Annotated in this window: 51 protein-coding genes (2 of these 51 cut by a window edge); 27 read left to right on the top strand and 24 right to left on the bottom strand. The window is 64.8% G+C overall.

What is annotated here, in order from left to right:
* On the top strand, positions 1–1,068 hold the 3' portion of the coding sequence (locus AO716_RS07585; protein ID WP_055240332.1) for an acetyl/propionyl/methylcrotonyl-CoA carboxylase subunit alpha. 717 nt of this gene lie to the left of the window's left edge; only the last 1,068 of its 1,785 coding nucleotides appear in the window; its start codon lies beyond the left edge, outside the window; it ends in the stop codon at positions 1,066–1,068.
* Positions 1,069–1,127: 59 nt separating this feature from the next.
* Here AO716_RS07585 and AO716_RS07580 read toward each other — a convergent pair whose 3' ends face one another.
* On the bottom strand, positions 1,128–2,528 hold the full coding sequence (locus tag AO716_RS07580) for an MFS transporter (RefSeq protein WP_055240331.1): 1,401 nt from the start codon (positions 2,526–2,528) through the stop codon (positions 1,128–1,130).
* Between the two features lie 246 nt (positions 2,529–2,774).
* A complete protein-coding gene (locus tag AO716_RS07575) occupies positions 2,775–4,178 on the bottom strand; it encodes an NAD(P)H-quinone dehydrogenase (RefSeq protein ID WP_055240330.1) in 1,404 nt (467 codons plus the stop codon).
* A gap of 94 nt (positions 4,179–4,272) precedes the next feature.
* Between AO716_RS07575 and AO716_RS07570 the strand changes: the two genes are divergently transcribed.
* Both AO716_RS07570 and AO716_RS07565 read left to right on the top strand, forming a co-directional pair.
* A complete protein-coding gene (locus AO716_RS07570) occupies positions 4,273–5,076 on the top strand; it encodes a purine-nucleoside phosphorylase (protein ID WP_055240329.1) in 804 nt (267 codons plus the stop codon).
* 29 nt (positions 5,077–5,105) lie between these two features.
* On the top strand, positions 5,106–6,860 hold the full coding sequence (locus AO716_RS07565) for a phospho-sugar mutase (protein WP_055240328.1): 1,755 nt from the start codon (positions 5,106–5,108) through the stop codon (positions 6,858–6,860).
* 12 nt (positions 6,861–6,872) lie between these two features.
* Here the strand turns inward: AO716_RS07565 and AO716_RS07560 are convergent, their stop codons facing one another.
* The 3 genes from AO716_RS07560 to AO716_RS07550 form a co-directional block, all read right to left on the bottom strand.
* A complete protein-coding gene (locus AO716_RS07560) occupies positions 6,873–8,438 on the bottom strand; it encodes a putative bifunctional diguanylate cyclase/phosphodiesterase (RefSeq protein WP_055240327.1) in 1,566 nt (521 codons plus the stop codon).
* A complete protein-coding gene (locus AO716_RS07555; protein WP_152969903.1) occupies positions 8,435–8,866 on the bottom strand; it encodes an STAS/SEC14 domain-containing protein in 432 nt (143 codons plus the stop codon). Before AO716_RS07555 ends, AO716_RS07560 begins: the two co-directional genes overlap by 4 nt.
* A 140-nt stretch (positions 8,867–9,006) precedes the next feature.
* Complete coding sequence (locus tag AO716_RS07550; RefSeq protein ID WP_055240325.1) at positions 9,007–10,095, bottom strand: hypothetical protein; 1,089 nt, start codon at positions 10,093–10,095, stop codon at positions 9,007–9,009.
* A 523-nt stretch (positions 10,096–10,618) separates the two neighbouring features.
* On the opposite strand from AO716_RS07550, the gene deoC reads away from it, so the two are divergent.
* The 3 genes from deoC (at position 10,619) to AO716_RS17440 (ending at position 11,954) form a co-directional block, all read left to right on the top strand.
* Positions 10,619–11,326: a deoxyribose-phosphate aldolase gene (deoC, locus tag AO716_RS07545; protein ID WP_055240324.1), complete on the top strand. Its 708-nt coding sequence runs from the start codon at positions 10,619–10,621 to the stop codon at positions 11,324–11,326.
* Between the two features lie 42 nt (positions 11,327–11,368).
* A complete protein-coding gene (locus AO716_RS07540) occupies positions 11,369–11,620 on the top strand; it encodes a hypothetical protein (protein WP_055240323.1) in 252 nt (83 codons plus the stop codon).
* A gap of 196 nt (positions 11,621–11,816) precedes the next feature.
* Positions 11,817–11,954, top strand: a complete 138-nt coding sequence (locus AO716_RS17440) for a hypothetical protein (protein ID WP_160317918.1) — start codon at positions 11,817–11,819, stop codon at positions 11,952–11,954.
* A 71-nt stretch (positions 11,955–12,025) separates the two neighbouring features.
* Here AO716_RS17440 and AO716_RS07535 read toward each other — a convergent pair whose 3' ends face one another.
* Both AO716_RS07535 and AO716_RS07530 read right to left on the bottom strand, forming a co-directional pair.
* A complete protein-coding gene (locus tag AO716_RS07535; protein ID WP_055240322.1) occupies positions 12,026–13,027 on the bottom strand; it encodes an SIS domain-containing protein in 1,002 nt (333 codons plus the stop codon).
* Positions 13,006–14,226: a hypothetical protein gene (locus AO716_RS07530; RefSeq protein WP_055240321.1), complete on the bottom strand. Its 1,221-nt coding sequence runs from the start codon at positions 14,224–14,226 to the stop codon at positions 13,006–13,008. Before AO716_RS07530 ends, AO716_RS07535 begins: the two co-directional genes overlap by 22 nt.
* A gap of 162 nt (positions 14,227–14,388) precedes the next feature.
* On the opposite strand from AO716_RS07530, the gene AO716_RS07525 reads away from it, so the two are divergent.
* From AO716_RS07525 to AO716_RS07510, 4 genes are read left to right on the top strand one after another with little or no spacing between them, the layout of a single operon-like run.
* Entirely contained in the window at positions 14,389–15,477 is a 1,089-nt protein-coding gene (locus AO716_RS07525) for a spermidine/putrescine ABC transporter substrate-binding protein (protein ID WP_082413424.1), read from the top strand.
* 6 nt (positions 15,478–15,483) lie between these two features.
* Positions 15,484–16,386 carry an ABC transporter permease gene (locus AO716_RS07520; protein WP_082413423.1) on the top strand — a complete coding sequence of 301 codons (903 nt, stop codon included), beginning with the start codon at positions 15,484–15,486 and terminating at the stop codon, positions 16,384–16,386.
* Positions 16,383–17,225, top strand: a complete 843-nt coding sequence (locus AO716_RS07515; RefSeq protein ID WP_082413422.1) for an ABC transporter permease — start codon at positions 16,383–16,385, stop codon at positions 17,223–17,225. Before AO716_RS07520 ends, AO716_RS07515 begins: the two co-directional genes overlap by 4 nt.
* Positions 17,222–18,376, top strand: a complete 1,155-nt coding sequence (locus AO716_RS07510) for an ABC transporter ATP-binding protein (RefSeq protein WP_082413421.1) — start codon at positions 17,222–17,224, stop codon at positions 18,374–18,376. The genes AO716_RS07515 and AO716_RS07510 overlap by 4 nt, the downstream gene beginning before the upstream one ends.
* Here the strand turns inward: AO716_RS07510 and AO716_RS07505 are convergent.
* The gene (locus AO716_RS07505) at positions 18,355–18,966 is read right to left on the bottom strand and encodes a TetR/AcrR family transcriptional regulator (RefSeq protein WP_055240320.1); all 612 of its coding nucleotides are present in this window, start codon (positions 18,964–18,966) and stop codon (positions 18,355–18,357) included. The genes AO716_RS07510 and AO716_RS07505 overlap by 22 nt on opposite strands.
* Before the next feature lie 134 nt (positions 18,967–19,100).
* Between AO716_RS07505 and AO716_RS07500 the strand changes: the two genes are divergently transcribed.
* Genes AO716_RS07500 through AO716_RS07490 form a run of 3 tightly spaced genes read left to right on the top strand, consistent with a single transcriptional unit; the run spans position 19,101 to position 23,344 of the window.
* Complete coding sequence (locus AO716_RS07500) at positions 19,101–20,360, top strand: glycosyltransferase (protein WP_055240319.1); 1,260 nt, start codon at positions 19,101–19,103, stop codon at positions 20,358–20,360.
* 43 nt (positions 20,361–20,403) lie between these two features.
* On the top strand, positions 20,404–21,861 hold the full coding sequence (locus AO716_RS07495) for an aminobutyraldehyde dehydrogenase (RefSeq protein WP_055240318.1): 1,458 nt from the start codon (positions 20,404–20,406) through the stop codon (positions 21,859–21,861).
* Between the two features lie 49 nt (positions 21,862–21,910).
* Positions 21,911–23,344 carry an NAD(P)/FAD-dependent oxidoreductase gene (locus tag AO716_RS07490; RefSeq protein WP_200907607.1) on the top strand — a complete coding sequence of 478 codons (1,434 nt, stop codon included), beginning with the start codon at positions 21,911–21,913 and terminating at the stop codon, positions 23,342–23,344.
* A 369-nt stretch (positions 23,345–23,713) separates the two neighbouring features.
* Here the strand turns inward: AO716_RS07490 and AO716_RS17240 are convergent, their stop codons facing one another.
* The 4 genes from AO716_RS17240 to AO716_RS07475 form a co-directional block, all read right to left on the bottom strand.
* The gene (locus AO716_RS17240) at positions 23,714–24,016 is read right to left on the bottom strand and encodes a GNAT family N-acetyltransferase (RefSeq protein WP_235472031.1); all 303 of its coding nucleotides are present in this window, start codon (positions 24,014–24,016) and stop codon (positions 23,714–23,716) included.
* A gap of 111 nt (positions 24,017–24,127) precedes the next feature.
* Positions 24,128–24,865 (bottom strand): class I SAM-dependent methyltransferase, encoded by a 738-nt coding sequence (locus tag AO716_RS07485; RefSeq protein ID WP_055240317.1) that lies wholly within the window; start codon positions 24,863–24,865, stop codon positions 24,128–24,130.
* 26 nt (positions 24,866–24,891) lie between these two features.
* Positions 24,892–28,503 (bottom strand): transcription-repair coupling factor, encoded by a 3,612-nt coding sequence (mfd, locus tag AO716_RS07480; RefSeq protein ID WP_055240316.1) that lies wholly within the window; start codon positions 28,501–28,503, stop codon positions 24,892–24,894.
* A gap of 270 nt (positions 28,504–28,773) precedes the next feature.
* The gene (locus tag AO716_RS07475) at positions 28,774–30,486 is read right to left on the bottom strand and encodes a M28 family metallopeptidase (RefSeq protein WP_268753570.1); all 1,713 of its coding nucleotides are present in this window, start codon (positions 30,484–30,486) and stop codon (positions 28,774–28,776) included.
* Between the two features lie 272 nt (positions 30,487–30,758).
* Here AO716_RS07475 and AO716_RS07470 point away from each other — a divergent pair, with 272 nt between their 5' ends.
* The 4 genes from AO716_RS07470 to nhaA all read left to right on the top strand — a co-directional run bounded on the left by AO716_RS07470 (position 30,759) and on the right by nhaA (position 33,812).
* On the top strand, positions 30,759–31,454 hold the full coding sequence (locus AO716_RS07470) for a hypothetical protein (RefSeq protein ID WP_055240315.1): 696 nt from the start codon (positions 30,759–30,761) through the stop codon (positions 31,452–31,454).
* Between the two features lie 114 nt (positions 31,455–31,568).
* Positions 31,569–32,066, top strand: coding sequence for a DUF2505 domain-containing protein (locus AO716_RS07465; protein ID WP_055241984.1), 498 nt, complete (start codon positions 31,569–31,571; stop codon positions 32,064–32,066).
* A gap of 25 nt (positions 32,067–32,091) precedes the next feature.
* Positions 32,092–32,313 (top strand): SCO4848 family membrane protein, encoded by a 222-nt coding sequence (locus AO716_RS07460; RefSeq protein ID WP_055240314.1) that lies wholly within the window; start codon positions 32,092–32,094, stop codon positions 32,311–32,313.
* A gap of 122 nt (positions 32,314–32,435) precedes the next feature.
* The gene (nhaA, locus tag AO716_RS07455) at positions 32,436–33,812 is read left to right on the top strand and encodes a Na+/H+ antiporter NhaA (protein WP_055240313.1); all 1,377 of its coding nucleotides are present in this window, start codon (positions 32,436–32,438) and stop codon (positions 33,810–33,812) included.
* A 16-nt stretch (positions 33,813–33,828) separates the two neighbouring features.
* On the opposite strand, the gene AO716_RS17555 is transcribed toward nhaA, so the two are convergent.
* From AO716_RS17555 to AO716_RS07430, 5 genes are all read right to left on the bottom strand, one after another.
* A complete protein-coding gene (locus AO716_RS17555; protein ID WP_055240312.1) occupies positions 33,829–34,578 on the bottom strand; it encodes a hypothetical protein in 750 nt (249 codons plus the stop codon).
* Positions 34,575–35,492, bottom strand: coding sequence for a hypothetical protein (locus AO716_RS07445; RefSeq protein WP_055240311.1), 918 nt, complete (start codon positions 35,490–35,492; stop codon positions 34,575–34,577). The genes AO716_RS17555 and AO716_RS07445 overlap by 4 nt, the downstream gene beginning before the upstream one ends.
* Entirely contained in the window at positions 35,492–36,241 is a 750-nt protein-coding gene (locus tag AO716_RS07440; RefSeq protein ID WP_082413420.1) for a signal peptidase I, read from the bottom strand. The genes AO716_RS07445 and AO716_RS07440 overlap by 1 nt, the downstream gene beginning before the upstream one ends.
* Positions 36,242–36,249: 8 nt before the next feature.
* Positions 36,250–36,828: a hypothetical protein gene (locus tag AO716_RS07435; RefSeq protein WP_055240310.1), complete on the bottom strand. Its 579-nt coding sequence runs from the start codon at positions 36,826–36,828 to the stop codon at positions 36,250–36,252.
* 93 nt (positions 36,829–36,921) lie between these two features.
* The gene (locus AO716_RS07430; protein ID WP_055240309.1) at positions 36,922–37,434 is read right to left on the bottom strand and encodes an alternate-type signal peptide domain-containing protein; all 513 of its coding nucleotides are present in this window, start codon (positions 37,432–37,434) and stop codon (positions 36,922–36,924) included.
* A gap of 216 nt (positions 37,435–37,650) precedes the next feature.
* Here AO716_RS07430 and AO716_RS07425 point away from each other — a divergent pair, with 216 nt between their 5' ends.
* The 3 genes from AO716_RS07425 (at position 37,651) to AO716_RS07415 (ending at position 40,251) form a co-directional block, all read left to right on the top strand.
* Positions 37,651–38,130, top strand: a complete 480-nt coding sequence (locus tag AO716_RS07425) for a VanZ family protein (RefSeq protein ID WP_055240308.1) — start codon at positions 37,651–37,653, stop codon at positions 38,128–38,130.
* A gap of 89 nt (positions 38,131–38,219) precedes the next feature.
* A complete protein-coding gene (locus tag AO716_RS07420; RefSeq protein ID WP_055240307.1) occupies positions 38,220–39,617 on the top strand; it encodes an NAD-dependent succinate-semialdehyde dehydrogenase in 1,398 nt (465 codons plus the stop codon).
* Positions 39,618–39,876: 259 nt separating this feature from the next.
* Positions 39,877–40,251, top strand: coding sequence for an Hpt domain-containing protein (locus AO716_RS07415; RefSeq protein WP_152969902.1), 375 nt, complete (start codon positions 39,877–39,879; stop codon positions 40,249–40,251).
* Between the two features lie 51 nt (positions 40,252–40,302).
* On the opposite strand, the gene AO716_RS07410 is transcribed toward AO716_RS07415, so the two are convergent.
* Positions 40,303–41,091 carry a response regulator transcription factor gene (locus AO716_RS07410; RefSeq protein WP_055240305.1) on the bottom strand — a complete coding sequence of 263 codons (789 nt, stop codon included), beginning with the start codon at positions 41,089–41,091 and terminating at the stop codon, positions 40,303–40,305.
* Positions 41,092–41,239: 148 nt separating this feature from the next.
* Here AO716_RS07410 and AO716_RS07405 point away from each other — a divergent pair, with 148 nt between their 5' ends.
* The gene (locus AO716_RS07405) at positions 41,240–42,907 is read left to right on the top strand and encodes a sensor histidine kinase (RefSeq protein WP_055240304.1); all 1,668 of its coding nucleotides are present in this window, start codon (positions 41,240–41,242) and stop codon (positions 42,905–42,907) included.
* A gap of 72 nt (positions 42,908–42,979) precedes the next feature.
* Positions 42,980–43,555: a low molecular weight phosphatase family protein gene (locus AO716_RS07400; protein ID WP_055240303.1), complete on the top strand. Its 576-nt coding sequence runs from the start codon at positions 42,980–42,982 to the stop codon at positions 43,553–43,555.
* 6 nt (positions 43,556–43,561) lie between these two features.
* Here the strand turns inward: AO716_RS07400 and sufU are convergent, their stop codons facing one another.
* Both sufU and AO716_RS07390 read right to left on the bottom strand, forming a co-directional pair.
* Complete coding sequence (gene sufU / locus AO716_RS07395; protein ID WP_055240302.1) at positions 43,562–44,026, bottom strand: Fe-S cluster assembly sulfur transfer protein SufU; 465 nt, start codon at positions 44,024–44,026, stop codon at positions 43,562–43,564.
* Between the two features lie 3 nt (positions 44,027–44,029).
* Positions 44,030–45,346 carry an aminotransferase class V-fold PLP-dependent enzyme gene (locus AO716_RS07390; RefSeq protein WP_055240301.1) on the bottom strand — a complete coding sequence of 439 codons (1,317 nt, stop codon included), beginning with the start codon at positions 45,344–45,346 and terminating at the stop codon, positions 44,030–44,032.
* A gap of 501 nt (positions 45,347–45,847) precedes the next feature.
* Here AO716_RS07390 and AO716_RS07385 point away from each other — a divergent pair.
* Together AO716_RS07385 and AO716_RS07380 are read left to right on the top strand one after the other, a co-directional pair.
* Positions 45,848–48,091: a LamG-like jellyroll fold domain-containing protein gene (locus AO716_RS07385; protein WP_055240300.1), complete on the top strand. Its 2,244-nt coding sequence runs from the start codon at positions 45,848–45,850 to the stop codon at positions 48,089–48,091.
* 44 nt (positions 48,092–48,135) lie between these two features.
* Positions 48,136–48,540: a VanZ family protein gene (locus AO716_RS07380; protein ID WP_160317917.1), complete on the top strand. Its 405-nt coding sequence runs from the start codon at positions 48,136–48,138 to the stop codon at positions 48,538–48,540.
* 63 nt (positions 48,541–48,603) lie between these two features.
* Here AO716_RS07380 and AO716_RS07375 read toward each other — a convergent pair whose 3' ends face one another.
* On the bottom strand, positions 48,604–49,074 hold the full coding sequence (locus AO716_RS07375; protein ID WP_055240299.1) for an adenylyltransferase/cytidyltransferase family protein: 471 nt from the start codon (positions 49,072–49,074) through the stop codon (positions 48,604–48,606).
* Between the two features lie 247 nt (positions 49,075–49,321).
* Between AO716_RS07375 and AO716_RS07370 the strand changes: the two genes are divergently transcribed.
* The 3 genes from AO716_RS07370 to AO716_RS07360 all read left to right on the top strand — a co-directional run bounded on the left by AO716_RS07370 (position 49,322) and on the right by AO716_RS07360 (position 54,721).
* Positions 49,322–52,399, top strand: coding sequence for a LamG-like jellyroll fold domain-containing protein (locus AO716_RS07370; RefSeq protein WP_082413589.1), 3,078 nt, complete (start codon positions 49,322–49,324; stop codon positions 52,397–52,399).
* Positions 52,400–52,457: 58 nt separating this feature from the next.
* Positions 52,458–53,186 carry a hypothetical protein gene (locus tag AO716_RS07365; protein WP_152969901.1) on the top strand — a complete coding sequence of 243 codons (729 nt, stop codon included), beginning with the start codon at positions 52,458–52,460 and terminating at the stop codon, positions 53,184–53,186.
* A 62-nt stretch (positions 53,187–53,248) separates the two neighbouring features.
* The gene (locus AO716_RS07360) at positions 53,249–54,721 is read left to right on the top strand and encodes a polysaccharide biosynthesis tyrosine autokinase (RefSeq protein WP_055240297.1); all 1,473 of its coding nucleotides are present in this window, start codon (positions 53,249–53,251) and stop codon (positions 54,719–54,721) included.
* A gap of 113 nt (positions 54,722–54,834) precedes the next feature.
* Here AO716_RS07360 and AO716_RS07355 read toward each other — a convergent pair whose 3' ends face one another.
* The 3 genes in view from AO716_RS07355 to AO716_RS07345 are tightly spaced (each overlapping or abutting the next) and all read right to left on the bottom strand, a layout consistent with a single transcriptional unit that may run on beyond the window.
* Positions 54,835–56,079 carry a hypothetical protein gene (locus AO716_RS07355; RefSeq protein ID WP_055240296.1) on the bottom strand — a complete coding sequence of 415 codons (1,245 nt, stop codon included), beginning with the start codon at positions 56,077–56,079 and terminating at the stop codon, positions 54,835–54,837.
* Positions 56,079–56,834 (bottom strand): CDP-alcohol phosphatidyltransferase family protein, encoded by a 756-nt coding sequence (locus AO716_RS07350; RefSeq protein ID WP_055240295.1) that lies wholly within the window; start codon positions 56,832–56,834, stop codon positions 56,079–56,081. Before AO716_RS07350 ends, AO716_RS07355 begins: the two co-directional genes overlap by 1 nt.
* On the bottom strand, positions 56,831–57,218 hold the 3' end of the coding sequence (locus AO716_RS07345; RefSeq protein ID WP_055240294.1) for a hypothetical protein. It continues 1,061 nt past the right edge of the window; the window shows 388 of its 1,449 coding nt (coding positions 1,062–1,449); its start codon lies off the right edge, out of view; its stop codon occupies positions 56,831–56,833. Before AO716_RS07345 ends, AO716_RS07350 begins: the two co-directional genes overlap by 4 nt.

The raw sequence follows: 57,218 nt of genomic DNA, 5'->3' as shown, positions 1-57,218 counted from the left end.
CGCCGCAACCAGAAGCTGGTAGAAGAGGCCCCGGCGCCGTTCCTCACCGAAGAGCAGACCCGCAGCCTCTACGAATCTTCCAAGGCGCTGCTCCGCGAGGCCGGCTACCAGGGCGCGGGAACCTGCGAGTTCCTCGTGGGCACGGACGGCACCATCTCCTTCCTCGAGGTGAACACCCGCCTGCAGGTGGAACACCCCGTTTCCGAAGAAGTCACCGGCCTGGACCTGGTCCGCGAACAGTTCCGGATCGCCCGCGGCGAAGAGCTTGGCTACACCGATCCCGAAATCCGCGGCCACTCCATCGAGTTCCGCATCAACGGCGAAGACGCCGGGCGCGGGTTCATGCCCTCCCCCGGCACCGTTGAAACCCTGCGCCTGCCCACGGGCCCCGGCGTCCGCGTCGACTCGGGCATCGAAGCCGGCGAAACCGTCGGCGGCAACTTCGACTCCATGCTCGCAAAGCTGATCATCACCGGCGCCACCCGTGAGCAGGCACTGCAGCGTGCCCGCCGCGCCCTGCAGGAAATGGAAATCACCGGCCTGCCGACTGTTCTCCCGTTCCACGCAGCAGTTGTCTCGGACCCCGCATTCGCACCGGAACAGGGCCCGTTCAGCATCCACACCCGCTGGATCGAGACCGAATTCAACAACACGATCGCGCCGTTCAGCGGTGAGCCGGCAAACGGAAACGACGACGACGCCTCCCGCCAGCGCCTCACGGTTGAGGTAGGCGGCAAGCGCCTTGAGATCACCCTTCCGGCAGGACTGGCACAGCTTTCCGGCCGCGGCTCGGCATCCTCAAACGGCAAGCAGCGCAAGGGCCGCTCCCGGTCCGCGACTGCTGCGGCAACGGGCAATGACCTGACGTCCCCGATGCAGGGCACAATCGTGAAGGTGGCGGTCGAAGATGGTGCGCAGGTAGCCGAAGGCGACCTGGTGGTGGTGCTCGAAGCCATGAAGATGGAACAGCCCCTTACCGCCCATAAGGCCGGCACGGTCAGCGGACTGACCGCAGCGCCCGGTGCCACGGTGTCTGCCGGGGCCGTCATCGCCACAATCCTGGACTAACCGCAGCAAAGAGGCCCGGATCCAATCGGATCCGGGCCTCTTGCGTACCAGCGGTGGAACTAGCTGGAGTGGTTTACGTAGTCCACGTCCTTGGTTTCGCGGGTAACCCACAGCGCAATGAACGTCAGCACGGCCATCGAGGAGAGATAGATACCCACCAGCCAGGGGCTGCCGTCAGCAGCCTGCCACAGCGCCACTGCGATGAACGGGGCAACAGCAGCACCGAGGATCGAGGAGACGTTGTAGGCGATCGCCGAGCCGGTGTACCGGACGTTAGTCGGGAACAGCTCCGGCAGCACAGCACCCATCGGCCCGAAGGTCAGACCCATCAGCGTGAAGCCGATGATCAGCAGTGCCATGGTGCCCACGAATCCGCCGCCGAACAGCGGGTCGAAGGCGAAGCCGAATACGAAGATCGCGGCAGTGACCCAGAGCAGGGTCTTGCGGCGGCCGTACTTCTCCGCGAGCGGACCGGCAACCATGGTGAAGATGCCGAAGAAGACGACGCCGACGATCAGCATGATCAGGAAGTCGTTCCGGGCGTAGCCCAGGCCGGAAGCGAAGGCATCCGGGTCGAAGGCCTTGCCTGCTGCTTCCGCCTTGGCCGCAGCTTCTTCCTCAGTCTTGGCAGCGGTGCCGTAGGAGAGGGTGAAGGTGGTCATCAGGTAGAAGAGCACGTAGGTGGCCAGCATGATGAAAGTGCCGGCAATCATCGGACGCCAGGAGAACTTGAACGCGGCAGCCAGGGGCAGCTTGCTCACTTCGCCGGAGTCCACAACCTTCTGGAAGGCCGGAGTTTCAACCAGCTTCAGGCGGACGTACAGGCCGATGATGACCATGACGGCGCTGGCCAGGAACGGGATGCGCCAGCCCCAGGACATGAACTGCTCTTCAGCCAGGTTGAAGCTCAGGATCAGGAACAGGCCGTTGGCCAGGATGAAGCCGATCGGAGCACCCAGCTGCGGGAAGGTGCCGTAGATGGCGCGCTTGTTGGCCGGGGCGTTCTCGGTGGCCAGCAGTGCGGCACCGGACCATTCGCCGCCGAGTGCCAGGCCCTGGGCGAAGCGCATGACCACCAGCAGGGCCGGAGCCCAGAAGGTCCAGCCGTCCATTGTTGCGGTCGGCAGGCAGCCGATGAGGAACGTGGCGATACCCATGGTCAGCAGGGACGCCACCAGGGTCCCCTTGCGGCCGACCTTGTCTCCGAAGTGGCCAAAGACGATTGAACCCAGCGGCCGTGCAATAAAGGCCACGCCAAACACGGCGAAGGAGCTCAGCAGTGCGGTAACGCCTTCCGCATTCGGGAAGAAGAGAATCGGGAAGACCAGGACCGCAGCCGTCGCGTAAACGTAGAAGTCGTAGAACTCGATGGAGGTGCCGACCAGGGACGCTACGATCACGCGTCCGCGGGAATTGGCCGGGGCCTTTTCGGTCTCGGCACTTGGAGTGTTAGTTGACATGGCAAGTCTTTCGGGTGCGGGTTGGAAAGTAGGTTCATCCTAAAACCCCGCGTCCGCCATTCGGACATTTGTCCACAATGTGGACGTAACGTTGGACAAACCCTGATTTTCCGCGCAAAAAAGCCCGCCTCAGGAACCTGGATTCGTCCGGAAGCGGGCTTTCTCTCCCATCCAGATAACAGAAACTGCCCGTATCAGACCTGATACGGGCAGTTTCTGTTACCTCGTTTGTGGAGGCGGGAACCGCTAGATGTGCACGTGCAGGCGGCGTGCAGCCTCTGAGATGGACCCGGTCAGCGACGGGTAGACCGTGAAGGTATTCGCCACGTCGTCGACGTGCAGTTTCTGCGTGACGGCCAGTGCGATCGGGAAGATCAGTTCGGAGGCACGGGGGCCGACGACGACGCCGCCGATCACCGTTCCGGATCCCTTGCGGGCAATGATCTTCACGAAGCCTTCCTTCACGTCCATCATTTTTGCCCGCGCGTTGGTGTGCAGCGAGAGCTTGATGACGTCGCCCTGGTAGCGCCCCGCGTCCACGTCGGCTTCGGAAACACCCACCGAGGCAATTTCCGGCGAAGTGAAAATGTTGGACGCTACGTGCTTGAGCTTCAGCGGCTTGACGCTGTCCCCCATCAGGTGGGCAATTGCGATGCGTCCCTGCATGGCGGCCACGGAGGCCAGGTTGAACACGCCGGTGCAGTCACCGGCAGCGTAGACGTTAGGAGCGGTGGTGCGGGAGACGCCGTCGACCTTGATCTGTCCGCGGTCATCCAGCGCGATGCCGGCTTCCTCCAGCCCGATTCCCTGTGTATTCGGGATGGCGCCGACGGCCACCAGGCAGTGGGAGCCTTCCACGGTGCGTCCGTCGGAGAGCGTGACGAGCACGCCGTCGCCCGTGTTCTTCACCGAATCTGCGCGGGAGCGGGAGAGAACGGTCATGCCGCGGGCCTGGAACACGTCCTCCAGGACGCGGGCGGCATCGGCGTCCTCGCCGGGAAGCACGCGGTCGCGGCTGGAGATGAGGGTGACGCGGGCACCGAGCCCGTTGTAAGCGGAGGCAAACTCGGCACCGGTTACGCCGGAGCCAATCACGATCAGGTGCTCAGGCACCTCGGTCAGGTTGTAGATCTGCTTCCAGGTGAAGATCCGCTCGCCGTCCGGCATGGAGGTTTCCAGCTCGCGGGGGTTGGCTCCGGTAGAGATCAGCAGCGCTTCGGCGTCCACCGTAGTGACGGTGCCGTCTTCCGCGGTGGCCTCAATGGTGTGGTTGTCCAGCAGGCGTCCGTTGCCCAGGACCACCTTGACGCCCATCCGCTCGAGGGTCCGGCGAATATCGTTGGACTGCTCGCGGGCCAGCGCCAGGAGGCGGTGGTTGACCATCTTCAGGTCAGCGGCCACCGGCTGGGCGTCGCCAAAGTCCACGCCAAGGTTGGAGGCGGAACTGAAGCGGGTCATCACGTCAGCGGTGGCGATGAGGGTTTTGGAAGGAACGACGTCGGTGAGGACGGCGGAGCCTCCCAGCCCGTTGCGCTCAACGATGGTGACGTCCGCCCCCAGCGATGCTGCCACCATGGCGGCCTCATACCCGCCGGGGCCGCCGCCGAGGATTGCGATTTTTCGGGCAGTGAAATCTAGTTGGCTCGTCACAATTGTCCATTCTGTCGCATCCGGGGATGCCGCTCAAACGAGCCGGCTGGGGCGGGCACCGGCAGGCCAGCCCAACACACGGTAAGTTGTACGGGTGAGCAACGACGAACCCTTTGAACTTGCCCGGCACGCCGCAGCGTACATTGCCGAGAAAACCGGCGTACCCCGCCATGACATCGCCCTGGTCCTGGGCAGCGGATGGGGTGAGGCCGCTGAACTGATCGGCGAAACCACAGCCACCATCCCGGCGTCGGAAATCCCCGGCTTCTCCGCCCCCGCAGTACAGGGCCATGTTGGAACCATCCGTTCCATCCTGACTCCGGGCGGCAAGCGCGCCCTGGTCCTGGGCGCCCGTACGCACTACTACGAGGGCAAGGGCGTACGCGCCGTCGTCCACGGTGTCCGGACGGCAGCTGCCGCAGGCGCCAAGGTGATGGTGCTGACCAACGGCTGCGGCGGATTGAACCTGGACTGGAAGCCCGGCACCCCCGTGCTGATCAGCGACCACATCAACCTGACCGCCACCTCTCCGCTCGAGGGCGCCACGTTCGTGGACCTCACGGACCTCTACTCTCCCCGGCTGCGCGACCTGGCCCGAACCGTTGACCCCACCCTGGCCGAGGGCGTCTATGCCCAGTTCCCCGGCCCGCACTACGAAACCCCGGCCGAAGTCCGCTACGCCAAGACAATCGGCGCGGACCTGGTCGGCATGTCCACCGCGCTGGAAGCCATTGCCGCACGCCACGCCGGAATGGAGGTTTTCGGCATCAGCCTGATAACGAACCTCGCCGCCGGCATCAGCCCTCAGCCGCTGAGCCACCAGGAAGTTCTGGAAGCAGGCGCCGAAGCAGGTCCCCGCATCTCGCGGCTGCTCGCCGGATTCATCGGCGCCCTCTAGCAACACATACCGATCTACAGGGGTACGACATGAGCCTGACCGCCACGGAACGCAACGAACTGCTGGTTGAAGCCCGGCACTGGGCCGATTCCGACCCGGACCACGCAACTGCAGCCCAGCTGCGCAAACTGCTGGAGGAAGCTTCAGCAGAAGGCGCAGCAGCGGAAGCGGCACTGGCGGAGCTGACGGACAGGTTCTCCGGCACTCTGGAGTTCGGTACCGCAGGCCTGCGTGCTGCCCTTGGTGCCGGACCCATGCGGATGAACCGCGCCGTCGTGCGCCGGACCGCGGCGGGTATCGCCTCGTTCCTGCAGGACAAGTCCGAAGGCTGGGTCCCCAGCGCAGTGATTGGCTACGACGCACGCTATAACTCCAAGGCGTTTGCCCTGGAGACTGCGGCAGTTTTCAGCGCTGCCGGCATTGAAGCATTCCTCCTCCCCTGCACTCTTCCGACGCCGGTGCTCGCCTACGCTGTGCGGGCGCTGGACACCGATGCGGGAGTGATGGTCACTGCCAGCCACAACCCGGCCCAGGACAACGGCTACAAGGTCTATCTTGGCGGCCGGACGGTAAAGGGTCCGGGACGCGGCGCGCAGATTGTTCCGCCGTACGACGCCGAGATCGCCGCGCGGATCGACTACACGGTCCCCCTGGGCTCGATTGAGACCGCTCCGGAAGGCTGGACCGAGGTCTCCGAATCGATCGTGGCGGACTATATCAGTGCCGTTGACGGCCTGGTGTCACGGGACGGCTACCCCGCGCGTGACCTCAAGATTGTGCTCACTCCCATGCACGGGGTCGGCGGCGAAACCATGACGGCGGTCCTCCGCGATGCCGGATTCACCTCCGTGAAGCTCGTAGCGGCACAGGCCGAGCCGGACCCTGATTTCCCGACTGTGGCGTTCCCGAACCCGGAAGAACCCGGTGCACTGGACCTCGCCGTCGCAATGGCAGCGGAGACTGACGCGGACATCGTCCTTGCCAACGACCCCGATGCAGACCGTGCGGCCGTCGCCGCGAAGGACCCTTCGACCGGCGAGTGGCGCATGCTGCGCGGTGACGAAACCGGAGCGCTGCTTGGAGCCCACCTCGCCACCCGGATCCGTGCGGGACATCTGAAGCTGCGCGGCGCAGCGGGCCGCCCGCCGGTCTTCGCAAACTCGATTGTCTCTTCCCGGCTGCTTGCCCGCATCGCGGCGTCCGCAGGGTTTGCCCACCACGAAACCCTCACCGGGTTTAAATGGATTTCCCGCGTGCCGGGCCTGGTCTACGGGTACGAGGAAGCACTGGGCTACTGCGTGGCTCCGGGCCTGGTCCGGGACAAGGACGGAATCTCCGCCGGCCTGCTCATCGCCGAACTGGCCGCCTCGCTGAAGGCATCCGGCCGCACGCTGTTCGACATGCTCGACGATCTGGCACTTGAACATGGCCTCCACGCCTCTGACCAGCTCTCGGTGCGGGTCGACGATCTGGCGCTGATTCCGCAGATGATGACGCGTCTGCGGGAGGAGCCTCCGGTCTCGCTGGGCGGCTCAGCCGTAATCTCCGCTGTCGACCTGTCTGCCGGGTCCGCGGATCTCCCGCCCACCGACGGGCTGCTCTACCGGACCCAGGACGACACACGGATCATCGTCCGCCCGTCGGGGACAGAGCCGAAGCTCAAGTGCTATCTGGAGGTCATCGTGCCGGTTGCCGGCGGCGCTGAGCTTCCGGCGGCACGTGCTGCGGCTGCGGACCGGCTGGCTGCGGCGAAGGCGGACATCTCGGCGGCCCTGGGCCTGTAGGGCCGGTGTTCGCTATTCCCCTGCAGCTATTGCCGAGTCAACCAGGGGCAGCGTCGTTCCCGCGGTGATTATCGCCGCGACCTGTTGCCCGGTTAATGGCCTGCTGAAGTAGTAGCCCTGCCCGTTCCGGCAGCCGAGGACCAGGAGATCGGCGGCCTGGTCCAGGGTCTCGATCCCCTCGAAGACGGCTTCCATTCCGGCTGCCTGGATGAGTCCATGGACGGCGTCGACGAAACGGCGCTGTCCAGGATCAGCGCTGATGTCGCGGATGAGGCTGCGGTCCACCTTCACCGTATGGACCGGAAGCCTGCGCAGGTAACTGATGGATGAGTATCCGGTGCCGAAGTCGTCTATCTCGATCCCGACTCCAAGTGCGTTCAAGGACTTGAGCGAGTACATCTCCACATCACCGCCGCTGACAAACGCGCTCTCGGTGATTTCGATGACCAGTCTCGAGGGGGCGATCCTGGTTTCGGCCAGCGTCTGCCGAACGTGGTCGATGAGATCCAGCCGCTGCAGCTCCATGGCTGACAGGTTGACCCTGACCTTAAAGTCCTCGTCGAGGACCAGTTCATCTTCCCAGCGGGCAAGCTGTTCCAGCGCAGCGCGCAGGACCCACCTGCCCATGTCCAGGATGATGCCTGTCTCCTCGGCAATGGGGATGAAATCGTCGGGCATGATCAGCCCGCGTTCCGGATGCCGCCAGCGGACCAGGGCTTCAACGCCGGTCATCCGGCCCGTCGCGAGTTCAACCACGGGCTGATAATCAAGGAAGAGCTCGCTGCGCCCCACGCCCTCGCGGAGCTCTGCGGCCATGTCCCGGCGAAGTTGGCGGGAGTACAGCATGACCGGTTCAAAGGCCTTGCTCTGGCTGCGGCCTGAGTCCTTGGCAGAGTACATAGCGGTGTCCGCGCGCACCATGATGTCCTCGGCGCTCTCACCCGGCAGGGCCGCGTGGACACCAATGCTGGCGTGCGGCCAGACATCGATTTCTTCCACCCGGATGCACTCCCCCAGCGCTTCCTGGATGCGCGCGGCTACGCTCATGGCGGTCGTCAGGCCTGTTTCGGGGAGCAGGACGGCGAACTCGTCACCACCAAGCCTGGCCACGGTGTCCCCACGGCGGACCGCCCAGCGGATCCTGCGCGCGACCTCCACCAGCACCTGGTCTCCGGTCTGGTGGCCGAAGCTGTCATTGATGTCCTTGAACTCGTCCAAGTCGATCATCAGCACCGCCGGACGCTTGTCGCCGCCGTCTGCGGCCAGCAGGGCCACTGCCAGCTCGTGCATCAGGGCCGTTCGGTTCGCTGTTCCCGTCAGCGCATCGCTCATGGCCATGCGCTGCATTTGCCGGTGCGCGGCCTCCAGCTCCCGGGTCCGGGTTTCAACCCTGTCTTCGAACTCCTGGTATACAGAATTCAGTTCCTCGGCAAGAAGGTTGATCCCGGTGATGACAGCATCAACGTCGTCACGCCTCGGTGAGGTACGAATCCTTGTACTCAGATCGCCCGCAGCGATCCTGACGATGCCATCCACAACCTGCTGGAGCCGTGTGTCCCCCGGTTCGGGTTCCGTCATCGCGCCTTGCCCCTGAGCCAGTTCAGCGCGTCACTCTTCGAGGAAAAATACCTGGTGGGACAGGGCGGCAAGTCACCCCCGAGCAGGAAGTTCGCAATGACCCGGTCCACCTGCGATGAGCCAACTACGGCAACAGCAGAGGCATTGCGTGCCGCGCCGAAGATCTTCCGGGCGGTGCGCGTCAGTGATTCGACCCCGGTCAGCTCAAGCAGCAGCGGGCTGAATCCGGTTCCGGCCAGCCCTTCGAACTCCTTGGCAGCCTGGGCTGCGATGCCTCCGGTTATGACTTCGCCGGCCGGCAGGACGATGGTTACGTGTCCGTCGTCCTGGTAGACCTCTGCGTGGCTCTCCCTGGGTTCTGAAACGCAGTCGTCCGCTGCTGTAGCAGTCTCGTCCGGTATCGGTACAGCACTATCCACCAACGTCATGCCGTCCCCCAACAACCTGTCGCCGCTCGGCATGCAAGGCGAAAAGCTCCGCCTTTTGCCCTATAGATAAAACTCGATGCTTTCCCATGTTTCCCCCCAAAACCCAAAGCTACCTTAGCTATCCCTAAAATCGAGGACAATCAATGGTCGATTTCTTGTCCCGTGACACCATGTCCCAAAGACGAAGCGGCACGTCCCGCCCTCTGCTCGGCTCTGGCACGAACCTGGCGGCCAAATTCCCTGGCTAGTTCTTCCCTGGCTACGGCCCCGGCCTTACCAAAGATTTCGGCACTTGTTGTGGCATGGTCGACCGACGCATGAAGGTCACCGTCGTCGGCAATTATTCGCGCGAAAAGCAGCCGGGCATCTCCATGGCTTAGAGGTGAGAGGGCGGCAGACTCGTCGAGTACGGCTGACATTTGACGTCTGGCTGCCGCGATGTCCCCCGTCAGGTAACTCCAGTAAGCACGGATGACTTCAATATCCAGTTCATCCTGACGCGTCCCTCCCGTAATAGAAAGCGCCATTTCTGCCCGTTCAATGCACTGCAGGGTCTCGGGCTCGACCAGGTTGGCGGTCAATCTCATGAACGCAGATGCCTTGTTGAACAACGCCCAGAGGTTCACGTCGTTGCTTGGGGAGAGACTAGAGGCAGCAAGACCGTGGTAATACGTTCCCTCCCGCTCCATGCCTGCCAGGAATGCAACGTTTCCGATAGACCAGTAGGCCTTCCCAGCTTTCTCCAGAACTGCCTCATCACCGACCATCTGTGCGAGAGTTTGCGCCTCATGCCAAGCGTCTTCCAAGTGCCCGCTCTCGCTAAGAACCGCGACCAGCGCCTGCTGCGCCTCAATCCGTCCGCGTCCTCCCATACCGGCCTCTGGCGAATCCAACGCCGCAGACCGGGCAACGACAAGAGCCTCTGGCAAAAGCCCCATGCCCTGAAGCCCCAGCGACATAAGAGCCTTAGCTTTCCCGGCGACTTCCGGGGCGTTTTGGGCCACTGGATGGTCCGCCAGCAACCGTGCTGTCTCAGCGCATCCATCCATAAATCCCAGTTCAAGCTGGCATTCCCCGTACAGGAACATCATCCGCCACCATCCTGCGTCATCATTCCGCAGGGCAGCCGATTCAGCCGCTGTCTTGGCGGCTGCCATGGCTGAAGAGTATTCCCGCCGTTCCCACATTTGCCGGGCCTTGTACTCATTCAGGATGAAGTCACTTGTCATTCAAAGCCACGGAACTTTCTCTGTATGTCGGACTACGTGTCGCGAACGCGAGTTATTCGATTGTGCGCATGCTAGGGCAGTCAGGTCCAACGTTACGTTCCAAGACACTACGAGCCGCTTGGCTCCTCCACAAGATATCCTCAATTCCCAATCTACGGCACAAAAGCCACGAATCGTAGGTATAGTTTTTCCTTGTCAGCAACTCGGCGACACATTCATAGGAGTACGAAATGAAGAAACTGGGGGCATCCCTTCTTCTCGCAGCTGCCGTCACGGCCGTTGGCGTAGCAGCACCCGCAAATGCGGCTCCGTCCTTCGGGAACGGCAACGGTGGCAGTGTTGTATCGCCGCTAGTTGGCTGGTGGCCGAACTAAGTCGTTGAGATGAGGCCGGGCGGCGATTCCGAAATGGATCATCGCCCGGCTTTTCTTACTTAACTGCCCAAGTAACCTTGCCGCCCATCGCGGGCCTGTGCGCAAGGCGTCATATGGGAGACTGGAAGACCAGTTTGGAAAGGACCGCTATGCCCACGAACGCCGCGCCTCAAGAGAATCAGTCCACCGCTGACCTCGCCTCCTACATTGACCACACCCTGCTGAAGCCCGAAGCTTCACGCGAGGACATCCTACGGGTCTGCGAAGAAGCAGCCCAGTACGGATTCAAGTCCGTCTGTGTAAACCCGCTCTGGGTCTCAACCGTCCACACAGCCCTGAAGGACTCCGGAGTCGACACCTGCTCGGTCATCGGCTTCCCCCTGGGGGCAACCACCACTGAAGTCAAGGTCTTTGAAGCGCAGGGCGCGCTCCAGGACGGAGCAGACGAGATCGACATGGTCATCGATATCGCAGCTGCACGCCGTGGAGACCGGGAAACCCTGGTCCGGGATATCGCCGCCGTCGCCGACGCCGTGCACGAGGCAGGCAGCATCCTGAAGGTCATCATCGAAACCTCACTGCTTACTGATGAGCAGAAGGTCCTTGCCTGCGAAGCTGCCGTAGCCGCGGGAGCCGACTTTGTGAAGACGTCCACCGGATTCAACGGCGGCGGGGCAACCGTTGAGGACGTCGCACTGATGCGCCGTACTGTTGGCCCTGACTTGGGAGTAAAGGCTTCCGGCGGCGTCCGCAGCCGCGAAGATGCCCTCGCAATGATCGACGCGGGCGCCACGCGAATTGGAGCTAGCTCCGGAATCGCTATTGTTAAGGGTGGTAACGGCGGGTCCGGTTACTGATCCGTCCGCCGCGAAAAACTTTTTGAAACGGAGAAACTCCCCATGGCACGAACCAAGGCCAAGCAGCCCACCCACTCGGGCGAAGGACACCTGGTCTCGAACCTCGTCACCTTCATCGTCTTCTTCGGGCTCTTCCTCGCCTCGATTTACGCCCTGAACTGGCTCACCCTCGACGTAGTCTGGCCGATGGTCGTCTGCCTCGTCGTCGGCACTCTCGTGTACCTCGTCCCGTTCATGATGGGCCGCTCGGACACCACCGTGGAGCTTGCAGAGGGCCAGTCCCACAACGAGTAACCTCATATTCGCGCCCCTGCGGAGCTTTGCCGGGACGTAAACATGAATGAAAACTGCCCGTCAGACACAGTTCTGACGGGCAGTTTTCCGTTTTGGCGACAGCTGCGATTCCAGCGCGCAAATAGGTACCAACCTGCAGAAAACAAGTAGTAAGTACTCTTAGCAATTAGTCCGGCACGTTCTTAAAGTCGTCCGCATGAGCACAACATTGACGCGCAGGGAATGGCGGGCAGAACGCACCCGCCAGTTGCGGTTTACCCGAATTTCCTACTCCGCGATCGCTGCCCTTGTGCTGGCCGCGGCTGTGGTGTTCGCGATCGCCATCCAGACATAATCCGGCCGGTGCCGGCGCCGCATGAACCTCGTGCCCTCCTGCGACGACTGCGCTCCGTGCTGCCTGCCCCGCTACTGCGCAGCTTCCCGGGACAACCAAGCGCTCCAGGAAAACCCTGGGTCAGTCACATACCAGTCCCAGGCAACGAGCTCCGGTACCAAGGTCTCCACCAGTGCGGAGACCAGCCACTGCTCCTGGCCGGGATACGTCACCGACACGGATGCTTCCGGGAAACTTCCGCCGACGGCGACGATGCTCGCCCCGCGGGGCACCATCCAGTCCAGTGCCTGCTGGTCCCACCGCGAGCCGTTGAACAGCAGGGCCCGGTAGTCCAGGGTCTTGGACAGGTAGACGTCCACGTGGGACCAGTCACCGGTTTCGCTGCCGAATGCAGGCCTGCGCGGAACTTCGCGGATCATCAGTGACCCCTGAGCTGCACTGGAGAACCTTTCCGCCGGGGCCAGCAGGAAGGTGCCGTCCGGCCCCTGCAGGGCCCGGGACACCTCGGGCAGCCACTCGTCCGCACGCTCCAGCAGCGACTGCGTGCCGGCAGCCGCACCTGACGCGGCTTCGGAGAGCACACCGTAGGACGCACCGTAGCGCTCCAGAATCGCAGCTATCACCAGGAGCGAATGCCGGAAGTTGCGGCAGGAGATCCCGGAGACCTCGTCCCCCGCATTCATCAGCACCGTGTAATCGGCCATCACAGCCAGAGCTGAATCGGGCTTGTTGGTCACTGCTACCAGTCCGCCGCTGCCGCGGTAGCGTTCCGCCGCCGCAAGCACCTCCACACTGGTTCCGGTGGCAGATACAGCAACGACCAGCAGATCCGGCGCCGGCGCGGGCAGCAGCTCCGTGCTGGCCAGTTCCACCTGCACGTTGAACCCGTCCGCCCGTGCCTTCCGAGCAGCCGTGGCGGCGGCGTAGGCGCTGGAGCCCATTCCCAGAATCAGGATCCGCCCGGCCGGCGGCAGCTCCGCCAAGCCCGGGTAGCCGCCGTCGAGCAGGGCAGCCATACGGTCCAGGTAGTCCGGGACCTGCTGCAGGTCCTCTATAAAGCGGGAGGTGTCCATGCGGGCTCCTTTGTCCTTGGTGCACGGGCAGAATCCCGGGCGAATCGGTGGGTTATGGCGCCGTCCGCGGCGTACTGCCAGCGCGGCAGGAAACGGTGGGCGTAAATCAGTTCACGCAGCAGCTGCTCGGCGATCAGGCCTGGAAGCATCGCTTCATCCAGCAGGTCCGGCAACCCCGCCTCCGCGGCGGCCAGCTGGTAGGCCCCCGTGAGCTGCACGCTGGCTTCATCTGCCCAGCCATAGAGCCGCCCGAGGGACGCTTCGTCCGCCGCCTGCAACCGCTTGGCCGCCACAGAGGCAACCATTTCCAGGCTGGCGGCCAGATGTGCGACGTCGCGGGCTGCGCTGTCCGGACGGTCACGTTCGGCATCTGGCAGCTGCGGATCGCCGTCGAAATCCAAGAGCCAATACTGTTCGCCGGAGCGCAGCACCTGCCCCACGTGCAGGTCGCCATGCAGGTCGAACGCCGGCGCAGCGGTTTCCGGAACAGCTGCCAGCTGCTCCCGGATCCTGCCTGCGCGGTTCGACAGACGGATTCCGGCGTCGCCGCCGGTGAGGGCAAGCGCCACGTCCAGCACACCGTCGGCGCGGGCGCGTACTTCTGCCGCGCCGGGTGCGGGATGTGCCCCGCCGGCAAGCAGTGCCGCGTGCACTTCCGCCGCCAGGCGCCCCAGGGCAGCAGGAAACTCCGGTGCCTTTCCCCCGCGGAACCAGGCTACGACGTCGTCCACAGCCCAGGTCCAGCCGTCACCGGCGTCGGGAATTACGGCACTGAGAAGTGCCAGGGTGCCGCGTCCGTGCTCCGGATGCTCCCAGTCGAGGGAACCGTAATAGCCAGGAACCGAGTCCACGCCTGCATCCGCCAGCCGGGCCAGCAGCCGGGCGGAACGGTCGGCACCGCTCCACTGGCGCACCAGCTTGATGATCTTATCCCCGCCAACCACCACGGACAGGTTGGTCATGTCCACCGGCACCGGAGTTTCCCCCAGGCACTCCCCCGCGGCCAGCGCCGTACGCACCACGTGAAGTTCCCCCACGGAGGCTTTAAGCGTGTCCGGACTGCCGGAAAGGACGGCGTGCGTGAGGTCCGCGGCGAGGCCTGATCCGGCGGCGGCGGGGAGGCCGGCAGCATCCAGGGCCGTCAGGGCGCCGTCCGTCTCCAGCCGCAAAGAGCCGTGACCGGCCCGCACTTCGTCCATGAATCCACCTTCACATTCCTTGAACTTAGATTCAAGAACCGATTGTTAAATGCTTGTTACACCTGAAAATAACCGTTGTATTCCTTGAACTCTAGTGCAAAGATCATCTCACCACCCACCCGGAGTGTGATCCACGCCATAGCGCGCAGAGTAGGAGCCATCGTGAGTTTCCAGCGCATTACCCGGACCGCAGTTGCAGCATCAGCGGTCTTTGCCCTGTCGGCTTGCGGCGGAGGAAGCGGGTCTTCGGACCTGGATCCCGAAGCCGACATCAGCCAGCAGAAACTTGTAGTCGGCATCTGGGCCGACTACTACCCCGAGGACCTCGCCGAGACTTTCGAAGCGGAGACGGGCGTGCCCGTCCAGATTGTCCACCACGCCACGAACGAAGAGATCATGGCGAAGCTGACTGCCGGCGGTGACTCCGGAATCGACGTCGCCTTCGTCTCCGGCCAGTACGCCCAGGCCCTCAATGAAGGCGGAATGCTCCAGGAACTTGACCACTCCCTGATTCCCAACATTGAGAACCTCTATCCCGAGGCCATGGAAATGGCTTACGACGACGGCAACACCTTCTCCCTGCCCTATACCTGGGGAACCACCGGGCTCTGCTACCGCTCCGATCTGCTCCCGGCGGAGCCTACGTCCTGGAAGGATCTGCTGGAACCGTCAGCCGAAGCATCCGGGAAGACCACCATGCTCTCCACTGAACGCTGGATGGCATTGCCGGCGCTGAAGGCGCTGGGCTACTCGGTTAACTCCGACAACCCGGACGAGCTGGCAGCCGTGAAGGAGCAGCTCACCGCCACCAAGCCCACCCTGCTGTCCTTCGATGACACCACCTTCTACTCCAAGCTCGTCACCGGCGAAGCCGTGCTGACCGAGGCCTGGGACGGCTGGTGCAACTACGGCATTGCCGAGGATCCGAACATCAAGTTCACGGTTCCCGAGGAAGGCAGTGACCTTTGGGTGGACACCATGACCGTACTGAAGTCCTCGCAGAACAAGGAAGCCGCCATGGCGTTCCTGAACTACGTACTGGAGCCGGAGGTTCACTCCTGGGCAGCCGAAAACATCCTCTACAAGGTCCCGAACAAGGCCGCCATGGAGGCACTGGACGCGGAACTGCTTGCCACCTACCCGAACCTGACCGTGACCCCTGCCGAGCTGGCTGAGCAGGAAGTGATTGTTGACCTCGGTGACTACAGCACCGAATACACACGCCTGGCCACGGAAATCTCCGCGAAGTAGCTCTCCGTGCCTGTTACCCGCTCCGCAGCCTCCGGCGCCGCCTGGCGCCGGAGGCTCGCCGGGCTCCCAATCCTCGGGCCCGGCGTCGTGTTCCTGTTTGTGCTGGCCGTCCTGCCCGTTGCGCTGGTCACCGTTTACGCGTTCTTTGAGCGCGGACGGTTTGGCGGCGTCGAATACAACTTCACCCTGGAGAACTTCGTCCGCCTGGCGGACCCGCTGTACCTGGGCGTGGTGCTGAAGTCCATCCTGATTGCCGGTGCCGCCACCGCCATTGCCCTGCTGATCGGCTACCCGGCGGCCCTGTTCATCGCACGCCTGCCCAAGCGGTGGCGCACGCTGGCACTCATCGCCGTCCTGCTCCCGTTCTGGACCAACTTCCTGATCCGCACCTATGCCTGGATCCTGCTGCTGAACAATGCCGGCTGGATCAACCAGGGGCTGCAGTGGCTGGGCATCACCAGCGAACCGGTGGCGATGCTCTATACCGAACCGGCCGTCGTCGTCGGGCTGGTGTACATGTACCTGCCGCTGATGATCCTGCCGCTGTACGCCTCCCTGTCCTCGCAGGACCCGCAGCTGACCGAAGCGGCAACCAACCTGGGATCTTCCCCGTTCCGGGTCTTCCGGACGGTCACCCTGCCGCTGTCCGCCCCGGGCGCCCTGACCGGCTGCATCTTCGTGTTCGTCCCGGCGATGGGCAACTTCATCATTCCGGAACTGATCGGCGGCGGTAAGACCGTCCTGATCGGCAACCTCATCCGCGACCAGTTCCTGAAGGCACGCGACTGGCCGTTCGGCGCAGCCCTGGCGCTGGTCATGACCGCGTTCCTGGTGCTGCTGCTCGTGCTGCAGCAGCGCGCATCCCGCGCCGTCAGCGGAGGCAAGACCCCACGGAAGGCGGGCGCATGAGCACCACCGCAGCCGCGCCGGGCACCCGTCCGGCAGCAGTGAGCAAGGTACGACGCCGCGGCGCGCAGCAAGGTAAGGCCTGGCACCTGAGGGTCCCGTTCTGGGCGGCCATCGCGTTCCTGTACCTGCCGATCCTCGTGGTCACGGCCATGTCCTTCAACGCCTCGTCCAACCTCTTCTCCTGGTCCGGGTTCTCGCTGAAGTGGTACGCAGAGGTCTTCCGCTCCCCGGAGATCCTCGCGTCCCTGGGCAACACCCTGGTGGTGGCCGCGGCAGCGGCAGTCCTGGCCACGGTGCTGGGTACCCTGACCGCCGTCGGAATCCACCGCTATACCAGCGGCGGGCTGATCCGCGCGATTGCCATTGCCCCGGCCATGCTGCCGGACCTGCTGCTTGCCATCGGGCTCCTCAGCCTCTTCACGCTGCTGAACTTCACCCTGGGCCTGGTCTCGGTGATCCTGGCGCACACAGTATTCGCGATGGCCTTTGTCACCGCGATCGTCCTGGCCCGGCTGGCCCAGGTGGACCCGTCCCTGGAGGAAGCTTCCCGGGACCTGGGCGCTTCCCCGGCGCGGACCCTGCTGAAGGTGACGGTTCCGCAGCTGGGACCGGCGATCATTTCCGGCGGGCTGCTGGCCTTCACCCTGTCCCTGGATGAATTCGTGATCGCCTTCTTCACCACCAGCCCCACCGTCTCCACCCTGCCCATCAACATCTACTCGATGGTGCGCTTCGGCGTCTCCCCCGAGATCAATGCCCTCGCCACCATGCTGCTCGGTCTGACCGTCCTTGCGGTCCTCGGCACGCAGCGACTGACCAAGATTGCGGATTCACTATGACCACCGGACCTGCCCCCGTTCCCGGTCCCCAGCCGCTGCTTCAGCTGCGCGGACTCAGCCACAGCTACGGTTCCGTCCAGGCCCTGCACGGGATTGACCTGGACATTGCCGGCAACGAGTTCTTTGCCCTGCTGGGACCTTCCGGCTGCGGCAAGAGCACGCTGCTGCGCTCGATTGCCGGCTTCGAGACTCCTGCCGAAGGAGAGATCCTGCTCGACGGCGAACCGCTGACCCGGCTCCCGGCCCACCGACGCCCGGTGAACATGATGTTCCAGTCCTATGCACTGTTCCCCCACCTCAGCGTGGAGAAGAACGTGGCCTACGGGCTGGAGGCAGAAGGCACCGCCAAAACAGAAGTACGCCAGCGGGTCGGCGAAGTCCTGGAGACCATCGGCCTGACCAAGTTCGCCAAACGCCGGCCGGGCCAGCTCTCCGGCGGCCAGCGGCAGCGGGTTGCCCTGGCACGCGCGATCGTCAAGCGGCCGCGCCTGCTGCTGCTGGATGAGCCGCTCTCCGCGCTGGACCGCAAGGTCCGGGCGGAAATGCAGCTGGAACTCAAGCGCCTGCAGCACGAGGCAGGCATGACGTTCGTGGTGGTCACGCATGACCAGGAGGAAGCCATGTCCATGGCGGACCGGGTTGCAGTGCTCAACGCCGGACGGCTGGAACAGGTGGACACCCCCGTTACGCTCTATGCCGCTCCCCGCACCCGGTTCGTGGCCGATTTCATCGGCACCGCCAACCTGCTGGACGGAACCGCCGTCGCCGGGGGCATCAGCCTGGGCTCAGGCCTGGTGGTGGCAGTGGAGCACCAGCTGCCCGCCGGAAGCCCGGCAACCGCCGTCGTACGTCCTGAGGATGTGTCACTGGCTCCTGCCGGTTCCGGCACTCTGGAGGGAACCGTGGTGGACACGTTCTTCCTCGGCGGCACGTCCACGGTTTCCGTGCAGGTCCCGGGGCTGCGGGCGCCCTTCACCGCCAACGTGCGGGCAGTGCAGGTTCCGGAGCGCGGTTCCCGGGTGGGACTGGTGCTGGATGCGGCACGCACGGTTGCCGTGGCGGATGACCGCGACGCCGGAGCGGCGGCCGCTGCGGCCGGAGCCACGCAGGGCGATGCCCGGGGAGCCGCTCAGGAAACTGTCAGCTCATGACCGGTTGCGATCCTCGCGTAGTCAGCGATCAGCGCGGCAGCAGTTTCGGAATCGATGCTGGGGTGGCGGGCAATGATCCGGTAGCCGTAGGCGTCTTCCAGGGCCACCAGGTTCCGGGCCACGGTCAGCGCATCCTGCGCCAGATGGAACTCCCCGCGGGCTGCTCCCTGTTCCAGGACCACCTGGTACATACCCACCTGCCGCTCGTAGAGGGTGGTCAGCAGGCTCGCGGTGACCGGATGGTTGGCAGCGGACCCGCCGAGGGCACACAGCATGGCCACCTGGACGTCGTCCGGCCCGGACGGCAGCCCGGAACGGATCAGCGCCAGCAGCCTGGTGCCCGGATCATCCGGCATGGACGCGAGCATCTGCACCCGGCCCTCGTAGAAGCGTTCCATGACTTCCCGGTTGGCTTCGAGGATCAGGTCGTCGAGGTTCGGGTAGTAGTACAGCACCGCTCCGCTGGTCAGCCCGGCTTCCTCCGCAACACGGTTCAGCCGCGCACCGTCGGGTCCGTGCTTGGCAACCGCCCGCTGTGCGGCCGCCACAATTTCGCTGCGGCGTGCGGTCTGGTTCTTCGGGCGTGCCATGTGAAACCTTCCTCGTTTGCAGATTCACCACAATAAGGCACATCACCCGGAATTATCGAACCCGCAAAAAGTAATTTCCATCACCCGCTGTTTCCAGGAGGCACCCATTGACAAATTCACGGACTTTTCTTTTCATGCCGGAAAGCGCCTACGGCCCCACCAATAACTGCATTGGCATCGGCAATGAACTTCTCAAGCGCGGACACCGCGTTGTGTTCGCGGCGGAGTCCTCCTGGCGCGGCAAGCTGGCCCCGCTGGGCTTTGAGGAAGCACTGGTGGACTTCGCCCCGCCGGCGGACGAGGACGCCGGTGCCGGCGACTTCTGGAAGGAATACATCAAAGCCATCTCCCCGGAATTCCGGAAATCGACGCTTGAGCAGGCGGAAACGGTTATCCGGCCCATCTGGGAAGGTGCCATTGACGGCGCAAAGTACTGCGAACCGGAATTGCGCCGGATAATTGAGCAAGTAAATCCCGATGTAATCATCGAGGATAACGTGGTGGCATTTCCTGCACTGGTCACCGCCGGCAAGCCCTTCGTGCGGATCGTCTCCTGCAACCCGCTGGAGGTGCCCGGCCCCGGCATCGCCCCGGCCTATTCCGGGCTGGGCAAGGATGACGAGGGTGCCTGGGCGGAATACCGTGCCGAATACGAACGCACCCACAAGGATCTCTGGGAGGACTTCAACGCCTGGGTCCAGGACCAGGGCGCTCCGGCGCTGCCGCGCCTTGAGTTCATCCACTCCGGCGTGCACAACATCTACGTCTACCCGGAAGAACTCGACTACACCGGCAGCCGCCCGCTGGACGGGAACTGGACCCGGGTGGACTCGGCCGTCCGCGAGACCGAGTCCGCGGTCGAACTGCCCGAACACTTCCTGGATGCGTCCAAGCCGCTGATCTACTTCAGCCTGGGCTCCCTGGGCGGTGCCGACGTCGAACTGATGCAGCGCACCGTGGACATCCTCGGAGCCGCGACGGAGTACAACTTCATTGTTTCCAAGGGCCCGCGCCATGAGGAAATCACCCTCGCAGAGAACATGTGGGGTTCGGAGTTCCTGCCGCAGACCCGCATCATTCCCCTGGTGGACCTGGTGATCACCCACGGCGGGAACAACACCACCACCGAAGCCCTGCACTTCGGCAAGCCGATGATCCTGCTGCCGCTGTTCTGGGACCAGTACGACAACGCCCAGCGCGTCCACGAATCCGGCTACGGCCGGCGGCTGGACACCTACACCTGCACGCCGGAAGAACTGCTGGGCACGGTCGCCGAGCTGCTGAATGATACGGAGCTCCAGGCCCGCTGCCGTGCAGCCGGGGAACGGATCCGCGCCGCCGACGGCTTGTCTGCAGCGGCCACAGCGCTTGAAAACGTTGCCGCCTCACACTGACCCGCACCACATCACCAAATCACCACCAATGCAAGGAACCACCATGGCATCCGGAACTTTTATCTCCAACGACTACCGCGACTCCGCCGGCGAAGTGCAGGAACTCATTAATCCCGCCACCGGCGAGGTCTCGGGCATCCTCACCTCCTCAACCGTGAGCGACGTCGATTCCGCCGTCGCTGCCGCCCGCGACGCCGCTGCCGGCTGGGCCGCGCAGACCCCGGGCCAGCGTGCCCGTGTGCTGCTGAAGCTCGCCGACGCGCTCGAAGAGGACGCCGAAGCGCTCACCGAACGCGAAGTCACGGAGGGCGGCAAGCCCTGGACCACGGTGCTGGACGGGGAGATTCCGTTCGGGGCGGACAACCTGCGCTTCTTCGCCGGAGCTGCGCGGTCCGTGGACGGCACCGGAGCCGGCATGTTCTCTGACGGCTACACCTCTATGATGGTCCGCCGTCCGGTGGGTGTGGTCGCCGGCATCACGCCGTGGAACTTCCCGCTGATCATGGCACTGTGGAAGGCCGGCCCGGCACTTGCCGCGGGCAACACTGTGATCCTCAAGCCCGCTCCGCTGACTCCGGGGTCCACCCTGCGGCTGGCCGAGCTTGCCGCCGGTGCCGGGCTGCCCGCCGGCGTCCTGAACGTTGTGACCGGCGGCGGGGACATCGGCTCTGCGCTGGCGTCCCACCGCGGGGTGGACATGGTCTCCGTGACCGGATCCACCGCTACCGGGCGGGCCGTGATGCAGGGAGCGGTCAAGGACGTCAAGCGCGTGCACCTGGAGCTCGGCGGCAAGGCCCCCGCACTGGTCTTCGCCGACGCGGACATCCCCCAGATGGCCCGCGCCGTCGCTCTCGGTGCCACCTACAACACCGGACAGGACTGCACCGCTGCCACCCGCGTCTACATCCACCGCAGCATCTTCGACGACGCCGTAGCGGCCCTGCGCGCGGAGCTGAAGGGCATCAACATCGGCGACCCGCACGATCCCGCCACGCACATCGGCCCGCTGATCTCCGCCGCGCACCGGGAGAAGGTTGCCGGGTTTGTGCAGCGGGCGGTCGACTCCGGCGCCCAGGCGCTTGAAGGCGGCTCACCCCTGGAGGGACCCGGCTTCTACTTCCCGCCGACCCTGGTGGTGGGCGCTGCGCAGTCCTCGGAGCTGGTGCAGGGTGAAATCTTCGGACCGGTGCTCGTTGCCCTCCCGTTCGACACGGAGGACGACGCCGTTGCGCTGGCCAACGACAGCGCCTACGGGCTGGCGTCCTCAGTCTGGACCGCCGACGTCGGGCGTGCCATCCGCGTCAGCCACCAGCTGGAGGTGGGCGTCACCTGGATCAACGACCACCTGCCGCTCGCCTCGGAGGCACCGCACGGCGGCGTGAAGGGCTCCGGTTTCGGCAAGGACATGAGCATCGAGCCGCTGCTGGACTACTCGGTGACCCGCCACCTGATGATCCGCCACGCGGTGCCGCCGGAAACCACGGGCTACCGTCCGGCCTAATCCGGTCCTGCCAGCAACTGCGAACCACTACCAAACGAAAGCAGATACCGTGCCACGCACCACCCCAACCACCTATGAGCTGGCCGAGCAGCGCATCCCGGCCGCCACCGTCACCGCTGCCCTCGCCGGGGCAGCACCGGCTCCGTACTGGCTGGACCGCCCCGAACGCCCTGCGCCCCTGCCCCCGCTGGATTCCCGGATCTCAGCGGACCTCGTTGTAGTCGGTGGCGGATACACCGGACTGTGGACGGCGCTGCTGGCCAAGGAACGGGATCCATCGGCCTCAGTCGTGCTGCTGGAGGGCCGGGAAGTCGGCTGGGCGGCGTCGGGCCGTAACGGCGGTTTTGTCTCTGCGAGCCTGACCCACGGCTACAGCAACGGGGTCAAGCACCTGCCCCAGGAGGTGGACCTGCTCAAGGACATGGGAGACGAGAACCTCGCCGAGTTTGCCCAGGCGATCCAGCGTTACGGGATCGACTGCGACTTCCAGTGGAACGGCACCCTGGCACTGGCCACCGACCCGCACCAGGTCCAGTGGCTGCGCGAGGAAGCCGGCCATGACGGCGTCGAGTTCTTTGACCGGGAGCAGGTCCAGTCCGAGGTGAAGTCCCCGCTGTACCTGGCCGGGGCCTGGAACAAAAAGGGCAGCGCGCTGGTGGATCCGGCCAAGCTGGCCTGGGGCCTGAAGCGCGCCTGCCTGGAGCTGGGCGTACGGATTTTCGAGCACTCCCCCGTTCGGTCCCTGGCCAAGTCCAGGCACGGTGTGGAGGTGGAGACCGACGGCGGCACAGTCTCCGGGGCGAAGGTGGCCCTGGCGACGAACGTGTTTCCGTCGCTGCTGCGCCGGGCGCGCCTGCACACTGTGCCGGTCTACGACTACGCCCTGATGACCGAGCCGCTGACCGAGGAGCAGCTTGAATCCATCGGCTGGACCCGGCGGCAGGGACTGGATGACGTTTCCAACCGGTTCCACTACTACCGGCTCACCGAAGACAACCGCATCCTGTTCGGCGGCTACGACGCGCCCTACCACTACGGCCGCAGCATGAAGCCGGAGTATGAGCAGAGCGAGGAATCCTTCCGCCGTCTGGCTGCGCATTTCCTTGCGACGTTCCCGCAGCTGGAAGGCATCACCTTCAGCCACAAGTGGGGCGGGGCGATCGATACCTGCAGCCGCTTCTTCTCCTTCTTTATGAAGGCGTACGGCGGACGGGTGGCCTACGCCGCCGGGTTCACCGGCCTGGGTGTGGGCGCCAGCCGGTTTGCCGCGAATGTGCTGCTGGATTTGCTCTCCGGAGTGCAGACCCGGCGGACGTCGCTGGAGCTGGTGCGCAAGCTTCCGATCCCGTTCCCGCCGGAACCTGTTGCCTGGCTGGGCGTGAAGATCACGACTGCCGCCATGGTCCGGTCGGACCGCCGGCAGGGCAAACGGGGTCCGTGGCTGAAGCTGATGGATGCCGTGGGGATGGGGTTCGACTCCTAGCCCGCTTCCCGCAAAAACCGCGTGCCTCCTTCGGCCTGATTCCCCCTCCCGAAGGAGGCACGCTCATTCTGGTGTGCGGTTTGTGGGCTGCCGACCGGAGGGCTGCGGGCTGCTCGGGCTGCCGCGCTTCGGAGGGCTGCGGGCTTCGGGCTGCCGCGGTATCTGCTGATCTGCAGGATGGGTGCCACGGTATCTGGTGATCTGCAGGGGCCCGGGCGCGAACGTTCCTGGGCTCCGCCGTCCAACCTTCGGGGAGATAACGCTGCTCTGGGCACCTTCCGCATATCTCTCGGGCAGTTGACGTCGTTTTGAAGCTCTCAAAGCGACGTCAACTGCCCGAAGGATCGAGGGAACACTTCCTAAAGGACGTTACCTGCCCGAAGGTTGTGGGGATGCCGCGCGACGGGCGCCTCCCCGAAGATCCCCAGAGTCCTGGTGTGGGGCACCCCCAGCGGCCGAGGTCCTTGAAATAGCGCGCCACGGGCCAGCATTCGAAGCCCATGGCTTCGTAGGCCAGCCGCGCCGGGGCGTGACCGCGTCGTCGCCGGTTTCCACCATAACCATCGCCATTTCCGCGTGCCGGGACCTGGCGAACGAGTGCTCCAGCAGAGCCCGCCCGACGCCGTGGCGCTGGTACCGTGGGTCGACGGCCGGGACATAGACCTCGCCCATGCTGTCCTCGGGATCCGGGGCGGATTTCCGGTTGTTTCCCTGCCCTCCTTTCTGTGTCCGCCGTGGTGTACCGGAGCCGGATGAGGGAACACCCTAAGCACGAGCCCCGGTTCAGGCCTGGACCAGGACCAGCCATCCGCGTGTTGGAGCGTAGGGCAGATCCCGGATCTCCACTTCCCCGAATCCAGCCTCCGCCAGGCTGGACCGCAGCGCATCCCGGTTGCGGAAGCGCAGGGTGCTGGTGGAGTCCAGCCTTTCCCCGTCGGATTGGAAAATGGTGGGCGACTCGAAGCTCACCAGCTCGCCGTCGACGCCGGTGACCTCGACCCAGTCCTCGACCAATCCTTCGGCACCGGCGTCGACCACCTGATGGGAACGTTCCTTCGTCCACCTCGCCCAGGCCCGGTCCGCCGGGTTCCGGGTCTCGAAAGCGAGCCGCCCTCCCGGCCGGAGGCAGGTGTGAATGGAACGGAGCGTACGAATCCAGTCGGCGTCGGACAGGAAAACCTGGGCGACATTCGCCGTCATGGTGGCGAGGTCAAACCGCTGGTGGTTCGCCGGGTCAGCCGCAGCGTCCGGCGCTGTTCCCACCACCCATCTCACGGCACCGGCTCCCGGTTTGGCGCGGGCAACGTCAACGGAAGCCGACGCCGGATCCACACCCAGCACTTCCACCCCCTTCGCTGCGAGAAGGCACGCGAGCGTCCCCGTTCCACAGCCGACGTCGAGCACGGCATTCACGCCGGGCTCAGCGGCCAGGCCAAGATACGTGTCGAGGTCGCTGCGGCCGCCTCCGAGGACGTCGTACACCCGGGCAAGCCTGGGATGGGAGAAGATCGCGTCCGGCATCCCCCGACCCTACAATCCTCTGGACCCTATTCCTTGAAGATCGCGTCCAGCACCTGGTGCGCCCACTGCAGCATCTCGGCATCCTGCAGGTCCCGGCCGCCGATCTTCGCAGTCTTGGGCTTCGGAATCAGGATCGCGTTCAGCGCCGGCTTCACCTGCGAGCCCGGGTACATCCGCTGCAGGCGCATCACACGGGATTCGGGCAGGTCGCCCGGGGAGAACTTGATGAAGTTGCCCTGCAGCGCGACGTCGGTCAGGCCGGCGGCGCGGGCATCCACCCGGAACCGGGCGACGTCGATCAGGTTCTTCACTTCCTGCGGCGGCTCGCCGTAGCGGTCCACGAGCTCGGCAAGGACTTCGTCGATCGCCTCGTTGGTCAGCGCCGAAGCCAGCTTGCGGTAGGCCTCCAGCCGCAGCCGCTCCCCCGGCACGTACTCGTGCGGCAGGTGCGCGTTGACCGGCAGCTCGATCTTCATCTCGGCGGCCTTCTCCTCGGCCTCGCCGCGGAAGTCCGCCACTGCCTCGCCTACCAGCCGGATGTACAGATCGAAGCCGACGCCGGCAATGTGCCCGGACTGCTCCCCGCCCAGCAGGTTGCCGGCACCGCGGATTTCGAGGTCCTTCATGGCCAGCTGCATGCCGGCACCGAGTTCGTTGTGCGCCGCGACAGCCTTCAGCCGTTCCAGCGCCACCTCGCCCAGCGGCTTTTCCGACGGGTAGAGGAAGTACGCGTACGCCCGTTCCCGGCCGCGGCCCACACGGCCGCGCAGCTGGTGCAGCTGGGAGAGGCCAAAGTGGTCCGCCCGGTCCACGATCAGGGTGTTGGCGTTGGATATGTCCAGGCCGGTTTCGATGATGGTGGTGCACACCAGCACGTCGAAGCGCTTTTCCCAGAAGTCCACGATGATCTGCTCGAGCTTCGCTTCGCTCATCTGGCCGTGCGCGACGGCGATGCGCGCCTCCGGGACCAGCTCCTGCAGGTGCGCGGCGGTCCGGTCGATCGAGGAGACCCGGTTGTGGACGAAGAAGACCTGGCCTTCGCGCATCAGTTCGCGGCGAATCGCTGCCGAGGCCTGCTTGTCCGTGTACGGGCCAACGTAAGTTAGCACCGGGTGCCGCTCTTCCGGCGGAGTGGCCAGCGTGGAGGTCTCCCGGATGCCGGTCAGCGACATTTCCAGGGTTCGCGGAATCGGGGTGGCACTCATGGCCAGCACGTCCACGTTGGTGCGCAGCTTCTTCAGCGCTTCCTTGTGTTCGACGCCGAAGCGCTGCTCCTCATCAACGATTACCAGTCCCAGGTCCTTGAACTGGACCTCCTGTGAGAGCAGCCGGTGCGTGCCGATGATGACGTCCACGGACCCGTTGCGCACACCCTCGATCACTTCCTTGGCCTGCTTGGCCGTCTGGAAGCGGGAGAGCGTGGCGACGCGGACGGGGAAACCGGAGAACCGTTCCGAGAAGGTTTCCATGTGCTGCTGGGCAAGCAGCGTCGTCGGCACGAGCACTGCAACCTGCTTGCCGTCCTGCACGGCCTTGAACGCAGCGCGCACCGCAATCTCGGTCTTGCCGTAGCCGACGTCGCCGGAGACCAGGCGGTCCATGGGAACTTCGCGTTCCATGTCCGCCTTGACCTCGTTGATGGTGGTCAGCTGGTCCGGGGTCTCCACATACGGGAATGCCTCTTCCAGCTCGCGCTGCCACGGGGTGTCCTGCCCGAACGCGTGGCCCTTGGAGGCCATCCGCGCCGAGTAGAGCCGGATCAGTTCACCGGCGATTTCCTTGACGGCCTTGCGGGCCTTGGACTTGGTCTTGGCCCAGTCCGAGCCGCCCATCTTGGACAGCACCGGGGTTTCCCCGCCCACGTAGCGGGTGATCTGGTCCAGCTGGTCGGTGGGCACAAACAGCCGGTCCCCCGGCGCCCCGCGCTTGGACGGCGCGTATTCGAGCACCAGGTATTCGCGGACGGTCTTGTTCACTCCGGCGCCGGTGGCGCGCTGCAGCAGCTCCACGAACCGGCCCACGCCGTGCTGTTCGTGCACCACGTAGTCGCCTTCCTGCAGCTGCAGGGGGTCGACGGCGTTGCGCCGGCGGGAGGGCATCTTGCGCATGTCCCGGGTGGAGTAGGTGCTCGCCCGGCCCAGCAGGTCCGCTTCGGTCAGCAGCCCGGTCTTCAGGTTGTCGAAGACGAAGCCGCGCCCGGCGCTGGCGGTGGTGATCTCGATGATGCCCGGCTGCGGTTCGGAGTCCAGGGACTCCACGCGGGCGGCGGGAATGTCATTGTCGTGGAACAGTTCGGCCAGCCGGGACGCCGGTCCGGGACCTTCGGTGACAACGACGAGGCGCCACTGGTCCTTAATCCGGGAGCCGATGAAGTCCATCATCTCTGCAACGTCGCCCTTGTAGCCGCGCGGTTCGCGGGCGTTGATGGACAGGGTGTCGATGTCCAGCACGGTCTCCGCGTCCGGGTTGAAGGACGTGATGGCCCACCACGCGACGTCGTTGGCCAGGGCCGCGGAGCGGGTGTCCGTCAGGGAGCGGAAGCTGGCAGCTTCCAGATCGGCGCTCAGGCCGGCGGAGAGATCAACGGGCGCCGCACCGCCGTCGGACGCTGTGGCCCAGGCGGCGGCGAGGAACTCCTCGTTGGTGGATTCAAGGTCGTGGGCGCGGGCGCGGACCTTCTCGGGTTCAATCACCACGGAGATGGACCCCGGCGGCAGCTGCGCCATCAGCGGCACCATTTCATCCACCAGCACCGGGGCCAGGGATTCCATGCCTTCGACGGCGATGCCTCCGGCGATCTTCTCCAGCATGTCCGCGGCGGCCGGCATCTGGCCCTGCAGTTTCGCGGCGCGGCTCATCACATCCGGGGTGATTAGCAGTTCGCGGCACGGCGGGGCGTAGAGCTCCTTGGGATGGATAACGTGCTCGCCGGTAAGGGTGCGCTGGTCGGCGACGGCGAACCAGCGCATGGACTCCACTTCGTCGCCGAAGAAGTCGATGCGGATGGGGTGGTCGTCCGTGGGCGGGAAAACGTCAAGGATGCCGCCGCGCACGGCGAACTCACCGCGGTGGGAGACCATGTCCACCCGGGCGTAGGCGGCGTCGGCGAGCGCTTTGACTACGTCGTCAAAGGGCCGCTCATCCCCTACCGCCAGGGAGACCGGCTGCAGGTCGCCCAACCCTTTGACCAGGGGCTGCACCACGGCGCGGACCGGTGCGACGACTATCTGCACCGGATCGTTCTCCGGGTGCGCAAGGCGGCGGAGGACGGAGAGCCGGCGGCCTACCGTGTCCGAGCGGGGAGAGAGGCGTTCGTGCGGCAGGGTTTCCCAGCTGGGGAACTCCTCGATGCCGGCCAGCGGCAGGTAGGAGCGCAGCGCGGCGGCGAGGTCCTCCGCTTCACGGCCCGTGGCAGTGACGGCGAGGACTACGGGTGCGCCGGCAGTGTCCCCCGCGGCGCCGTCGTGCGCTTCTGCCAGCCCGTCCACCATTTCCGCCAGCAACGCGGCGCGCATTCCCTGCGGCGCGCCGATCTCCAGATCCTGGCTGCGCTTGGCGGGCGGACGCGCGGCGTGCGCCCGAAGGCGGGCGTAGGACGGGTCCTCGGCCAGGGCGGCGCGCAGTCCGTTCAGGCTCATTGCGGGGGTATCTCCTTCAGGGCAGGCAACGCAAGAACCCGAAGCTGGCAATCAACCCCGGGTAGGTAATTCCAGCCTACCCGGTGCCTGGCCGTCGGCACCGGGATACCGCTGAGGGCGAAGTCTTGTTCCCTTCACCATCGAGATGACAGTTACGGCTCTTTTCGGCGCCGAAAAGAGCCGTAACTGTCATCTCGATGAAGTGTGCGGGGCGCAACAGCAAGGCCGCCCACAGTTCCCTGTGGACGGCCTTCCCGGTGGTTGCAGTTTCTAGCGCAGTGCCTCGTGTCCCCGGTACTCAGGCGCAGCGGGCAGGGCACGTGCGGAGAAGAGTCCGGCACCGCCCCGAATGTCCGCATCGGTCTGGGCGAAGGTCAGCACTGAGTGGGCAACGGCGTCGGACATCTCGTGGAAAAGCTTCCGGTCGATGTTGGAAAGGTCGTCGCATTCACTGTGGTAGCAGGGATCGTAGGAAACCCCGGCAGTGCCGCCGAAGAGAGCTGCTTCCTCTTCGGTCTTGACGCCCTCGGCGCCGGTGAACAGGCCGCCGGCAGGGATGCCGTTGTTGATGAAGGCCTGGTAATCCGAGCGTCCACTGAACTCGCTGGGTGCAGATGCCTGCCCCTGCGAAGCGAAGTAGTCCTCAAAGACGCCCTCAATGACGTCCGAACCGGTGGGGCCCGTCAGACCGAAGGCGTCGCCGTCTCCGTCGTAGACGAACCGGCCGCCGTTGATCGAACCCACCATGTCGAAGTTCAGGTTCAGAAGGGTGTTCCCCAGTTCAGCCTCACTGAGCTGCTCAACGTAGTGGGTCGATCCCAGCAGGCCGTCTTCCTCAGCTCCCCAGAAGGCGAACCGAACCTGGTTCTCGAGCTTGAATTTCCCGGTCTTGCCGAGCTGGATGGCGGTTTCCAGGATGGCGGCCGAACCGCTTCCGTTGTCATTGATGCCTGCACCCTCCTGCACGGAATCAAGGTGCGCGCCCACAACTACCTGCCGCGTGGGATCTCCCTTGGGGGTGTCCGCAATGACGTTGAACGTTTCGGTTTCCTGGACGGTCGAGTCGACGACGACGCGCACCGTCGCTCCCTCGGTGCCGGCCAGCGTCTCGCCAAGGGCATAGGTGGTGCCGACGGCGGGAATCGCCGACGTAACGCCACCCAGCGTCCCGTTGACCAGACCGGTGCGGTCCTCTGTGGGAATCACTCCCTGGTTGAAGACGATCGCAGCTGAGGCGCCGGCTGCCGCCGCATTGGCGACCTTGTCCGCGAAGGGACAGGTTCCGCGCTGCATGAGGGCGATGTTCCCTGCCGTGAAGTCCGCGAAGTCCTCCGGTTCACAGCCGGAGGTGTTGGCGCGGTCTCCGGTGAGGTTGATGTCTACCTCTGTCACTTCCGCCGTAACGTCTCCGGGACCGGAGTAGCTCATGGCGCGATAATCTGTGCCTGCCGTATAGACCACGGGGTCCGGGCTCACCTGTTCCAGCGATTCCGCGTTGAGGATGAACTGCTCGTACGTGAATGCCTGGCGGAACGGCTCATAGCCGGCCTTACGCAGCTGCTTCTCCACATACTGGGCGGTGGCTTCGTACCCTGGGGTTCCTGCGGCACGGTTGCCATCGTTGGCATCCGCTGCGGCCTGGAACGCCTCGAGGTGGCCCATCAGGCCCTTCAGCGAGACTTTTTCAAGCAGTTTCTCGGAGTCGGATTTGCCCGGCTTTCCCGGCTTGTCCGGCTTGCCGTTGCCGTGCCCCGGCTTTCCGGGCTTGTCCGGCTTGCCGTTGCCGTGCCCCGGCTTTCCGGGCTTGTCCGGCTTGCCGTTGCCGTGCCCCGGCTGGTTCTTGCCCGGCCCCTGGTGCGAACTCTGGCCGGCCTTTCCACCGGAGTTCACTTCAGCGGCAAACGCCGCCGGTGCTCCCGCTGAGAAGGTGAGGACAACGGTGGCCGCCAGGGCAGCACCGCGCATGGATTTACTGAGTTTCATCAGTTCCCCTAAGAGTGCGAGTGAATGAATGGCCTGCTGCGCGCCGCCCCCGAGGCACAAGCCGTGCCGCGATGCTATGGGAGTGTTTCGGTGTCCTAACAGAGTGCGGGGCAACTGCGAGGCAATACCGGCAGGTGCCCTTCTCAAAGCACTGGTTTTCGGCTAGGTTTCCTCCCGGCCCAGCTGGCCGGGGTGTGGCTTTTGCGCAGGGTGACTGCCACGCTTGAAAGGCACCGCAACCGCCTTTCCCCAGCGCATCGGAGGCCGGCCCCATGGAATCCACACCGGAACGCACCGCGGGACGCAGAATCCTGTTCCTGCTCACCGCCCTGACAGCTTTCTCCCTCTTCGTCACCGCCTGCTCCAACGCGGGAAACGAGGAGGACACCGCGAACAACGCCACCTCCTCCGCGGCCGCGTCCACCCTGAGCAGCGACTGCCAAACCGGACCGGAGGCGACGTCGTCCTCCTGCGAGGCAGCAGGCCCGGGCACGACGGTCAATGCGGACCGGTGCGCCGCGCCGTCCCCGACGCCGCTGGAGGGCGGAGTGATCGAGGGAGCCTTTGGCCCCTGGTGCGAAGGCGCCGTGGCGACGGCCTACCCCACTTCTGACACCGGGGCGCTCATCCCGGAGGGCGCCGAGACCGAACTGCGCATCACCGAAACCGACATGGACACCACCGTCGAAATGCAGGTGCAGGACTTTGCAGCCTCCACCGCCTACACCGGGATGCTCCACGAGGGTCCCTGCACCGAGAATCCCGGCGAGCTGGGACCGCAATACGTGCACCCGGGCAGCGGGGACAACCCGAACGCCACCGTGACGCTGGACTTCACCACCGAGTCCGACGGGTCCGCAGACACCACTGTCACTGTCCCGTTCCAGGTTCCGAACCAGGCAAAGGGGAACTCCATTATCCTGACCGACCAGCAGATGGCAGTGGTGGGGTGCGTGAACATCCCCTGACTCCGCGGGCGCCCAAAGCCCGTTGGGGACTGCACCGGTTCACGGACTAGGATGATTGGCGGGTCCGGCACCGAAACCGCCGGATCTGCCGCACATTCCCAACCGGAGGACCCCATGGCCCTGTCTGCTTCCACCACTCTGCCCTACGACGCCGCGACGCTGACCAAGACCTTCACCGATGAAGGGTTCGTCCGCAGCATCAGCGAGCACGTCGGGGGCACTCTGGTTTCGCTGACGGTCGACGGCGACACAAGCGGTCCGTTCAAGCTCACCGCTGTGCGCCAGCTGCCTACGGACCGCCTGCCGGACATGGCCAAAAAGCTTGTGGGTTCCTCCCTGACCGTTACCCAGAAAGAGTCCTGGGACGCTCCGGCTGCCGACGGTTCACGCACCGCATCCATTGACCTTTCAGTCGGAGGAGTTCCGCTGAAGGTCAGCGCCGTGCAGCGCCTCGTAGTGCTGGCCGAAGGCACCCGTGTTGATGTTGAGGGCAGCGTCTCCTCCTCCATCCCCTTCCTCGGGGACAAGATCGCCAAGGCGGCAGAGCCGATGATCGGCAAGGCCCTGACCATCCAGGCCGCCCAGGCCGGCAAGTGGATTGAAAACAACTAGCCGGCCCTGCCAGTAGGAGATTCCCGTGGACCTTCCCACCCCGCTTGCCCTTGTCCTGGTCATTGCCGGCCTCTGGTCGATCCTTGTCTGGCCCGTGTTCCTGAAACGCGTGCTGAAGGATCCCCAGGCCCGTGACGCCAACGGCGCACCCACCCGTTTCCTGACCACCAATCTGATGATGATCAGCACGGCCATCATCTTCGCCCTCGCCACCGCGGTGATCGGAGTCCGTGGGCTAATCAGCTGACCGTAGTGGCATGCGTCCCTGTTCCCGGGCCGCAGCACCAGTAAAGTAGGGAAAGGTGAGCCGGGAAGTCTGGTCGGCAATAACTCAGCCGCACCCGCTTACCTTTTAGGAGCCGAGCCTTCATGGCCTCAAACGAGCCCAACCGCCAGCCCTCCGGCGCAAACCCCGTCTTTTTTGGACGGAACAGCTACGGGGAGCACCTGCGCATCGGGGAGATCCTGCGCAAGGAAACCGTTGGCGGTGTCCTGCTGCTCATCGCCACCGTCGCCGCCCTCATCTGGGCCAACTCACCGGCGTCGGACAGTTATTTTGCACTGCGTGATTTCCGGTTCGGCTACGAGCCCTGGCACCTGGACCTGAGCCTCGGGGCCTGGGCAGCCGACGGGCTGCTGGCCATCTTCTTCTTCCTGGTGGGCCTGGAGCTCAAGAAGGAGTTTGTCGCAGGGGATCTGCGGCAGATCAGCAAAGCCATTGTGCCCGTGGCTGCAGCCTTTGGCGGGGTGATCATTCCGGCGCTGATCTATGTTGGCGTGAACATGCTCTCCGGCTCTGACGGCCTGCGCGGCTGGGCGATCCCGACCGCTACCGACATCGCCTTCGCGCTGGCAGTCCTCGCCGTCATCAGTTCCCACCTGCCAACCGCGCTTCGAATCTTCCTGCTGACCCTCGCCGTCGTGGATGACCTCATCGCGATCACGATCATTGCGCTCTTCTATTCGGAAGACGTGAATCTGGTGATGCTGGGACTCATGCTGATTCCACTGGCAGCCTTTGCCCTGCTGGTGCAGCGCGAACCCCGGTTCTTCGGGGCCCGGCGCTGGCCGTTCTGGGTGATCCTGGCGCCTCTTGCCGTTGCCGTTTGGATCCTGATGCATGCCTCGGGCGTTCACGCGACGGTGGCCGGCGTGCTGCTTGGCTTCACCGTACCGGTGCTGCGCCGCACTCCGGACGGCACCCCCATCCCGCCCAACGAGAACAAGCCGGGCCTGGCCGAGATCTTTGAGCACCGCTTCCGCCCGATCTCCACCGGTTTCGCGGTGCCGGTCTTCGCGTTCTTCTCCGCCGGCGTCGCGATTGGCGGGTTCGAAGGCCTGAGCCGGGCACTGATGGATCCCGTGGCCCTGGGTATTGTGGCTGCGCTGGTACTGGGCAAGCCGATTGGCGTGCTGCTGACCACGTGGCTGCTGACCTCAGCTACAAGGGCCACTCTGGACAAGTCCGTGAAGTGGGTGGACCTTACCGGCATCGGCATCCTGGCCGGCATCGGCTTCACGGTATCCCTGCTGGTAAACGACCTCAGCTTCGGCCTGGGCTCTGCCCACCACGAGGATGCCAAGATCGCCATCCTCACGGCATCCGTGCTTGCTGCCGTGCTGGCTTCCATCCTCCTGAGCATCCGCAACCGCCATTACGCCGTGCTGGAGAAAGCCGAACGACTCGACGCGGACGACAACGGGATTCCCGATGTGTTCGAGGAGGGCGACAAGCCAGCGGGGTAGCTGCCCCTCCCCAGCCTCAGTGCGTGCCGTTGGGGCAGTTGAACCAGTCGCCGTTCTCCTTGTACTGGAACCCGTCCCTCGTCAGCGCCGTCGACGGCGTTCCTGCTACAGTCACCGGGCCGCCGAGGACGACTGGTGCCGCGATGGATGTGCTGAGCCATGCGTTCCGCACCGCAACGGCGAACTTGGTGTTTTTGCCCTGTGCGTCCGCCAGATAGGTTTCGACGCCGGGAAGGGCTGCCAGCGCTACCGTTCCGGATGCCCCGGGGACGGCATAGCTCAGAGTGCCGGAGACTGCTTGACCGTTCTTGCTCATGAGAATGACATCGACGATTGTGGACGTGCCTGCCGGTGCTCCGGGCGCTGACCAGGAGATCGTGGTGTCACGCCCGCCGTTCGAACCGGTTCCGGGGTTCCGGGCGCAGCTGAGCACTGTCGGAGCTGCCGGTGCCGCCGGAGTGGTTACCGGCGGCGTCGTCGGTGTTGGGGCCGGAGTCGTTGGGCCGGGCACAGTGGGCGACGGCGTGGGATCCGGAGTTGCCGGGGGCGTCACCGCAGAAGCAGTGGGCTTGCCCGCTGTAACGGTGATGGCGGCGGTGCCCTGCTGATTCCACCAGGCGTAGGCGGCGGGGCCGCCTGCGCCCAGGGCCACTGTCAGGACGAAGGCCGCTGCAGCGGTCCGGGAGCCGGGCAGGCCCGCCAACCGCTTCATGCCCCCGCGGCGTTGCTGCCGGGTGTCGTTCGTGTCCATGGTTCCCTTGTTCATGCCTGGGCCGTTCTTCTGCTGATGCGCGTCCGGACAGCGGCGGCGGCGAAGAAGCCTACGGTCAGAAGCACCATCAGCGTTCCCTGCCAGGTGCGGATGATCGGCTCCACTGTGCTTTCAATGAAGGACGCCGGCTCCACATCTGCCGGGGCGCCCGGGACCGCAGGCGGCTCAGCGCGCTGTGCCGGGGGCTCCGCCTGTGCTGCGGGCACAACCGGCGGACCCGCGGGAGCAGCTGCCGCGGCTGGTGTCCCCTGAATGAACAGTGTTGATACGCCTGGCGCGCGTGCGTCCGGGGCGTCGACGGGCCTTCCACCGGTTTGTGGAAGCTGGATCGGAGGCATGGCCTCCGGGATCCCGTCGCAGGCAGAGCGGGTCCCGTCCCCTGCGGCGTCGAGCAGGAACACCAGGTCGAATGAACCCCGTTTGTTCATCGTGGTGTTCGGCGAATCGGGTGCGAGTCCTGCGGCGAGGTCCAGCCTCAAGTCGGTGCCGGCCGGCACAGCCGCGGACAGGTCAAGATCGGTGCAGGTACCCGCGGGACCAAGCAGCGTTCGGCCGTGTGCTGTGACAGTTGCGGGGTCTGCGGCCAGGGACAGGTGGCCCGACAGTTCAGGGTCCATCGTCCGGCTGAAGGCTGCAACAGTGAGGAAGGCAGCCTCAGGGCCAGCGTTCCTCACCCAGATCCGGGCTGTGTTTGAAGTACCTGGCACCAGCCGGACGTCGTCGGTGAAGACGGCTCCCGCAGTAGAGGTGCCAAATGTTGTTCCGTCCAGGCTGACCTGGAGGTAATCTTCGGCAGCCTGGGCAGAAGGTGCAGTGGCCAGGAAGGCAGCGGCCAGCATCCCTCCGGTTAGGGCTGCCAGGCCGATCCTCGCACCCTGGAGCGCGGCGGTCCGGCGGGAAGGAATCATCAGACGGCCACGCTCTTGGCTGCGTGGCGGGACGACGTTTCGTGGTCGCAATGGTCGCAGTCGTGGAGAAGCGGATCGTCGCCCATGAGGGAAACGTCGGTGCCGTGCAGGTGCGGGAAGGAGCCGTCCCGTTCCTGTGCCGGAGTGTCGATGCGCGCCGGCATATCCAGCAGCACGGCGTCGAGCTCCGGTTCCGTGCCCCTGCGCTTCTTTTCGAGGCTGCCGCGGACCAGGAGGACGATCCCGTAACCCAAGAGACCGACGGCGGCCCACTGGGCTATGGCTCCCCGGTCGCTGTTCCCGAGGCCATTGGCAATAAACCCGACGTAAGGCACTGCGTAGGAGAGCTTGCCCCGGATCTGGACTTCCTGGACCGGGAACTCATCGGCGAGATCGTTGTTGTCGCCCTGGGTAGTGAAGACGCGTTCGCCGCTCTGTCCGGCGCCGACACCAATGATCCGGTGCGTGATGACCGTGGGATCCCCGGATTCAATCTGATAAGTAATGACGTCGCCCACCTGCAGGGTATCGGCAGGTGCCGGCTTCACTACGAGGAACGTACCGGGCGCGTATTTCGGCGCCATCGAATTCGTCAGCACGGAGTACGTCTGCGACCCGGTCAGCAGTGGAACGATGATCAGCACCAGGGCCGCCAGTGCCGCTGCGGACATGGCCACGAGGCTCAGGGCCGAACCGGTGAACTTCAATGCACGGAGCGCCGGAGAGGTGTTGCTGCGACCAGTTGACATGGACGTCACTATCCTTTGTGTTCGACGATTTGTTCGACGGTGAGCGGGACGGAGATGGTGGATACCTGGCCCTCTGCGCTGGCGGACGCCGCGAGGCTGACCTCGAAGCAAAGAACACCGGAACCGTGCTTGGGGATATCCACATGGCCGGTTGCCGTCCCTGCGTACAGCGAGGGGTCATAGCAGGCGTTGAGATCCGAGCCGGAGACTGCGCGCTGCTGGACCGAAAGGAGGCCCCCGAGGCTGCCGGTGTTCGCTTGTCCTGCGGAGGCACGCACAGTGAACTCCCCGCCTGCGTCTGTGTGGTTGGTGAGCCGGACGCCGGCGTAGACCGACTTGCCTGCGTCCACTGTCCCAAGCGCCGTAGTGGCAAGGGCAACCGTGCCCTGGGAGCCGTCCGGCTGCGCCATCATGACAGTTCCGATGCCGCCGTCCATCTCAACGTTGAAGGCCGCAGCCTGGATGCTGCCCTCAGCGGCCTGGACTGCGGCGTTCCAGAGGGCGTACGTACCCTGCACAGTCAGCAGGCCCAGCAGCACGGCACCGGACACAAGTCCGGTTGCTTTCAGTGCTGTGTTCTTAGCCATGGTCTGCTTTCCAGGAGGTCGGGGCCGGTGGGGGGTGCTGTGCGCGGCGTCGTCGCCGCGCACAGCCGGGGTGAACAAGTGGCGGGGGAACCGCTAGCGGATAACCTGCTGCAGGTTGTACTGGATCTTTGAAACGTCCTGGGCGACCTTCTGCATGTCGTTCTTTGCGTCCTTGGAGAGCGTGACGGTGGCAGTTACGGTAGCGGCCCCTGCATCCTTCTGGGTCAGGATCTGGCCCTTCAACTCACGGCCGGCGGCGCTCTTGATGCTGTAGTCGTAGGTAGCCATGCCTCGGAAGCTATCGGTGCTGCCGTTGAGGTCAGGAGTCAGTGTGGCCTTCAGCTCGGGGCCGTCAAGCTTGATCTCCAGCGGCTGGCTGTACTTGATGGTCTCTCCCGGAACGATTTTGTAGTTCTGGAGATCGATCTGCACGCCGGCGGCGTTGGTCCACGTACCGGTTGTCGACACCAGGTTCAGCTCGCCGGCCACGATGCTCCCCGCCGTGGCGTCTGCGGAGGCATTCCAGGTTGCCAGCGTTCCGCCGCCGCCGAGCAGCAGTGCCACGCCTACGCCGGTTGCCAGTGCGCCTTTTGCCATCTTGTTCATATCGTTCCCCTTTGAGTTGAATTACATCGTGGGGATTTCCCCGGCCGACACCCCTAATCTGCTAGCCCTTACTCAAGAAACCGGCCACCGGCGGCGCAGGGTTCGGAGAACATTGCGACAATACTCAAGGCGTCCGCAAGACATCCGCAACATCGACACAACGGCCGGAATCCAGTCGGTTCCGGCTGATCCACCCTGATAAAGAACGGACCGTGCATGCCAGCTGCCAATGCCACCCGCACCTCCCGACGTGCTCTCCTGGGCATCGCCCTGGCTTCTTACGGTGCTCTTTTGGTGGCCATAGTCTTCTGGCCGAAACCAGTAGACCGCGGCTTCTCCAGCCAATTGGGGCGCTTCCTGGACGGCATCCATTCTCTGGGGGTCCCGTCATGGGTGGATTACGGCATGGTCGAGAGCGCGGCTAACGTGCTCCTGTTCTTCCCCGCGGGGCTCCTCCTCGCAGCCTGGCTGAGCCTGAGGTGGGCATGGTGTGCGGCTGCCGCGGGGATCGTGTGCTCAGCGGCGATTGAAGCGGGTCAGTCGCTGCTTTTGCCGGAGCGGTTTGGCACCCCGCAGGACGTTATAGCGAACGGACTCGGCGCTGCCCTTGGAACGATCGTTGTCTACGCCTTCCGAGTGCGCCGGTTGCAGCCGGCCACACATACGGAGCATCCTGTACGCCCTGCAAAACACTAATTTGCGTCACCATGAGGCATTTTGTTTACCACCGCAGGCGTTTCACGGCATGATGACATAACCCACATACATGCGTAAGGAGTACGGACGTGAGCACCACTTCCAATACATCGGCCAGGTCCTACCGGGTTATCAATCCGGCTACCGGCGAACCGGGCGATGAATTCCCAGTCGCCACAGACGCCGAGATCCAGGAGGCACTGGCGGCGTCACAGTCGGCTTTTGAATCCTGGCGCGAGGTTCCGATTGAGGAACGCGGCCGGATCGTCACGCGCGTTGCTGCGCTGTTCACCGAGCGCAAGGATGAGCTTGCCGCCATCATCACCGAAGAGATGGGCAAGCCGCTGCCGGAGTCTGCGGGCGAGGCCGAGTACTGCACCGACATCTTCAACTACTTCGCCACAGAAGGCCCCTCGCTGGCCGCGGACCAGGAGATCAAGGCCATCGGCGGCGGCCGGGCCATGATCCAGAAGCTTCCGGTTGGCCCGCTGCTGGGCATCATGCCGTGGAACTACCCGTACTACCAGGTGGCCCGGTTCGCCGCGCCGAACCTGATGCTGGGCAACACCATCGTCCTCAAGCACGCCGAATCCTGCCCCAAGTCGGCACTGGCCATCCAGAAGATCATGGACGACGCCGGTGTTCCCTCGGGCGTGTACCAGAACGTCTTCGCGAGCCATGACCAGATTGCGGACATCATTGCCGATCCCCGCATTCAGGGTGTTTCGCTAACCGGCTCGGAGCGCGCCGGCGCAATCATTGGAGAACTGGCCGGCAAGAACCTCAAGAAGGTTGTGCTGGAACTCGGCGGTTCAGACCCGTACGTGGTCCTGGACACCGACGATGTGAAGGAAGCGGCAGCCAACGCCTGGGCTACCCGTCTGGAGAACACGGGCCAGGCCTGCAACTCCAACAAGCGCATGATCGTGTCTGACGGCATCTTCGACGAGTTTGTTGCTGAACTGACCAACCTCGCCAAGGACCTAAAGCCCGGCAACCCTGCCGAAGCAGCCGAGGGGACCTACGCCCCGCTCTCCTCCCGTTCCGCAGCAGAAGGCCTGGCCGAGCAGATCCAGGATGCCGTTTCCAAGGGCGCCACCCTGCATGCCGGCGGCACCCTGCAGGACGGGCCCGCCGCTTACCTGGCCCCGGCTGTCCTGACCGGCATCACCCCGGAGATGAGGGCTTACCGGGAGGAGCTTTTCGGTCCGGTAGCGGTGGTTTACAAGGTTGGCAGCGACGAGGAAGCGGTCAAGCTGGCCAACGATTCCGACTACGGCCTGGGCGGGGCCGTCTTCTCCACCGATGTTGAGCGTGCCCGCAAGGTCGCCCAGCAGCTCGAGGTGGGCATGGCCAACGTCAACGGCGTCGGTGAAGGCGCCGACATTCCGTTCGGTGGAGTCAAGCGCTCCGGCTACGGCCGGGAACTTGGCCCGCTGGGCATGGATGAGTTTGTCAACAAGCGGCTCTTCTACGTCGCTGACTGATCAGTAACGGGGGCGGCGCCAAGCCAGACGGCCGGCGCCGCCCTCCGCATGTCCGGCAGGCATAATTGCCTCGATCTTGAGCCTCTGCGGGGATAGTTCCTGAGCTTGCCATGGGACGGTGGCACAACTGATCCATCCGCGTCCCCACAAAAGGACGCTGCCACAGGAGGACCCCCATGTCTCCCCGTCAGAGCACCGCGCCTTCAGGATGCGCCACCCGCACCTGCTGCTGCCCCGCTCATGTCCCCGTAACCGCGGCATGATTGCCATGTCAGACCGCAGGATTTCCCTGAGCCTGGTCTCCGTGGGCACCCTGCGCGAGCTGAGCAATCAAATGGGCCCCGATGTCTGCCGGCAGTTCGTCGGCAACTACATGGAAATGTGGGACGGGCGGTATTCAAAGCTGGTGTCCACACTGCATATGCAGGATTATCCGGCGGCGCTGGACGTCGTCCTAAGCATTAAGATTTCAAGTCATATGGCAGGCGCTGACCGTCTGGCGAAGTTGGCTCAGCACGCCGAGCAGCTGGTCCATAAACAGGACCAGGGTGGACTGGTCTCAATGCTGGAATCATTCCGAAAGTGCGGAGAAGACACGCTCCATCAGCTGGAACAGGCTCTCCCAAACGTCTGACTGTGTTCACCACTTCAAAACAACAGCAGGACTGCCTCCGCAGCAGGGCATTTACCTGGACGGTGCCAGACGGTAGCCCACCCCGCGAACAGTCTCCAGCCACCGGGGCGAACGTGAATCATCCCCCAGTTTTCGGCGCAGGTTACCCACATGAACCTCAATAGTCCGTTCGTCCGATTCGCTGATGTATGAACCGGTGTCGTACTCCTCACCGCGCAGGCGCCTGACGAGGTCAGTCTTGCTGCGTACACGCCGTCCGCTTTCCAGCACTGCGTGGAGCAAATCGAACTCCGTGCGGGTCAGCTCAACTTCCTGGCCTCCGAGTGACGTCGTCCTCGTACCGGGGTTCAGCAATAGCCCGTTGTGCGTAAAGACTTCGTTCCCGCTAGCCGGAACAGGCACCGCTGGAGAGACCATGGGGTCTGCCTGTGGACTGGCCGGCTGTGCCGGTGCGGTCTCGCCGTCGTCTTTGCGGGGACGCCGCATCATGGCGGAAATCCGTGCGCGCAGCTCACGCGGACGGAACGGCTTCGTAATGTAGTCGTCCGCTCCCGCTTCAAGTCCCATCAGGGTGTCCAGCTCTTCGGCACGGGCCGTCAGCATGACAATGTATGCATCGCTGAAGAGACGCAGCTGCCGAATCACCTCAAAGCCGTCAATGTCCGGGAGTCCCAAATCCAAAGTGACGACGGCAGGCTTGTGCCTGCGAACCGCTTCCACTCCCTCGGTTCCCGTGGGACTGGCGTGGACTTCAAAACCCGACTGCTGGAGTACAGCGTGTAATAAGTCGCGGATGTCTTTGTCGTCTTCGATGATGACTGCGACGCGCTGTGTTTCCATACTTTTTCCGGTTTTCCTGTCCTGCGAGACCTGCTGTACCCGCTCCCCTTATTCGGCATCCTACAGCCTTGCCGGATAAACTAAGGACTCCATATCACTGCGAAATTGCGAGGTACCGGGCCACATGTCCAGTCTAAGGGGCGGCCCCTTGGCTTTCCTCGGAATTCAACGCAATTTCCACGAACTTACCCTCCGGCGCCGGGTTGCTCTGAGCCAGCTCCCGCTGTTCGTCGCCGTACTCGTTTCGGTACCCATCGTTTTCATGAACAAGCCCTCGGCTTTTGCCGATCCGGCTTTCCTCGCGGGCCTGGGACTCATCACCGTATTGACGGTGCTCTCCGCCGCGCTTCCGTGGGAGAAATATTTCCAGCCTGCCTACTGGGTTATTCCCATCCTGGATTTTGCTGTCATTGCCCTGCTTTACCGGGCGGTCCAGCCTGACGTCACCGGAATGCTCCTGCTTACCGTTTTCCCGGTTTTTTGGCTCGCCTGGTCCGGCTTCGCGCCGCGGACCGCGTCCGTACTGACTATCTTCGGTTCGCTGCTTATCATCTGGAGCCCGTTGCTTGGTACGCAGCCGTCTCCCCAGGAGTTCGCCCGGTCAGCCCTGGTGCCCGTCATTATGCTGCTGGTCCACAAGTCAGCCACGGTGATGACTCAGGATGCCTCCGGCCAGCAGCGTGCCCTGGAGGCCAAAGACCGGGAGCTGAAGCAGAGTCTCCAAGACAGCAGACGCCGGGCGCAGCTTCTTGACGCGGTTCTGGACACCATCGACGTCGGTGTCATTGTCCTGGGCAAGGACGGACACGTGATGCTGATGAACCACCGGCAGTTCGCCACCCATGAACTGGCCCTGCCGGAAGGGCCGGGCCCGTGGAGTGAAGCAGATATGTTCCTTTTCGAGCCCGACGGCGCCACACCCATGGCATCTGATCAGCGCCCGTTAGCCCGAGCCCGGCGGCGGGAAGCTTTCTCGGACTCGCTCCTATGGGTGGGCAGCGGAGCACAGAAACGTGCGCTCATAGTCTCGGCTAGACCAATGGCGGATGAAACCGGAGCGTTCAACGGTTCAGTGGTGGCCTTTGGCGATGTCACGGAAACGATGCTGGCTCTCCGGGCCAAGGACGATTTCGTGGCCAGCGTTTCGCATGAACTCCGGACACCGCTCACCTCAATCATTGGCTACCTGGATCTGGCTTTGGCAGACGCAGAGGAGATGAATTCCGATTCGCTGCAGGCTGCACTCGGAGTGGCATTGCGCAACGCTGAGCGGCTCCTGGTCCTGGTGGCTGACTTGCTGACCACAGCTTCAGGTTCGGTCCATTTGGAACTCGCTGAATTGTCGCTGCGTGAACTGGTGTCATGTGCTGCTGATTCGGCTGCTCCCCGAGCCGCTGAATCCGGCATCAAAATCGAACTGCAGGCTCCTGCTGACGTCGTTGGTTCCTTTGATGCGATGCGAATGCAGCAGGTCCTGGACAACCTCATCTCCAATGCCATCAAGTACTCCCCCGGCGGCGGAACCGTGACCCTGCGGGTATTACGGGGGAAGACGGCTGCCATCCTGGAAGTCCAGGACGAAGGGATAGGGATGACGGCGGCGGACCAGTCCGAGGTGTTCAACCGGTTCTTCCGCAGCGCTGCGGTCAAAAAGGCGGCCATCCCCGGCGTCGGTCTGGGCCTTGGAATTACGCGGGACATAGTTGAAGCCCACGGAGGGAGCATCACCCTCACATCCCAGCCGGGTCAGGGGACAACCTTCCGCGTCGAGCTGCCGCTCGAGTCCTGCTCCGTCCGCGCCTCCACAGCAGGGTAGTCTCGACCCCGGCACTTCCCACAGGCGTGTTGCCTGCGGTGGCCGCTGCTGTTCCGACTGGAATCCGAGGACATGACTGACCACGACCCCTACCGCATCCTGACTGTTTGCACCGGCAACATCTGCCGTTCCCCCATGGCCGAACGGCTGCTTCAGGCAGGGTTCGACTCGTTTGCTCCGGGAGAATTCTCAGTGACCAGCGCCGGCACCGGCGCGTTGCTCGGGCATGGCATGGAGCCGCACGTCGCCGGATACGTCAACGTCTTCGGAGGCGATTCAAGCAATTTCGTATCCCGCCAGCTAAGCGAGGAAGTCCTGGCCGACCAGGACCTGGTGCTGGCCATGACACGTGGACACCGCGGCCGGGTGCTGGAGCTGGTCCCCGGGCTGCTGCGGCGCACCTTCACCCTTCGGGAACTCGCCCGCCTGCTCCCCGATGTAGACGGAGATCCGAATGCCTCTGCCCCAGAACGCTGGCGCAATGCAGTGTCCCGGGCGCTCCGCCTGCGTTCAGCGCATCCCGCCGGACCGGGCGGGGACGATGTGACGGATCCGTTCCGCCGGGAAGACTCCGTCTACCTGCAAATGGTCCGCGAGCTTACCCCCGCGGTACGGGACCTCCTGGCCTGGGAAGCGCAGTACCGGTGAGCGAGCCTACTCTGCTGCCCGGACAGCCTCTTCCAGTGCAACCCACGCGAGCATGGCGCACTTGACCCGCGCCGGGTAGCGCGAGACCCCGGAAAAGGCAGCGGCGTCGCCAAGCACTTCCTCATCAGCTTCCACGGTTCCGCGCGAACGCATCACCTCGCGGAAGTTCTCCACCAGGCTCAGCGCCTCATCCCGGGACATCCCTGCCATCAGATCCGTAAGCACGGAGGCAGATGCCATCGAGATGGAGCAGCCCTGCCCCTCCCAGCTGATCCCATCAACGCGGGCATCGCTCCCCGCACCGTCGCCTAGTACAGCGCGCAGAGTGATCTCATCCCCGCACGTCGGGTTCAGCTGATGGGACTCCCCCGCCGGGGCCCCGGCCGGCGCTTCCTGCAGGCCCTCGCCGTGCCTGGTCTTGGCGTGATCCAGGATGATCTGCTGGTACAGCTGTTCCAAATCCGAGCTCATGGCTTACTTCACTCCAAAGAATGGACGTACGCCGGCTACTGCGTCCAGGAACGCATCGACGTCGTCAGTGGTGTTGTACAGGTAGGTACTGGCGCGGGTGGTGGAGACCAGGCCCAGCCGGCGGTGCAGCGGTTGTGCGCAGTGGTGACCCACCCGCACGGCGATTCCCTTGTCATCCAGGAACTGGCCCACGTCGTGGGAGTGCACGCCGGCGACGTCGAACGCGGCCAGGCCAATGCGCTCAACGCCCGACGGCGGACCTACCACGCGGATGCCCTCGATAGCTTCCAGCCCGGAGACCAGGCGCTGGCCCAGTTCCATCTCCCACGCATGGATGCGGTCCATGCCGGTTTCCTGCAGGTAGTTAGCTGCCGTGCCCAACGCCATGGCCTGGGAGATCCGCTGCGTGCCCGCCTCGAACCGCTGTGGGGCGGGCAGGTACTCGGCCTTATCCATGGTGACCGTGGTGATCATTGACCCGCCGGTCAGGAACGGCGGCATGGCATTGAGCAGTTCAGACTTGCCGTACAGCACGCCGATGCCGGTGGGGCCCAGCATCTTGTGCCCGGAAAACGCGGCGAAGTCCACGTCCAGGGCCTTCACATCCACGGGCAGGTGCGGCACGGACTGGCAGGCATCAAGCACCACCAGCGCACCGTGCCGGCGGGCCATGGCAACCAGCTCAGCCACCGGGTTGATGGTGCCCAGCACATTGGAGGCATGGGTGAAGGAGAGTATCCGGGTACGCGGGCCGATGATCTGCTCCGCCTCCTCGAGACGCAGGGCACCGGCGTCGTCCACTGGAATCCAGCGCAGCGTGGCGCCGGTGCGGGCGGCGAGTTCCTGCCACGGAATCAGGTTGGCGTGGTGCTCCATCTCGGTGACCACGATTTCGTCGCCCTCGGCCAGCGCGAAGCGCCGTGCCGCTGCCCCGCCGCGGCCGGCGGTGGCGTTGGAGAAGGAGTAGGTGAGCAGGTTCAGCGCCTCGGTGGCGTTGGAGGTCCAGACGATTTCCTCCGGCCGCGCGCCCACAAAACCGGCCAGCGTGGTACGGGCATCCTCGAAGACGTCCGTGGCGGCCACCGCCAGGGTGTGCGCGCCGCGGTGCACGGCAGAGTTGCGCTGTTCGTAGAACTCCTGCTCCGCTTCGATCACACTCAGCGGGTTCTGCGAGGTAGCACCTGAATCCAGGTACACCAGCGAACGGCCGTTGACCTGCTGGTCCAGAATCGGGAAGTCGTTGCGGATGCGCAGCACCTCGGCGTTGTCAATCGGCCCGGCGGCGGGCTTGAGGGTCTCGGGGGTGGAAACCACAGGCACGGGGGAAACTCCTTGGCTGGCGGCGTCCTGCGCGGGCATTACGCAAGACAAATCTTCCCTAATCATCCCACGCTGCCGTAACTGAGGCATCTGAGTCTGGCCTAAGTTTGAGTTCTCCCTGCGCGAAATACCATCAATGTGCCCGCGATGCTGTCACGCGGTTTCGTTAGCAGTTTGGTCCGTAAGATTCGTCGCATGGGCATCAAATGACGCGTGCGCCGCTGGCGCCGCCACACCACTCAGGCACAGCGGCTGCAGGTCCTCGGAGTGTTCCTGCTGGGCATCGGCACCGCGACTTTCCTGGGCATGTTTGTGCTGGGTTAAACCCTGCCCGCTCCCCCTCAGCCGGGCGCGACGGCGGCGCCCGGACTAGGTGCGATGCCCACCTAGGTATTGGCGGCTGAAAAGGCGCGTATGCGCCGGTATTAACGTTTGCCCGCCTGCTCGGTAGCTTTGCCAACCAATCCCTTTTGGACGGCCGGGAAACTGTGGGTGAGCAATATGCGACGGAGAATCACCGCTTGGCTGACCGGTGCTGTTCTGGGCACTGCATTCCTGGTTGGCGTTAGCCCACCCGCGGCGGCCGTCAGTCCCGGGGTTGCCTTTTCCGCCACGGATCTACCTACCTGGCAGACCAACGGGATTGTCTGGGCCATGGCGGAGTCACAGGGCGTGGTGTACGTGGGCGGCACATTCAACGCCGTCCGTCCGCCCGGAGTGGCTGCTGGCGGTGCCGGAACACGCAGCGCGGTGAACTTTGTGGCCTTTGATGCCTATATCGGCAATCCCACCGGCTGCAATTTGTCCTTCACCGGCACCTCCGCCACGGTGCGGGCGCTGGAAGTCTCGCCTGACGGCCGCACCCTCTATGCCGGCGGTTACTTCAGCGCGGTCAACGGGGTCACGGCCAACAGGCTTGCCGCCATCAACATTCCCAGCTGCACGGTGAAGACTGACTTCAAGCAGGCCGCCGTCGCCGCCATGGTCCGCGCCATCGAAGCCACCGCCGACGCCGTGTACTTCGGCGGAGACTTCAAGCTCGTCCAAAACGTCACCCGCAACCGGCTCGCAGCGGTCACGCCCACCGGTGAGCTGCTGCCCTGGGCCCCGGTGGCAGACCTGCCCATCCGCGCCATCCACGCCCCCGCCGGCAGGAACGCGGTGATTGCCGGCGGCGATTTCACCAGCATGAACGGCGCCGATTCGAAGGCCCTCGCCGTCGTTGACCGTGCCACAGGGGCCAACCTGCGCACCTATCCCAACTTCTTCATTCCCCGAACCTCCGTGGTGAAGTCCATCGATTCTGACAGCACCAGCTTCTACATCGGCAACGAAGGAACCGGCGGAGGCGTCTTTGACGGCCGGGCCCGGTTTGACCTCAGCAACTTCAACCAGATCTGGCGGGACACCTGCCTGGGCGCCACCCAGGCCGTGAACCTCTACAAGGAAAAACTCTATTCCGCGCACCACGCGCATGACTGCGGCAGCATGGGCGCATTCACGGACGGAAGCAGGATCCATCTCAGCGCCCAGGACCTGGACAAGCCCGGCCCCCTGCTGCAGTGGAACCCGACCACGAATGAGGGCATTGGTGAGGGAATCGGCCCGCGCACCCTGGCGCATACCACCACCGGTACCCGCGATGTCCTCTGGGTGGGCGGAGAGTTCACCAAAGTCAACGGCAAAGCCCAGCAGGGCCTGACCCGGTTCGGCCCCGGCCCCGGCACCGCCGGCCCGTCCGCCGTCAAGTTCCTCAGCGCCGAATCGCGGGCTCCCGGACAAAACACGATCCGGTGGCAGAGCACGTCAGACCCCGACGATTCCGGTCTCACGTACAGCATCTACCGCAACGGTTCCGCGACGCCGCTGGGGACAGTGCAGGCGTCCTCGCTCTGGTGGGACCTGCCGCAGGTTTCCTTGACCGACAGCACCGCTGTGCCAGGCACGGCATATACCTACCGGGTCCGCGCCACCGATCCGGACGGCCACGCCGGACCGCTCTCCGGCGAGGTGCGGGTCACCACTGCCAGCTCCGCGCAGGCCTATCCCGGGGCCGTCCGGGCGGACGGCGCGGTGGCCTACTGGCGGCTCGGGGACCCGTTCGCCGCCGCAGCAGACTCCTCCACCGGTAACCGGATGGGCCTGCCCTTCGGCGGACCGGCGCTGGCAAGCTCCGCCGGTGCCTTGGCCGGGGACAGTAACCGGGCTACCACGTTCGACGGCGTGGACGACTTCATCTACGGCCCGCAGCGCGCGGCGTCGCCCCCTGCTTACAGCGCGGAGGCTTGGTTCCGCACCACCACCACTACGGGCGGGAAGGTTTTCGGCTTCGGCAACGGAATCCCGCGGCGCGACGGGGCCGGCCCCGGCCTCAGCAGCAACAACGGAAAGCACGTCTACATGACCAACGCAGGCAATCTAATTTTCGGGGAATGGAGCGGCAGCGCACGCACCGTGAAGTCCCCGGCAAGGTATAACGACGGCGCTTGGCACCACGTGGTGGCCACCCAGGGCCCGGCCGGCATGGCCCTGTATGTGGACGGGGTCAGGGTGGCTTCCAACACCGTCACCGCCACGCAGGCGATCACCGGTTCCTGGCGGGTGGGCGGCGACCAGCTGACCACTGCCTGGCCGGAGGCTCCGAGCAGCCGCTACTTCAAAGGAGCCATTGACGAGTTCGCGGCCTACCATCTGGTTCTCTCGCCGGCCCAGGTGTCCCGGCACAACCAGCTGGGCCGCGGGTGAGGGCTGGAGCATGTCAGCGCTCCCGCCCGCGCCGTGTACTGCGGGTGGCCGAGGCAGCAGCTGCCGTCCTCCTGTGTGCCGGCCTACTCGCCGTGATCCTCTGGCCCACTCCGGTGGACCGGCCGCTGTATGGCAGGCTGGTGCGCTTCCTGAACCGGCTCCACGAAATGGGGTTCCCCGTCATCAGCTACTCCTGGCTGGAGGGTGCGGCAAACGTCGCGCTCTTCATCCCCATAGGTTTTCTGGCCGCCCGGCTTCTTGCTCCGCGGCGGTGGTGGCTGGCCCTGGCGCTGTGCATGGTGCTCTCCGGCGCCGGCGAACTGGCCCAGGCATTGTTCCTGCCGGCCCGGAACGCCAACGCACAGGACGTGCTGCTCAACGATTCCGGTGCGCTGGCCGGCGTGGGACTGGCGGGTCTGCTGGCATTCGCTGTGCGGCGGAAGCCATAACCGGGAAGCCCCGCAGGATGAACGCGAAGGCCTGCTGCCCCGCCGCCGCAGGGTATTGGCGGTTTAGGCGGTTGCTGCGGTGTCTCCGGCAATGATGGCTGCGTCCCCGCTAACGATGGTCAGCCGGCTCAACGCGCGGCGCAGCTCCGTGGACGAGGTAGTGGGCGTGTAAGGAAGGAACACCACCTCCACACCGAGTTCTGCCATCCCCTGTTGCAGGTCTGTGCCCTTTTGCGTTCCGATCCAGTCAGAGCCTTTGAAGTAGACGTCGAATCCGTGTTCGTGCCAAGCTCCGGTCTTGTCGATGTACTTATCAGCCACAGCCTGGTCCACGTACCGGCAGCTGCGGACGATTTCGATGCGCTCGTCCAGCGGGACCACCGGCCTTGTGCCTTTGACCTCAAATGCCATATCCGGCGTTGACACGCCGGCGATGAGGTAGTCACACCTTTCCCGTGCATTCCGCAGCAGGTTCAGGTGACCAATATGGAAAAGATCAAAGACGCCCGAGGCGTAGCCGATTTTGATGGGCATGATGTGTGTGGACCCCCAGCTGAGACAGTAATTTCCGGATCATCTTCCAGTTCTCAGAACCCCGGGTAAAGGGAAATCTCCGGATTCAAGTAGCGTCCCCGTAAACACGGGTAAGCCCCGTAGAGCGGCGGGTAGCAGCATCCACAAGTCGGGTACGGGCCACTGTGCAAAACGTGTTTGCTGCGCCGCTACGATGCCCTCAGTCTCGGGTCAGTTTGTCCCGTCCACATTGCAGAGGCGGTTGTTCGTGCGGAGGATTCTTGCGGCGCTTGGAACCGCTGTGGCTGTGGCCGCCACTGTTTTGGTCGGCGGCGCAGCCCCGGCAACGGCACTGGTCCCCGGCGTAGCTTTTTCGGCAAGTGACCTGCCCACATGGCAGACCAACGGCATTGTCTGGTCCATGGTTGAGTCCAACGGAATTGTCTACGTAGGCGGCACTTTCACCGCGATCCGCCCGCCGGGCACTGTTGCCGGCGCCGCCGGGAGCCGCAGCGCCGTGAACTTCGCGGCTTATGACGCCTACACCGGCGAGCCGGTCGACTGCAACATCTCCTTCACCGGCACCTCCGCGACGGTGCGGGCCCTGGAAGTTTCCCCGGATGGAAACACCCTCTACGCCGGCGGCCAGTTCGGCACGGTCAACGGAGTCACCGCCAACCGTCTGGCCGCCATCAACATCCCCAGCTGCACCGTGAAGACGGACTTCAGGCAGGCCGCCGTCGCCGCCACGGTCCGCGCAATCGAAGCCACCCCCGACGCCGTGTACTTCGGCGGAGACTTCAAGCTCGTCCAGAACGTCACCCGCAACCGGCTCGCGGCGATCACACCCGCCGGCGAGCTGCTGCCCTGGGCGCCGTCCGCTGATCTTCCGGTCCGCGCCCTGCACGCACCGGCCGCCCGGAATGTGGTGATGGCCGGCGGTGACTTCACAACCATGAACGGCGCCGATTCGAAGGCCCTCGCCGTGGTTGATCCGGTGTCCGGCAGCAACATAAAAACCTATCCGAACTTCTTCATTCCCAAAACGTCTGTGGTCAAGAGCATCACCTCGGATGAAACCAGTTTCTATATCGGCAACGAAGGAACCGGCGGAGGTGTCTTCGACGGCCGCGCCCGGCTGGATCTGGGGACGCTTGACCAGGTATGGCGGGACACCTGCCTTGGCGCTACCCAGGCAGTCACCGTCTACCAGGCGAAGCTCTACGCGGCACACCATATCCACGACTGCGGGAGCATGGGCTCCTTCAACGACGGCAGCCGCATCTACCTGAGCGCCCAGGACCTGGACAAGCCCGGCCCCCTGCTGCAGTGGAACCCCATGCTGAACGACGGCAACGGAGAGAAAATCGGGCCGCGCACCCTGGCCCACACCACCAAAGGCTCAAACGACGTGCTGTGGGTTGGCGGAGAGTTCACCAAGGTCAACGGCGTCTACCAGCAGAGCCTGACCCGGTTCGGACCCGGCCCCGGCACCGCCGGCCCGTCCGCGCCCCGCCTGGTAACTGCTGAATCCCGGACGGCCGGTCACAACACCATCCGCTGGCAGACCACCTCGGATCCGGATGATTCCGAATTGACCTACAGCGTCTACCGCAACAATTACTCCACACCGCTCGGTAGCGTCCAGGCGTCCTCGCTCTGGTGGAACCTGCCGCAGGCGACCTTCACTGACACCACCGCGGTTCCGGGCACCACCTATTCCTACCGGATCCGTGCCAGCGACCCCGACGGAAACGTTGGCCCGCTCTCCGGCCAGGTGCAGATCCGCACGGCGACTGCCACGGACGCCTACCCGGCCGCAGTCCGCGCCGACGGCGCCGATACTTACTGGCGCCTCGGCGATTCAGTCGCCGCTGCGGCCGATTCTTCCGACAGCAACCGCATGGGCCTGCCCTACGGCGCGCCGGTTTTCGGAACCGCTGACGGGGCGCTGGCTGCGGACCTGAACAAGGCCACCTCCTTCGACGGCGTTGACGACTACATCTACATCCCGCAGAAGACAGCCGCGCCCTCGGTGTACAGCGCCGAGGTCTGGTTCCGCACCGATACGACGGCCGGCGGAAAGATCTTCGGCTTCGGCTCGGGCCAGCCGAGCCGGGACGGCAAGTCCGCGGGTCAGAGCAGCAGCTATGACCGGCACCTGTACATGACCAACGCCGGGAACCTGATCTTCGGAACCTGGACCGGCCAGGCCCGGACGGTGACCTCGCCCGGAACATACAACGACGGCGCCTGGCACCACGCGGTGGCCACTCAGGGTCCGGGCGGCACGGCGCTCTACGTCGACGGCGAGAGGGTGGCGGCCAGCAACGTCACCGGCAACGAAGCCATGACCGGCTCCTGGCGGATCGGCGGTGACAACCTCAGCACGTCCTGGCCGCAGATGCCCACCAGCCGCTACTTCAAGGGCAGCATTGATGAATTCGCCGTCTACCCGACGGCGCTCAGTGCAGAGTCGGTGCAGGCGCACTACCAGATTGGAACCGGCACCGCACCGGCCCCGGAACCGGACACCGCGCCGCCGTCGGCCGTGGACGGCCTGACTGCCACAGGTGCCGGGACCACCGTGAACCTGGGCTGGAGCGCAGCCACGGACATTGTGGGAGTCACCGGCTACCAGGTCCACCGCTCCGACGCAGACGGATTCACGCCCTCGGCCGAAACCCTGCTGGCGCCTGTTCCCGCCACGGCGCTCTCCTACGAAGACAAGGACCTGGCTCCCGGAACCTGGCACTACCGGGTGCTGGCAGTCGACGCCGCAGGGAACACCGGACCGGCATCGGCTCAGGCATCAGCCACTATCGCTGCTGCCGAAGTGCCGGCGGAGCCGGTCACGCTTACGCTGCTGCCCTCCGAGGACACCTATGTGAATCAGGGCGCCCCGAACGCAGCGTACGGCTCCTCCGTCACCATGGCATCCCGCGGCAACCTCGGCTACGTCTCTTACCTGCGGTTCCAGCCGGGCGGTGACATCCCTGCGGGAATGACTCTGCAGTCGGCCACGCTCCGCCTCCGCACCACAACTGAGTCCTTCGCAGCGTCGGTGGAACCGCACACGGTCCACGCCGTGACCGGCGCCTGGGCGGAGACGGCAGCAACGTGGAACACGCGCCCAACCCTGGCCGCCCCGCTTCTGGGCACCATCGCTCCCACCGCACTGAACACCATTTACACGGTGGACCTGGATCCGGCAGCTGTGTCAACGATGCTCTCCGGCTCCGTGGACCTGGGCATCACCGGCACCGGCACGGACAACGCCTGGTTCTACACCAAGGAAGCGTCAGGTGCACGGCATGCCGTCCTCACCCTGGTGTTTGCCCCCTGACCATTCAAGATTCCGTTTTGCGGAGCACCCGGTTCCGCCCGAACAGAAAGTACACCGCATGAAGCCTGGTCTCAGAAAATCCGCGGCAGCACGAGTGCTGACCGCGGGGCTGCTGGTCCCGTTGCTGGGGACGGCCACAGCCTGCACTGCCTCCGATCCCGACCCTCAGGGCACACCGAAGGCAGCTGCCACCTCGTCCCCCTCAACCTCCCCAGCCAGCCCGAAGGCAGGCGCAAGCAGCAGTCCGGCATCGGATCAGGCGCCGCCAGCTGCTTCGGAAGAACAGGACGGCGCCGGCCAGTCCCCGCAGCCTGCTCCGGTTCCCACGTTCAACGAAACTGAGCAGCGTTTCCTGGAGGGCAAGGTGCCGGAAGGGATGGACCCGAATGCGGTGCTGCAGGTTGGCCAGGAACGCTGTGAGCTGCTGCTGACCGCCAAGTCCGCCGACCCCGAAGCCGTAATCAGTGAACTCATTACCAGTCCCTTGGCTGAAACCAGCGAGGCCATCACGGTTCTGTGCACTGACCTCCTGCCTGAACTCGAGGCAGCGGCACTCGGATTCCCGGACGGCGAGTTTGCCGTCGCAGAAGCTGCTCCGCAGGCCGAGAAACCCTCGATCGCGGCCGGGACCTACCGCCCGTACACGGTCACAGAGGGTTGCACTATCTCGGTTTTCACCGCTTCCGGCGCCACGATCGGTGAGTATGACGGCACCGTGCCTGTCACCATCGGGGCCGATGCGGCCCGAGTGGAATCCAGCCAGTGCTATTCATGGCTCCGTGTATGAGCCCCCGGAACCGCTACGCACTGCCAGCAGCCACACGTCTTATCCAAGGGAAGGGGTAACCAATGGATATGCGCGAACAGATCCTCATCCTGCGACGCAATTGGATGCTCATAGTTTCATTCGCTCTCAGCGGCCTTATCGCCGCTGCCGTCGTCTCCGTCGCCATGCCAAAGGCGTACACCGCAAGCAGCAGTCTTTTTGTCTCCACCCAGAACGTAGACACCTCAGCCGAACTGCAGCAGGGCAGTGCCTTTGCGCTGGCCCGCGTGCAGTCCTATGTGAACCTGGCCAGCAAACCTCAGGTCCTGGACCCGGTCATCGAGGAGCTCGAACTTAACACCAGCTCCGCCGAGCTGGCCAAGAACGTAAAGGCCTCCACCTCGCGCAACACCGTCATCATTGAGATTAAGGCAGTCGACTCGGACCCCCAGCGGGCCGCGGACATCGCCAACGGGGTGGTATCAAGCCTGATCCTGGCCGTGGCCGACGTCGAGCGTCCCACCAACGGGACGCCTTCACCAGTGCGGTTGACCTCCGTCGACACTGCCCAGGCACCCAGCGCCCCTTCCAGTCCCAAGACGTCTCTGAACCTGGCACTTGGCCTGCTCTACGGCATGGCCGCAGGGCTTGCAGTTGCCGTCCTGAGGAACGTCCTGGACCGGCATGTGCGCACCGAAGCAGACCTTCGCCGGTCAACCTCCCTCCCATTGCTTGGCGGCATCACCGAATCGGAAGCACCGAAGGGATCCTCTGCACCGTTCGTGCTGGGCGGATCCGGAACCGACGCATTCCGGCAGCTGCGGACCAACCTGGAATTCGCTGCAGTGGGCCATGCGATGAAGTCCCTGCTGGTCACCTCCGCCCAGGCCGGCGAAGGCAAGAGCACCGTCTCGCTGAACCTGGCGCTGAGCATGGCACAGAGCGGACGGCGGGTTCTTCTGGTTGATGCTGATTTACGGCTTCCGTCAGTGGCCGACGCCACCGGGCTGGAACCTTCCGTGGGACTGACCACGGTGCTGGTTGGACGTACGAACCTCTCCGATGCCACGCAGCACTGGGGCAACGCAGGTCTGTCCATCCTGACCTCAGGTCCGCTGCCGCCGAATCCCACGGAGCTGCTCGCCTCCTCCACCATGCAGAAACTGATAGGAGAGATGGAAGCCGCTTACGACGTCGTGATTTTTGATGCCCCTCCGGTGCTGCCGGTAGCGGACGCCGCGATCCTGACCCGGCATACGGACAGTCTGCTCCTGGTGGTGGGCGCCAGGAAGGTCAGCCAGCACAACCTGTCCAAGGCCGTTGAACAGTTGAATTTGGTGAAGGCCAATGTGATTGGCGTGGTCCTGAACGGTATTCCCCGCAGCGGCCCGGACGCGAACTCCGCATACCTCACGGACTACGGTGCAGTTCCGGCGTCTCCCCTGGACGGGGAGCAGCACAGCGGCCGGCCATCCTCCCCCATCGCTGAGGCAGCAGAGGTTGTGAACGGCGACCGGGGGCGCAACTCCCGGCGCAAACAGGCGGTAAAGAACTAACGCTGCCATTTGGCGGCAGCAAGGACCCGGCACCCCAACCAGGGTGCCGGGTCCTTTTCGTTCAGACTCACGTTTGCTGTCGTCTGTGCACGTGGCACCGGGTCCGTCTGCCGCTACCGGCCGTGGACCCGCTGCGGCTGCTCCTGGGTCGGGCCGGAGGGGACGCGTCCTCGCCCGGCCCGAACTGCGAGGAGCCCGCAGACCGCTGCCAGGCCGACGGCGGCAGTGAATCCCCACACGGAAGCTGCGGTGGATCCGGTCAGGGCGAAACCCAGCGGAAGAACAAGCGTTGCCCCTGCCAGGATCCCCCGCACGAGGGTGGAGAACCGGTTGGCCTCGGAAGCACGGAAGTAGGCCAGCAGAATGGTGTACGGGACCATCGCCAGGTACTGGAAAGCAGAGGGCCACCGCAGATCTGAGGCATTGGACCAGGTGTCCCCCAGCACAAATTCGCCGGCCGCCTGCGGCAGCATCAGCACGGCAGCACCCCAGCACAGGGCGAGCCCCAGCACCACCGCCGTGGCTTCCGTCAGCCGGCGCCTGAACACCACCGTTCCACGGGCGCGCACAAGCTCCGGGATGATGGCAGTTCGCAGCGCAGCGAAAACGGTATTCAGCGGCGAAAACAGCAGCTGCGCAGCGCGCAGCGCGCCAACACCGGCCGGGCCGAGTGGAAACACCAGCAGGTACAGCACTGCGAAACTCGAAGCGTTCAGGGCAGCGAACTCCGCCAGATAACGGAAGGAGCAGTCCCGGTTCAGCCAGAGCCAGCGGCCTCCGGCCCGCACTGCGGGCACAGCCCGGGCCAGTATCAGTCCCACAGCCAGGGCAGCGCCCGCACCCGCAATCCACCATCCGAGCACCGCCGCCAGGGACCAGCCCTCCCCGGCAGCCAGCACCATGGCGGGAATGGACAGTGCCGCCCAAAGACCGTCTATGGCCAGGGCCCGCCCGGGCCGTCCCTCACAGATGAACAGATACCGCAGGCCGTCCTGCAGCAGGATCAGCGGAGCGGCGGCTGCCATGACCGCCCACAGCAGCGCATTCCGCTCCCCGGCCAGGGCTGCCCCGGCCAGGAGGAACAGGGCCGCGGGGACAGCCACCAGAAGGGAACCGCCCAGGCTGGCGGCCGCCACCCGGGCCGTGAGCGCGCCGGTGCGGGAGTACCGTACCAGCAGCGTTTCTCCCACAAACGCCCGCTGGGCGCCGAGGAACAGGAGCAGGCCCGCGTACGCGAGCGAAAACTGGCCGAACTCCCCCGTGCCGGCCACGTTCGCGGCCACGGCAACGGCCACGAAGTTGGACACGCTGGAGACACCCTGGTCAGCGAAGGTGACGAAGCGGCGCAGGCCTCCCATCAGCGCAGCCGAAGGAGCTTGCCGCGCCAGTGCAGTACAAAGGCGGCCCCGATCAGGACGTGGGCCGCAGCGAGGGTGAGGTAGGCAGCCAGGAACACCACAGGACCGGGCAACAGCAGGAAGACAAGGCAGGTGACCCCGTAGTCCACCGGCAGCATCACCACGGAACGGACAAACAGGCGCCGGTCGTCCCGGACAGGTTCAGGTCCACCGCCGGTTCCCGAGTGTTTGGCCAGCTGGTCAAAGAGGATTCCGCCGAAGAAAATGACGGAGCTGGCCAGAAGGAACGCTCCGCAGCCCAACGCCAGCAGCACGACGTCGTACTCAGTGGTCCTGGCCAGGAAACAGAAGGCGGCCACATGCATTACCGTGATTCTGCCGTTGTCCAGCAGGTGGTCCAGCCATTCCCCGTAGGCCGAGCTGGTGCCCTGGAGCCGGGCCAGCTGCCCGTCCGCAGAATCCAGCGCATAGCCGACAGCGAGCAGCACACCGGCCAGCGCGGCGGCAGGCGTCGGCTGTGCCCACAGTGCCACCCACAACAGCGTCCCGTAGGTCAGGGCAGCTCCGGCCCAGGTTACGTGGTTGGGTGCCACCCTGGTGAACCGAAGAGCGGCGGCTATGGTCCGCCCGGCTGGCCGGTTGACGTAGAGCAAATACAGGGGGGCTCCCTTACGGGTTTTTTGTGCCCGCTTCAGCTGGTCAAAGGACTCCCGGAAACCGGGCTGCGGGCGCGTCTTGGACAGGGGTGCGCTCATGCTGCGCTCCTTTCGCGGCCCTTGGCCACGGCGGTAAGAATAAGAATGGAGAGAATCAGGATCATCAGCCGTCCCGTGGACTGGAGCAGGGATCCGCGGAGCAGGATAAAGAGGTAGCCGGCAAAAATGGCGATCCCCAGGTAGCCGGCTGAGCCCATACCCAGCACGTCCATCCGGAACCCCGCATCCAGCCGCTGGGCAAGGATCCCCAGTCCCACAAAGGCGACCACCACTCCCACCAGGCCGAAGTTGATCCAGGCTTCAGCCCAGAGCGGCGCCGAAAGATTGAGGTTGGAGTTGTTCATCCACATGCCGACTTCCACACCGGTGTCGAAAGGCTTCTGCGGCCAGAGCACCCTGGGCACCCAGAACAGCAGCGGGCCC

Origin of the sequence: Arthrobacter sp. Edens01, assembly GCF_001307035.1 — a bacterium.
In the GTDB taxonomy this organism is placed as follows: Bacteria; Actinomycetota; Actinomycetes; order Actinomycetales; family Micrococcaceae; genus Arthrobacter_B.
The sequence above is the reverse complement of the archived record's forward strand: the minus strand, read 5'-3'. Positions and strand labels throughout refer to the sequence as shown.

Bases quoted from the DNA above. Each gene is read 5' to 3' on its own strand.
- AO716_RS07415 (WP_152969902.1), top strand. From the start codon at position 39,877: ATGATTGCCATGTCAGACCGCAGGATTTCCCTGAGCCTGGTCTCCGTG.
- AO716_RS07540 (WP_055240323.1), top strand. From the start codon at position 11,369: ATGGCACGAACCAAGGCCAAGCAGCCCACCCACTCGGGCGAAGGACAC.
- AO716_RS07475 (WP_268753570.1), bottom strand. From the start codon at position 30,486: ATGAAACTCAGTAAATCCATGCGCGGTGCTGCCCTGGCGGCCACCGTT.
- AO716_RS07385 (WP_055240300.1), top strand. From the start codon at position 45,848: ATGCGACGGAGAATCACCGCTTGGCTGACCGGTGCTGTTCTGGGCACT.
- AO716_RS07565 (WP_055240328.1), top strand. From the start codon at position 5,106: ATGAGCCTGACCGCCACGGAACGCAACGAACTGCTGGTTGAAGCCCGG.
- AO716_RS07580 (WP_055240331.1), bottom strand. From the start codon at position 2,528: ATGTCAACTAACACTCCAAGTGCCGAGACCGAAAAGGCCCCGGCCAAT.
- AO716_RS07435 (WP_055240310.1), bottom strand. From the start codon at position 36,828: ATGGCTAAGAACACAGCACTGAAAGCAACCGGACTTGTGTCCGGTGCC.
- AO716_RS07515 (WP_082413422.1), top strand. From the start codon at position 16,383: ATGAGCACCACCGCAGCCGCGCCGGGCACCCGTCCGGCAGCAGTGAGC.
- AO716_RS07505 (WP_055240320.1), bottom strand. From the start codon at position 18,966: ATGGCACGCCCGAAGAACCAGACCGCACGCCGCAGCGAAATTGTGGCG.
- AO716_RS07550 (WP_055240325.1), bottom strand. From the start codon at position 10,095: ATGACAAGTGACTTCATCCTGAATGAGTACAAGGCCCGGCAAATGTGG.
- AO716_RS07560 (WP_055240327.1), bottom strand. From the start codon at position 8,438: ATGACGGAACCCGAACCGGGGGACACACGGCTCCAGCAGGTTGTGGAT.
- AO716_RS17440 (WP_160317918.1), top strand. From the start codon at position 11,817: ATGAGCACAACATTGACGCGCAGGGAATGGCGGGCAGAACGCACCCGC.
- AO716_RS07470 (WP_055240315.1), top strand. From the start codon at position 30,759: ATGGAATCCACACCGGAACGCACCGCGGGACGCAGAATCCTGTTCCTG.
- nhaA (WP_055240313.1), top strand. From the start codon at position 32,436: ATGGCCTCAAACGAGCCCAACCGCCAGCCCTCCGGCGCAAACCCCGTC.
- mfd (WP_055240316.1), bottom strand. From the start codon at position 28,503: ATGAGCCTGAACGGACTGCGCGCCGCCCTGGCCGAGGACCCGTCCTAC.
- AO716_RS07555 (WP_152969903.1), bottom strand. From the start codon at position 8,866: ATGACGTTGGTGGATAGTGCTGTACCGATACCGGACGAGACTGCTACA.
- AO716_RS07485 (WP_055240317.1), bottom strand. From the start codon at position 24,865: ATGCCGGACGCGATCTTCTCCCATCCCAGGCTTGCCCGGGTGTACGAC.
- AO716_RS17555 (WP_055240312.1), bottom strand. From the start codon at position 34,578: ATGAACAAGGGAACCATGGACACGAACGACACCCGGCAGCAACGCCGC.
- AO716_RS07430 (WP_055240309.1), bottom strand. From the start codon at position 37,434: ATGAACAAGATGGCAAAAGGCGCACTGGCAACCGGCGTAGGCGTGGCA.
- AO716_RS07425 (WP_055240308.1), top strand. From the start codon at position 37,651: ATGCCAGCTGCCAATGCCACCCGCACCTCCCGACGTGCTCTCCTGGGC.
- AO716_RS07360 (WP_055240297.1), top strand. From the start codon at position 53,249: ATGGATATGCGCGAACAGATCCTCATCCTGCGACGCAATTGGATGCTC.
- AO716_RS07535 (WP_055240322.1), bottom strand. From the start codon at position 13,027: ATGGACACCTCCCGCTTTATAGAGGACCTGCAGCAGGTCCCGGACTAC.
- AO716_RS07355 (WP_055240296.1), bottom strand. From the start codon at position 56,079: ATGGGAGGCCTGCGCCGCTTCGTCACCTTCGCTGACCAGGGTGTCTCC.
- AO716_RS07495 (WP_055240318.1), top strand. From the start codon at position 20,404: ATGGCATCCGGAACTTTTATCTCCAACGACTACCGCGACTCCGCCGGC.
- AO716_RS07350 (WP_055240295.1), bottom strand. From the start codon at position 56,834: ATGAGCGCACCCCTGTCCAAGACGCGCCCGCAGCCCGGTTTCCGGGAG.
- sufU (WP_055240302.1), bottom strand. From the start codon at position 44,026: ATGAGCTCGGATTTGGAACAGCTGTACCAGCAGATCATCCTGGATCAC.
- AO716_RS07410 (WP_055240305.1), bottom strand. From the start codon at position 41,091: ATGGAAACACAGCGCGTCGCAGTCATCATCGAAGACGACAAAGACATC.
- AO716_RS07375 (WP_055240299.1), bottom strand. From the start codon at position 49,074: ATGCCCATCAAAATCGGCTACGCCTCGGGCGTCTTTGATCTTTTCCAT.
- AO716_RS17240 (WP_235472031.1), bottom strand. From the start codon at position 24,016: ATGGGCGAGGTCTATGTCCCGGCCGTCGACCCACGGTACCAGCGCCAC.
- AO716_RS07400 (WP_055240303.1), top strand. From the start codon at position 42,980: ATGACTGACCACGACCCCTACCGCATCCTGACTGTTTGCACCGGCAAC.
- AO716_RS07500 (WP_055240319.1), top strand. From the start codon at position 19,101: ATGCCGGAAAGCGCCTACGGCCCCACCAATAACTGCATTGGCATCGGC.
- AO716_RS07365 (WP_152969901.1), top strand. From the start codon at position 52,458: ATGAAGCCTGGTCTCAGAAAATCCGCGGCAGCACGAGTGCTGACCGCG.
- AO716_RS07510 (WP_082413421.1), top strand. From the start codon at position 17,222: ATGACCACCGGACCTGCCCCCGTTCCCGGTCCCCAGCCGCTGCTTCAG.
- AO716_RS07445 (WP_055240311.1), bottom strand. From the start codon at position 35,492: ATGATTCCTTCCCGCCGGACCGCCGCGCTCCAGGGTGCGAGGATCGGC.
- AO716_RS07440 (WP_082413420.1), bottom strand. From the start codon at position 36,241: ATGTCAACTGGTCGCAGCAACACCTCTCCGGCGCTCCGTGCATTGAAG.
- AO716_RS07465 (WP_055241984.1), top strand. From the start codon at position 31,569: ATGGCCCTGTCTGCTTCCACCACTCTGCCCTACGACGCCGCGACGCTG.
- AO716_RS07530 (WP_055240321.1), bottom strand. From the start codon at position 14,226: ATGGACGAAGTGCGGGCCGGTCACGGCTCTTTGCGGCTGGAGACGGAC.
- deoC (WP_055240324.1), top strand. From the start codon at position 10,619: ATGCCCACGAACGCCGCGCCTCAAGAGAATCAGTCCACCGCTGACCTC.